The 57,671-nt window shown below is 46.4% G+C and carries 53 protein-coding genes (2 of these 53 only partly in view); 46 read left to right on the top strand and 7 right to left on the bottom strand.

Going from position 1 to position 57,671, the window contains the following annotated elements; translation table 11 throughout:
- The 30 genes from V5G21_RS20675 to V5G21_RS20530 all read left to right on the top strand — a co-directional run.
- Positions 1–172: the 3' end of a polysaccharide deacetylase family protein gene (locus tag V5G21_RS20675; protein ID WP_011247064.1), read on the top strand. Its footprint begins 830 nt before the window's first position; the window shows 172 of its 1,002 coding nt (coding positions 831–1,002); its start codon lies off the left edge, out of view; the stop codon is at positions 170–172.
- Positions 165–1,409, top strand: a complete 1,245-nt coding sequence (locus V5G21_RS20670) for a M16 family metallopeptidase (RefSeq protein WP_011247063.1) — start codon at positions 165–167, stop codon at positions 1,407–1,409. Before V5G21_RS20675 ends, V5G21_RS20670 begins: the two co-directional genes overlap by 8 nt.
- Positions 1,410–1,456: 47 nt before the next feature.
- Positions 1,457–1,687 (top strand): YlmC/YmxH family sporulation protein, encoded by a 231-nt coding sequence (locus tag V5G21_RS20665; RefSeq protein ID WP_011247062.1) that lies wholly within the window; start codon positions 1,457–1,459, stop codon positions 1,685–1,687.
- Between the two features lie 170 nt (positions 1,688–1,857).
- The gene (dpaA, locus tag V5G21_RS20660; RefSeq protein ID WP_035201428.1) at positions 1,858–2,742 is read left to right on the top strand and encodes a dipicolinic acid synthetase subunit A; all 885 of its coding nucleotides are present in this window, start codon (positions 1,858–1,860) and stop codon (positions 2,740–2,742) included.
- Between the two features lie 16 nt (positions 2,743–2,758).
- On the top strand, positions 2,759–3,340 hold the full coding sequence (gene dpaB, locus V5G21_RS20655; RefSeq protein WP_035201425.1) for a dipicolinate synthase subunit B: 582 nt from the start codon (positions 2,759–2,761) through the stop codon (positions 3,338–3,340).
- A gap of 92 nt (positions 3,341–3,432) precedes the next feature.
- Positions 3,433–4,485, top strand: a complete 1,053-nt coding sequence (gene asd, locus V5G21_RS20650) for an aspartate-semialdehyde dehydrogenase (protein ID WP_053856833.1) — start codon at positions 3,433–3,435, stop codon at positions 4,483–4,485.
- An 11-nt stretch (positions 4,486–4,496) separates the two neighbouring features.
- Positions 4,497–5,714 carry an aspartate kinase gene (gene dapG, locus V5G21_RS20645; protein WP_095254797.1) on the top strand — a complete coding sequence of 406 codons (1,218 nt, stop codon included), beginning with the start codon at positions 4,497–4,499 and terminating at the stop codon, positions 5,712–5,714.
- A 25-nt stretch (positions 5,715–5,739) separates the two neighbouring features.
- Positions 5,740–6,630: a 4-hydroxy-tetrahydrodipicolinate synthase gene (gene dapA / locus V5G21_RS20640; protein ID WP_011247057.1), complete on the top strand. Its 891-nt coding sequence runs from the start codon at positions 5,740–5,742 to the stop codon at positions 6,628–6,630.
- Between the two features lie 530 nt (positions 6,631–7,160).
- Complete coding sequence (locus V5G21_RS20635; protein WP_063608343.1) at positions 7,161–8,828, top strand: ribonuclease J; 1,668 nt, start codon at positions 7,161–7,163, stop codon at positions 8,826–8,828.
- A 157-nt stretch (positions 8,829–8,985) separates the two neighbouring features.
- Complete coding sequence (locus tag V5G21_RS20630; RefSeq protein WP_011247055.1) at positions 8,986–9,717, top strand: ClpP family protease; 732 nt, start codon at positions 8,986–8,988, stop codon at positions 9,715–9,717.
- Positions 9,714–9,935 (top strand): YlzJ-like family protein, encoded by a 222-nt coding sequence (locus V5G21_RS20625; RefSeq protein WP_011247054.1) that lies wholly within the window; start codon positions 9,714–9,716, stop codon positions 9,933–9,935. Before V5G21_RS20630 ends, V5G21_RS20625 begins: the two co-directional genes overlap by 4 nt.
- A gap of 134 nt (positions 9,936–10,069) precedes the next feature.
- Positions 10,070–12,412 carry an FtsK/SpoIIIE family DNA translocase gene (locus V5G21_RS20620; protein WP_095254796.1) on the top strand — a complete coding sequence of 781 codons (2,343 nt, stop codon included), beginning with the start codon at positions 10,070–10,072 and terminating at the stop codon, positions 12,410–12,412.
- A 41-nt stretch (positions 12,413–12,453) separates the two neighbouring features.
- Positions 12,454–13,164 carry a GntR family transcriptional regulator gene (locus V5G21_RS20615; RefSeq protein ID WP_035201419.1) on the top strand — a complete coding sequence of 237 codons (711 nt, stop codon included), beginning with the start codon at positions 12,454–12,456 and terminating at the stop codon, positions 13,162–13,164.
- Between the two features lie 157 nt (positions 13,165–13,321).
- Positions 13,322–14,599, top strand: coding sequence for an EF-P 5-aminopentanol modification-associated protein YfmF (gene yfmF, locus V5G21_RS20610; protein WP_011247051.1), 1,278 nt, complete (start codon positions 13,322–13,324; stop codon positions 14,597–14,599).
- Positions 14,599–15,891: an EF-P 5-aminopentanol modification-associated protein YfmH gene (gene yfmH, locus V5G21_RS20605; protein WP_073304195.1), complete on the top strand. Its 1,293-nt coding sequence runs from the start codon at positions 14,599–14,601 to the stop codon at positions 15,889–15,891. Before yfmF ends, yfmH begins: the two co-directional genes overlap by 1 nt.
- Positions 15,888–16,601 carry an elongation factor P 5-aminopentanone reductase gene (gene ymfI / locus V5G21_RS20600; RefSeq protein WP_073304193.1) on the top strand — a complete coding sequence of 238 codons (714 nt, stop codon included), beginning with the start codon at positions 15,888–15,890 and terminating at the stop codon, positions 16,599–16,601. Before yfmH ends, ymfI begins: the two co-directional genes overlap by 4 nt.
- A gap of 72 nt (positions 16,602–16,673) precedes the next feature.
- Complete coding sequence (locus V5G21_RS20595) at positions 16,674–16,922, top strand: DUF3243 domain-containing protein (RefSeq protein ID WP_011247048.1); 249 nt, start codon at positions 16,674–16,676, stop codon at positions 16,920–16,922.
- Between the two features lie 194 nt (positions 16,923–17,116).
- On the top strand, positions 17,117–17,884 hold the full coding sequence (locus V5G21_RS20590) for a DUF3388 domain-containing protein (protein ID WP_011247047.1): 768 nt from the start codon (positions 17,117–17,119) through the stop codon (positions 17,882–17,884).
- Between the two features lie 21 nt (positions 17,885–17,905).
- The gene (locus V5G21_RS20585; protein WP_011247046.1) at positions 17,906–18,796 is read left to right on the top strand and encodes a helix-turn-helix domain-containing protein; all 891 of its coding nucleotides are present in this window, start codon (positions 17,906–17,908) and stop codon (positions 18,794–18,796) included.
- Positions 18,797–18,951: 155 nt separating this feature from the next.
- Positions 18,952–19,530, top strand: coding sequence for a CDP-diacylglycerol--glycerol-3-phosphate 3-phosphatidyltransferase (gene pgsA / locus V5G21_RS20580; RefSeq protein WP_011247045.1), 579 nt, complete (start codon positions 18,952–18,954; stop codon positions 19,528–19,530).
- Between the two features lie 28 nt (positions 19,531–19,558).
- The gene (locus tag V5G21_RS20575) at positions 19,559–20,797 is read left to right on the top strand and encodes a competence/damage-inducible protein A (RefSeq protein WP_035201712.1); all 1,239 of its coding nucleotides are present in this window, start codon (positions 19,559–19,561) and stop codon (positions 20,795–20,797) included.
- Positions 20,794–22,407, top strand: a complete 1,614-nt coding sequence (locus V5G21_RS20570) for a DEAD/DEAH box helicase (protein WP_011247043.1) — start codon at positions 20,794–20,796, stop codon at positions 22,405–22,407. The genes V5G21_RS20575 and V5G21_RS20570 overlap by 4 nt, the downstream gene beginning before the upstream one ends.
- Before the next feature lie 230 nt (positions 22,408–22,637).
- Entirely contained in the window at positions 22,638–23,690 is a 1,053-nt protein-coding gene (recA, locus tag V5G21_RS20565) for a recombinase RecA (protein ID WP_011247042.1), read from the top strand.
- A gap of 191 nt (positions 23,691–23,881) precedes the next feature.
- A complete protein-coding gene (locus V5G21_RS20560) occupies positions 23,882–24,874 on the top strand; it encodes a metallophosphoesterase family protein (RefSeq protein ID WP_011247041.1) in 993 nt (330 codons plus the stop codon).
- The gene (locus V5G21_RS20555; protein ID WP_011247040.1) at positions 24,861–26,297 is read left to right on the top strand and encodes an AAA family ATPase; all 1,437 of its coding nucleotides are present in this window, start codon (positions 24,861–24,863) and stop codon (positions 26,295–26,297) included. Before V5G21_RS20560 ends, V5G21_RS20555 begins: the two co-directional genes overlap by 14 nt.
- Entirely contained in the window at positions 26,294–26,548 is a 255-nt protein-coding gene (locus V5G21_RS20550) for a hypothetical protein (RefSeq protein WP_011247039.1), read from the top strand. Before V5G21_RS20555 ends, V5G21_RS20550 begins: the two co-directional genes overlap by 4 nt.
- Positions 26,538–27,200 (top strand): ATPase, encoded by a 663-nt coding sequence (locus V5G21_RS20545; protein ID WP_035201414.1) that lies wholly within the window; start codon positions 26,538–26,540, stop codon positions 27,198–27,200. Before V5G21_RS20550 ends, V5G21_RS20545 begins: the two co-directional genes overlap by 11 nt.
- Before the next feature lie 139 nt (positions 27,201–27,339).
- Positions 27,340–28,917: a ribonuclease Y gene (gene rny / locus V5G21_RS20540; protein ID WP_095326155.1), complete on the top strand. Its 1,578-nt coding sequence runs from the start codon at positions 27,340–27,342 to the stop codon at positions 28,915–28,917.
- Positions 28,918–28,971: 54 nt separating this feature from the next.
- Entirely contained in the window at positions 28,972–29,769 is a 798-nt protein-coding gene (locus tag V5G21_RS20535; RefSeq protein ID WP_011247036.1) for a TIGR00282 family metallophosphoesterase, read from the top strand.
- 135 nt (positions 29,770–29,904) lie between these two features.
- Positions 29,905–30,168 (top strand): stage V sporulation protein S, encoded by a 264-nt coding sequence (locus V5G21_RS20530; protein ID WP_011247035.1) that lies wholly within the window; start codon positions 29,905–29,907, stop codon positions 30,166–30,168.
- A 45-nt stretch (positions 30,169–30,213) separates the two neighbouring features.
- Here the strand turns inward: V5G21_RS20530 and V5G21_RS20525 are convergent, their stop codons facing one another.
- Positions 30,214–31,020: a protein-glutamine gamma-glutamyltransferase gene (locus tag V5G21_RS20525; RefSeq protein ID WP_011247034.1), complete on the bottom strand. Its 807-nt coding sequence runs from the start codon at positions 31,018–31,020 to the stop codon at positions 30,214–30,216.
- Between the two features lie 198 nt (positions 31,021–31,218).
- On the opposite strand from V5G21_RS20525, the gene miaB reads away from it, so the two are divergent.
- From miaB to hfq, 8 genes are all read left to right on the top strand, one after another.
- Positions 31,219–32,781 carry a tRNA (N6-isopentenyl adenosine(37)-C2)-methylthiotransferase MiaB gene (gene miaB / locus V5G21_RS20520; RefSeq protein ID WP_095235965.1) on the top strand — a complete coding sequence of 521 codons (1,563 nt, stop codon included), beginning with the start codon at positions 31,219–31,221 and terminating at the stop codon, positions 32,779–32,781.
- Entirely contained in the window at positions 32,778–33,197 is a 420-nt protein-coding gene (locus tag V5G21_RS20515) for a RicAFT regulatory complex protein RicA family protein (RefSeq protein WP_095254790.1), read from the top strand. Before miaB ends, V5G21_RS20515 begins: the two co-directional genes overlap by 4 nt.
- A gap of 314 nt (positions 33,198–33,511) precedes the next feature.
- Positions 33,512–34,084: an outer spore coat protein CotE gene (locus V5G21_RS20510; RefSeq protein WP_011247031.1), complete on the top strand. Its 573-nt coding sequence runs from the start codon at positions 33,512–33,514 to the stop codon at positions 34,082–34,084.
- Positions 34,085–34,197: 113 nt separating this feature from the next.
- The gene (gene mutS / locus V5G21_RS20505; protein ID WP_338465049.1) at positions 34,198–36,813 is read left to right on the top strand and encodes a DNA mismatch repair protein MutS; all 2,616 of its coding nucleotides are present in this window, start codon (positions 34,198–34,200) and stop codon (positions 36,811–36,813) included.
- Between the two features lie 24 nt (positions 36,814–36,837).
- Positions 36,838–38,802 (top strand): DNA mismatch repair endonuclease MutL, encoded by a 1,965-nt coding sequence (gene mutL / locus V5G21_RS20500; protein ID WP_095235912.1) that lies wholly within the window; start codon positions 36,838–36,840, stop codon positions 38,800–38,802.
- A gap of 17 nt (positions 38,803–38,819) precedes the next feature.
- Complete coding sequence (locus V5G21_RS20495; protein WP_011247028.1) at positions 38,820–39,590, top strand: class I SAM-dependent methyltransferase; 771 nt, start codon at positions 38,820–38,822, stop codon at positions 39,588–39,590.
- Between the two features lie 29 nt (positions 39,591–39,619).
- Positions 39,620–40,552, top strand: coding sequence for a tRNA (adenosine(37)-N6)-dimethylallyltransferase MiaA (miaA, locus tag V5G21_RS20490; protein WP_011247027.1), 933 nt, complete (start codon positions 39,620–39,622; stop codon positions 40,550–40,552).
- Between the two features lie 44 nt (positions 40,553–40,596).
- A complete protein-coding gene (gene hfq, locus V5G21_RS20485) occupies positions 40,597–40,830 on the top strand; it encodes an RNA chaperone Hfq (RefSeq protein WP_011247026.1) in 234 nt (77 codons plus the stop codon).
- 111 nt (positions 40,831–40,941) lie between these two features.
- Here hfq and V5G21_RS20480 read toward each other — a convergent pair whose 3' ends face one another.
- Positions 40,942–41,949, bottom strand: coding sequence for a tyrosine-type recombinase/integrase (locus V5G21_RS20480; protein ID WP_011247025.1), 1,008 nt, complete (start codon positions 41,947–41,949; stop codon positions 40,942–40,944).
- 233 nt (positions 41,950–42,182) lie between these two features.
- On the opposite strand from V5G21_RS20480, the gene spoVK reads away from it, so the two are divergent.
- The 3 genes from spoVK (at position 42,183) to glnA (ending at position 46,114) form a co-directional block, all read left to right on the top strand.
- On the top strand, positions 42,183–43,124 hold the full coding sequence (gene spoVK / locus V5G21_RS20475; RefSeq protein WP_011247024.1) for a stage V sporulation protein K: 942 nt from the start codon (positions 42,183–42,185) through the stop codon (positions 43,122–43,124).
- Positions 43,125–43,224: 100 nt separating this feature from the next.
- Positions 43,225–44,532 carry an aminotransferase class I/II-fold pyridoxal phosphate-dependent enzyme gene (locus V5G21_RS20470; RefSeq protein ID WP_050749047.1) on the top strand — a complete coding sequence of 436 codons (1,308 nt, stop codon included), beginning with the start codon at positions 43,225–43,227 and terminating at the stop codon, positions 44,530–44,532.
- 232 nt (positions 44,533–44,764) lie between these two features.
- Positions 44,765–46,114, top strand: coding sequence for a type I glutamate--ammonia ligase (gene glnA, locus V5G21_RS20465; RefSeq protein WP_011247022.1), 1,350 nt, complete (start codon positions 44,765–44,767; stop codon positions 46,112–46,114).
- A gap of 114 nt (positions 46,115–46,228) precedes the next feature.
- Here glnA and V5G21_RS20460 read toward each other — a convergent pair whose 3' ends face one another.
- Together V5G21_RS20460 and V5G21_RS20455 are read right to left on the bottom strand one after the other, a co-directional pair.
- A complete protein-coding gene (locus V5G21_RS20460; RefSeq protein WP_011247021.1) occupies positions 46,229–46,648 on the bottom strand; it encodes a GNAT family N-acetyltransferase in 420 nt (139 codons plus the stop codon).
- A 448-nt stretch (positions 46,649–47,096) separates the two neighbouring features.
- Positions 47,097–47,228 (bottom strand): hypothetical protein, encoded by a 132-nt coding sequence (locus V5G21_RS20455; protein ID WP_257006820.1) that lies wholly within the window; start codon positions 47,226–47,228, stop codon positions 47,097–47,099.
- A 636-nt stretch (positions 47,229–47,864) separates the two neighbouring features.
- On the opposite strand from V5G21_RS20455, the gene V5G21_RS20450 reads away from it, so the two are divergent.
- Genes V5G21_RS20450 through V5G21_RS20430 form a run of 5 tightly spaced genes read left to right on the top strand, consistent with a single transcriptional unit; the run spans position 47,865 to position 55,012 of the window.
- Positions 47,865–49,178, top strand: coding sequence for an FAD-binding oxidoreductase (locus V5G21_RS20450; protein ID WP_244153280.1), 1,314 nt, complete (start codon positions 47,865–47,867; stop codon positions 49,176–49,178).
- A gap of 2 nt (positions 49,179–49,180) precedes the next feature.
- Positions 49,181–50,536, top strand: coding sequence for a (Fe-S)-binding protein (locus tag V5G21_RS20445; protein ID WP_041823851.1), 1,356 nt, complete (start codon positions 49,181–49,183; stop codon positions 50,534–50,536).
- Positions 50,537–50,560: 24 nt separating this feature from the next.
- Positions 50,561–52,024: an FAD-binding oxidoreductase gene (locus tag V5G21_RS20440; protein ID WP_011247018.1), complete on the top strand. Its 1,464-nt coding sequence runs from the start codon at positions 50,561–50,563 to the stop codon at positions 52,022–52,024.
- A gap of 16 nt (positions 52,025–52,040) precedes the next feature.
- The gene (locus V5G21_RS20435) at positions 52,041–54,224 is read left to right on the top strand and encodes a malate synthase G (protein WP_011247017.1); all 2,184 of its coding nucleotides are present in this window, start codon (positions 52,041–52,043) and stop codon (positions 54,222–54,224) included.
- 23 nt (positions 54,225–54,247) lie between these two features.
- Positions 54,248–55,012: a fumarylacetoacetate hydrolase family protein gene (locus V5G21_RS20430; protein WP_011247016.1), complete on the top strand. Its 765-nt coding sequence runs from the start codon at positions 54,248–54,250 to the stop codon at positions 55,010–55,012.
- A gap of 399 nt (positions 55,013–55,411) precedes the next feature.
- Here V5G21_RS20430 and V5G21_RS20425 read toward each other — a convergent pair whose 3' ends face one another.
- The 3 genes from V5G21_RS20425 to V5G21_RS20415 all read right to left on the bottom strand — a co-directional run.
- On the bottom strand, positions 55,412–56,158 hold the full coding sequence (locus V5G21_RS20425; RefSeq protein ID WP_011247015.1) for an IclR family transcriptional regulator: 747 nt from the start codon (positions 56,156–56,158) through the stop codon (positions 55,412–55,414).
- A 458-nt stretch (positions 56,159–56,616) separates the two neighbouring features.
- Positions 56,617–57,141 (bottom strand): hypothetical protein, encoded by a 525-nt coding sequence (locus V5G21_RS20420; RefSeq protein WP_095235905.1) that lies wholly within the window; start codon positions 57,139–57,141, stop codon positions 56,617–56,619.
- 146 nt (positions 57,142–57,287) lie between these two features.
- Positions 57,288–57,671 carry the 3' portion of a DUF4269 domain-containing protein gene (locus V5G21_RS20415; RefSeq protein WP_095254784.1) on the bottom strand. The gene runs 150 nt beyond the window's last position, so 384 of the gene's 534 nt are visible here — the last part of the coding sequence; the start codon falls outside the window, past its right edge — the gene reads right to left on this strand; the stop codon is at positions 57,288–57,290.

Below are 57,671 nucleotides of genomic sequence, written 5' to 3'. Positions count from 1 at the left end.
CTCGATGTTGTTGATGCATCCTACAGAGTCATCGTCAAAAGGACTTGAAGCGATTATACAAGGGATGCAAGAAAAACAGTTGCAGATCGGGACTGTTAGCGATTTAATGGATGAAACAAGAATTGCCGCAAAAATGACAGCTGAGAGCAATGGGGGTACAAAACGTGATTAAAAAAGAGACGCTGGACAACGGCGTGCGCATTATTGCGGAAGCCAACGAGGCCATTCGGTCTGTTGCGATTGGCATCTGGGTAAAAACAGGCTCCCGCAATGAATCAAATGAGGAAAATGGCATTTCCCATTTTATTGAACATATGTTGTTTAAAGGAACAAAAACGCGTTCAGCCAAACAAATCGCAGAAGCGTTTGACCGCATTGGCGGACAGGTCAATGCGTTTACGGCAAAAGAATACACATGCTACTATGCTAAAGTGCTAGATGAGCATGCTGCTTTGGCCCTTGATGTACTACAAGATATGTTTTTTGACTCTATTTTTGATAAAACAGAAATAGAGCGTGAGAAAAAAGTGGTGCTCGAAGAAATCAAAATGGTGGAGGACACGCCAGACGACCTCGTCCACGATTTGCTTAGTCAAGCTGTTTTTGGCCGTTCCTCGCTAGCGAACCCTATTCTTGGCACAGAAGACACGCTCCAAACATTTAGCCGTCAGCAAATCAGTGATTACATGAAGCGTTTCTACGCAGGTGAACGAGTAGTCGTGTCGGTTTGCGGCCATTTTGACGATGCGTTGCTTGAGCAAATCAGACAAACCTTTTCCCGTGTGAAACGAGCACCGGAACCGTTTGCTGTGCCAACAGCGACTTTCTCGCCGACAGTGAAATATCGCCAGAAAGATTCTGAGCAAGCACATCTATGTTTAGCCTACCCTGGCCTGGAAATTGGTTCAAACCGTTCATTTGGGCTGATTTTGCTAAACAATGCCCTTGGCGGCAGCATGTCGAGCCGTTTATTCCAAACGATTCGCGAAGAACAAGGCTTATGCTATTCTGTTTTCTCCTATCATTCTTCGTATGAACAAATTGGTACGCTTACCATTTATGCAGGTACGCAAATGGCACAGTTGCCAAAGTTAACGGAAGCTCTTGCAGAAGTAACGAAAGCGGTGCGTGCAGAAGGCCTTAGCAAAAAAGAGTTGGAAAATGGCAAAGAGCAGCTCAAAGGCAGCATTATGCTTGGGCTTGAAAGCACAAGCAGCCGCATGACACGAAATGGCAAAAATGAATTGCTTTTACAAGAACATAAAACATTAGACGAGTTGATCGCGGATATTAATGCTGTCAGTTTGGAGATGGTCAACGATCTAGCTAGCCAGCTCCTTCGGGATACGCCGGCTGTTTCACTTGTCGCCTCAAGCGAAACAATGCCGTCAACGATTTTCAGCAACTAGTCTACTTTCTTTCCGACGTACATACATTGGAATAAGAGGTGATGGGCTTGCGGCTAAGTGAAATTGCTAACAAAGAAATCATTGATTTTGAGAAAGGCGAACGTCTTGGTGTTTTGGGACAGACCGATGTGCTGTTTGACGAGCACACCGGGGAAATTCACGCCTTTGTTGTCCCGACGAGCCGCTGGTACCAATTAAACCGCAAAGACAAAGAAGTAACGGTTTATTGGCAGCAAATTAAAAAAATCGGCCAAGACATGATTATTATTGAAACATAAGGATGGTGGTTGCCTTTGGCGACCGCCTCAATAAGGCAGAGAGACGCTCGCATACGTCGTTGTTTGCCTACCGTTGAAAGCTTGCATTTGCAAGCTTTTTTTGTGTCTGCACCGATTGGTTCACTTAGTCATATGCTTTAAAAGAAGCAACGCATAAAAGGAGGATCAGCATGCTCACTGGAACCCATGTGGTCATGATTGGCGGCGATGCACGCCAGCTTGAGATCATTCGCAAATTATCGGCACTTGACGCAAAAATTTCCCTTGTTGGTTTTGAACAGTTAAATGATGGCTTCATTGGCGCAAGCAAGCAAGAGTTGCCTGATATCGAGTGGTCGACAGTGGATGCGATTTTGTTGCCGGTGGGCGGCATGTCCAATGATGGCCTCATTGCCAGCGTTTTCTCAAACCAGCAATTAAAGTTGAAAGCCGCTTACTTAAATGAAACGCCCGACCATTGCACGATTTATACAGGCATTTCAACAGACCGATTAGAAAAATTGGCTGCAAAAGCAAAGTGTAAAATTGTCCTATTAATGGATCGCGATGATGTGGCGATTTACAACTCGATTCCGACAGCTGAAGGCGCAGTCATGCTGGCGATCCAGCATACAGACCATACGATCCACCATGCGAAAGTGGCGGTGCTCGGCCTTGGCCGCATCGGCATGACCATTGCCCGCACATTCCATGCCCTTGGTGCGAGCGTTTTTGTCGGTGCAAAGGAAACGGCATTGCTCGCCCGTGCCTTCGAACTCGGAGTCGAGCCATTTCCCCTTACTGCACTAAAAGAAACGTTAAAAAACATCGATCTCGTTATCAATACCATTCCAGCTAAAATTGTCACATCTGACGTCCTCGCCGAATTACCACAACATGCTTTTGTCCTTGACTTGGCCTCAAAACCTGGTGGCGTCGATTTTGCGTACGCCAAAAAAAGAGGCTTGAAAGCCATGCTCGTTCCTGGTCTTCCAGGCATGGTCGCCCCGAAAACAGCAGGCAAGATTTTAGCAAATGTTTTAAGTGATTTGCTTCATGAACAAACACAATCATAACGAAGGAGCGTGCGCGATGCTTAAAGGCAAACATATAGGGTTTGGCCTGACTGGCTCACATTGCACATTTGACGCTGTTTATCCGCAAATCGAGAATTTGGTTGAGCTCGGCGCGAAAGTCACCCCTTTTTTAACCTATACAGTAGAGACGACAGACACCAAGTTCGGCGACAGTGGGGATTGGATGAAACGGCTGCAAACGATCACTTCTGAGCCATTTGTCAATTCGATGGTCAAAGCAGAGCCCTTTGGGCCGAAAACCCCTCTCGATTTAATGATTATTGCCCCGATGACAGGAAATTCGATTTCTAAATTTGCGAATGCGATGACAGATAACCCTGTACTTATGGGGGCTAAAGCGACATTGCGTAACGGCAAGCCTGTCTTGCTTGGAATTTCTACCAACGATGGCCTTGGATTGAACGGCGTTAACATTATGCGCTTAATGGCAACAAAAAATATTTACTTTATTCCATATGGCCAAGATGACCATGTGAAAAAGCCGAATTCCCTTGTAGCCCATATGGATCAACTCATTCCAGCAGCTGAAGCAGCCATGCACGGCAACCAACTTCAGCCTGTTCTTGTACAAAAATAGGCTTTGGACAGTTGCGTATCGTCGGGAAATCCCGTAAAGTTTAGTAGAGGATAAGAGATAGATAGCTGAACTTTGAGGGAGGATACGAAACCATGAACGAACAACAACATTTTGACGTCGCTGTCGTCGGGGCAACCGGCGCAGTCGGCCAGCAAATGCTGAAAACATTAGAACAACGTGATTTTCCAATTAAGAGCCTAAAGCTCCTTTCATCGAAACGTTCGGCTGGAAAACAAATAACGTTTAAAGGCCAATCTTATACAGTCGAAGAGGCGACGCCTGAGTCGTTTCAAGGTGTACAATTAGCCCTTTTCTCGGCAGGCGGTTCAGTTTCGAAAGCGCTTGTCCCTGAAGCGATTAAGCGCGGAGCTGTTTGCGTCGACAACACGAGTGCATTTCGGATGGATACTGACGTGCCCCTTGTCGTGCCTGAAGTCAATGAAAGCGATTTGCGCAATCACCAAGGTGTGATTGCCAATCCAAATTGTTCCACGATCCAAATGGTAGTCGCGTTGGAGCCGATCCGCAAAAAGCTTGGATTAAAGAAAGTGATCGTGTCCACATACCAAGCCGTTTCAGGGGCAGGGCTTGAAGCAGTCGAGGAAATGGAAAAGCAAACACGGGCTATTTTGGACGGGAAAGAAGCAACAGCAGAAGTGCTGCCGGTCGCGAAAGAGAAGCGCCATTACCAAATTGCCTTTAACGCGATTCCGCAAATTGACGTGTTCCAAGACAATGGCTATACGTTCGAGGAAATGAAAATGATCAATGAAACGAAGAAGATCATGCACATGCCTGAACTTGAAGTGGCTGCTACATGCGTGCGTTTGCCGATTGAAACGGGCCACTCAGAATCGATCTACTTCGAAACGGAGCAGTCTGGAGCAAGCGTAAAAGAAATCCAAGCTTTGCTAAGCGAAGCGCCAGGCATTACACTCCAAGACAACCCAGCAGAACAGCTTTACCCCCTCGTCACAAATGCGGTTGGCAAAAACGACGTATTTGTCGGCAGAGTGCGCCGCGACTTAGATCGTGACAATGGCTACCATGCTTGGGTTGTGTCTGACAATCTTTTAAAAGGGGCAGCTTGGAATTCTGTGCAAATCGCCGAAAGCCTCATCAAGCTGAACCTATTGAACAAGTGAGTGAATCAAACATGAAAATCATTATCCAGAAATTTGGCGGTACATCTGTAAAAACGGACGAATCGAGGCTGCAAGCAGTACGCCATGTTCAAAAAGCAGTCAATGATGGCTACAAAGTTGTCGTTGTTGTCTCAGCGATGGGCAGAAAAGGCGATCCTTATGCAACCGATACGCTGCTTAGCCTCGTTAGCAAATCCCGCATCACGAAGCGGGAACAAGACCTACTCGTTTCTTGTGGCGAGACGATTTCAGCGGTTGTGTTTTCAGACCTCCTCAATGCACATGGTGTCCAAGCGACAGCCATGAACGGGGCAAAAGCAGGATTCCGTACAAACGAGGAGTTCGGCAATGCGAAAATTAAAGAAATGAAATGCGAGCATTTGCTTAAAAAGCTAGAGACAGAAGATGTCGTCGTTGTTGCCGGTTTTCAAGGACAGTCGAAAAGCGGCGATGTCACGACGCTCGGCCGCGGTGCGAGCGATACATCGGCAACAGCTCTGGGAGCAGCTCTTCACGCAGAGTGGGTTGACATTTTTACCGATGTAGAAGGTGTTATGACGGCTGATCCTCGAATTGTCAGCGATGCGAGAGCATTGGAAGCCATGTCTTACAATGAAATTTGCAACATGGCGTACCAAGGCGCAAAAGTCATCCACCCTCGTGCGGTGGAAATTGCCATGCAAGCGAAAATTCCGATCCGGATTCGCTCCACTTACTCAGACAACGAAGGGACGCTCGTTACTGCCCTTGGCGCTTCCCATTCAATGGATGTCAACGAACGGATGATTACAGGGATTGCCCATGTGGCAAATGTGACGCAAATCAAAGTTGCTGCAAAAGAAGGCCAGCTTGACTTACAGGAAAATGTGTTTAAGTCGATGGCCCAAGCTAAGATTAGCGTAGACTTTATTAACATTAGCCCAAGTGGGGTGACCTATACTGTCAGTGATGAGGCGGCAGATAAAGCAAAACAAGTGCTTGAGCATCTTGGATACACGCCCGAGCTTCGGCGCGGGTGCGCGAAAGTGTCCGCTGTGGGAGCAGGAATGAGCGGTGTACCTGGCGTTGCTGCGAAAATTGTCAGCGCCTTAAGTGGCGAGAATGTACAAATTTTGCAATCGGCAGATTCCCATACAACGATTTGGGTGTTGGTCAAAAATGAAGATATGGAAAAGGCAGTGAATGCTCTGCACAAAATGTTTCAGCTCAGTGAAGCGACAACTGTGTAATTTCCCATAAACGGAGGGGGCGCATGTGAAACCAACAGGAAAATACGGCCCAGTGTGGACAGCTATGGTAACGCCGTTTCAATCAACGGGTGCAATTGATTATCAGCAGACAGAACAGCTTATCGAGCATTTGATTGAAAACGGAACCGATGTTCTCATTGTAGCCGGGACAACCGGAGAATCACCGCTGCTGTCCAAGGAAGAAAAATTAGAGCTGTTTGCTTTTTGTGTCAAACAGGCCAACGGGCGCGCAGCCGTCGTGGCTGGCACAGGTTCCAATGATACGCATGCTTCGGTTGAGCTAACAAAGGCGGCGGAAAAGACAGGCGTCGACGGTGTTATGCTTGTCACCCCGTATTACAATAAACCGTCGCAACAAGGGCTTTTTTGCCATTTTAGTGAAATTGCCAACGAGACAAACTTGCCAGTCATGCTGTACAACGTTCCAGGCAGGACGGGAGTCAACCTCGAGGCGGAAACAACGATTGCCCTCGCGAATGTCAACAATATCGTAGCGATTAAAGAAGCAAGTGGCAATTTAGAACAAATTGCGGCCATCATCGAGCATACGCCAGCCTCATTTGCTGTTTACAGTGGTGACGACAGCATGACACTCCCAATTTTAGCGATTGGCGGTGATGGGATCGTTTCTGTTGCCTCCCATCTGATTGGCAAGGAAATGCAAGCGATGATTGGTGCGTTTCAGGCAGGGGAAAATGGGAAAGCGGCAATGATGCACCGTAAGCTGTTGCCTGTCATGCAAGCTCTTTTCCTAGCTCCAAATCCAGCGTGTGTAAAGTATGCGCTTAACAAAAACGGCATTGACGTTGGCGAAGTAAAACCCCCTCTTGCCCCTGTGAACGATCAGGAAAAAGCGGTGGTTGACCAGGCGCTGGCGACAATCCAATCGCGATAAACGTCATTTGAACGCGATGACGCTTGATGCCGAGATGCGACCAAATGAAGGTGAAAATGGAGCGACTGTTCCTAAACATATAAGGTGAACAACGAAGAAAGCAAGCGTTTGTTAATCGTCTAAGCCCCTGTTGCAGCTGGCTGCAACAGGGGCTTTTAGCTGTGTGCGAACGTCGTCAATGAAATCCCCCTTGTTTTTATCTTGAAAATTAAGGTATACTAAGTTCCAAGTGATGCGTTCGGGTAAAGGTGGTCATGGAAGCCGCCATTGTTAAAAGAAAATCGGCATTGGAACGGAACGAAATCGGAAAATGATAGCTCGGTTCTCTAAATGTTCAATCAGTTAATGTGTGTTTCCAAGAAGCGCCACGGTCGCTTTAAACAGGGAATGATTGAATGTTTGAAACCGCGTGTTGTTTGTCGTGCGAGATTGGCGTCCATGAAGCCTGAAGTACGCACTAAACGGAATTTGAAACGATTACAAGAACAACCAGTTAAGTATGACTAGCGTTGTAACTAGGAGGAAAATCATTGTCTAAGCAAGAAACAGAAAAAGTGCGTGTGTTTGCCCTCGGCGGAGTCGGCGAAATCGGCAAAAATATGTACGGCATTGAAGTAGATGAGGATATCATTGTCATTGACGCGGGTTTAATGTTCCCTGATGACGATATGCTTGGAGTCGACATCGTTATTCCAGATGTGTCTTATTTAGTGGAAAACGAAGAACGTGTACGGGGAATTATTTTGACACATGGACACGAAGACCATATAGGCGGGTTGTCGTATGTGCTGAAGAAAATCAACGTGCCTGTGTATGCCACAAAGCTAACGTTAGGGCTCGTTGAAGAGAAATTGAAAGAAGCAGGCATTCATAGGCACGCAGAACTGCGCTTAATCGATTCCAACTCGCGCATTAAGTTAGGAAATACACCAGTATCTTTCTTTCGTGTTAGCCATAGCATTCCAGATTGTGTTGGTGTCTGCGTGGAAACGGCCCAAGGCGCCATTGTCCATACAGGTGATTTTAAGTTTGACCAAACACCGGTCGATGGAAAACATGCTGATATCGGAAAAATGGCAGCAATTGGCCAAAAAGGTGTGCTCTGCCTTATGTCTGATTCTACGAATGCAGAGCGGCCAGGGACAACAAAATCGGAAGCAGAGGCCGGCAAAGGCATAAAAGACGTGTTCGCTCGTACAAAAGGACGCCTTATTGTCACCTCGTTTGCTTCAAACGTCCATCGAATCCAGCAAGTGATCCAAGCGGCTTCCGCTACCAATCGAAAGCTTGCAGTTGTTGGCAAAAGCATGGTGCGCGTTATTTCCATCGCTGGAAAGCTTGGCTACTTGAAAATACCGAAAGATTTATTAATTGATATGGATGAAGTGAACAAGCATAAACCAGAAAAAGTGGCGATTTTGACAACAGGAAGCCAAGGGGAGCCGATGTCAGCGTTAACGCGGATGGCAAAAGGAGCACATCGCCATATTACGATTACGCCAAATGACACAGTGATTATCGCTGCTACAGCGATTCCTGGAAATGAGACAAGCGTATCCGCCGTCATCGACCAGCTTTACCGGATTGGGGCTGAGGTGATTTATGGCAGCCAGGCTGTCCATGCCTCTGGCCATGGTTCACAAGAAGAGCTAAAGTTGATGCTGAATTTGATGCGTCCAAAGTTTTTCTTGCCGATACACGGGGAAATCCGCATGCAGCATGCTCACCAGCAATTGGCTTTGCAAGTTGGCATAAAAAAAGAACGGATTTATATAGTCGAAAAAGGGGAAGTCATAGAATTCACAAAACAACAAGCACGGCGCGGGCCAAAAGTGCCATCAGGCCATGTGCTAATTGACGGACTTGGTGTCGGCGATGTCGGCAACATTGTCTTGCGCGATCGCCGCTTGCTTTCTAAAGATGGCATTCTAGTCGTGGTTGTCACATTGAACAAAAAGACAAACACAATTGTATCTGGACCGAATATTATTTCCCGCGGATTCGTCTATGTCCGTGAATCAGAAGAGCTTCTCGAAAAATCAAATGAGCTTGTGACCTCCATTTTGCAAAAATGCGTGACAGAAAATGTTAATGAATGGTCAAGCTTAAAAAGCAACATTCGTGAAGGCTTAAGCCGCTACTTATTTGAAAAAACAAAAAGGCGGCCAATGATCTTGCCGATCATTATGGAAGTGTAGCCGTAAGTTTGTTGAAAAAAGCGTTTAACTGCATGAACATGCTAAAAGCCTGAGTCCCTTCCTTGAATGGGGCTCAGGCTTTCTTATAGGGGCAACACATAATAATGAATGCTTCGCCCCATACTACGTTTATGTAAAGAGAAGGGGTGTGGACTAGATGGAAAATGAAGAGCAACCTGCTCCAGAAGAGCCGAAAGAGAAACAAGAAGAGAAAAGCACGCTTGTTGAAAAAATCCAGCAGCTCGGGCAATCGAATGTGCCGGATATGGGCGCTTCCAACATCCATTGCATGACGGTCGTTGGCCAAATTGAAGGGCATATGCAACTGCCCCCGCAAAACAAAACGACAAAATATGAGCATATGATTCCACAGTTAGTGGCCGTCGAACAAAATCCGAAAATTGAAGGATTGTTAATTATCTTAAACACAGTAGGCGGCGATGTCGAAGCAGGGTTGGCCCTTTCGGAAATGATCGCTTCGATCTCAAAACCCACCGTTACACTTGTGCTTGGCGGTGGGCATTCCATTGGCGTGCCGATTGCTACAGCGGCAAGCTATTCGTTTATTGCTGAAACAGCGACGATGACGATCCACCCTGTCCGTCTGACTGGCCTCGTTATTGGCGTACCGCAAACATTTGAGTATTTGGATAAAATGCAAGACCGCGTCATTCGCTTTGTCACCTCCCATTCGCAAATATCGGAAGAAAAATTTAAAGAATTAATGTTTTCGAAGGGCAATCTCACCCGGGACATTGGCACGAATGTCATTGGTACAGATGCGGTTGAATATGGACTTATTAATGAAGTGGGCGGCATCGGCCAAGCGATTAGAAAGCTGAATGAAATGATTGAGGAGCAGAAAGCAGACGGGGAGGTTATCCAATGATTTTGTACACGACGACTCCTTATGAACTTCTTTTTCCTGAAGAAGATACGGTTTACCAAAGTCAACAAGTGATTGACTGTGACGCAGGCCAGCTTGTCGTTGAGCGAATTGACGATGGCAGCTTTCGAGTTATCCGTCTCCTTTCGAGTGATCCAAATGCCTTTTTAAAGCCTGAATACGCTCCAGGCTCATTGCTTTCAGCGAGATGGGTTCCATAAAAAAACCGTTAAAAACGGAATCGCTGTAGTGGTGGGCGCCGAAAACATGGTATGATATAATAACAACAGTCGATTTTAAGCAGCCTCGCGTTTTAGGCTGCTTGTTCGAGTATGATTTTCTAGAGGGTGACTCCATGGCAAAACGCAAGAAACGAAAAAAAAACCAGTGGAAGTCCCAGTTGACTTTTGAACTTGTAGGATTAGGCCTACTTGTAGTGGCTCTTGTAACGCTGGCCCGATTAGGGAGCGTAGGGGAAGCATTTGTCCGTTTATTTCGTTTCTTCTTAGGAGAATGGTTTGTCGTTTTGGCGCTCGGTTTTTTTGTAAGCGCATTGTACATCATGATTAAACGGAAAAAACCGGCCTTGTGGGGAAGGCGTTTAGCTGGACTGTACACAATCGTGATTTCGATGGCGATTTTGGCTCACATCAGCTTATTCCGTGAACTTCAGCTAACTGGCAATGTTAACAATGAATCAGTTTTGCGGGGGACATGGAACCTTTATTGGGAAGAAATGACGTCTGGCCAGTCTGTCGATCTTGGCGGCGGTATGCTTGGGGCAGTTGGCTATGCAGTAAGCCACTTTTTGTTTGCCAACGCAGGTACATATTTGTTCTGTTTTATCCTCATTATGATTGGTGCCATTTTAATTTCCGGTCGTTCCTTTGGAGAAATGGTCGGAAAAGCGTACCGGCGCACGTATTTGTTTGTGACTGATTTTGTGAAAGCGGCATGGCAAGACTTTGCTTCTTGGCGGAAACAGGCAAAAGTGAAAATGAATGAAGAACGCCAACAAAAGAAAGTGCGCCAGAAGAAAAAACAGCAAGTAAACGAGGAAGTAGAAGAACAGGAGCTTGAACCATGGGATAAACAGACTGAGCCAGAAATCGTCGATTTTACGCAAAATGCACAGGCAAAGCCTGAAGAACAAACGGTCCATCCTGTTAAGCAAGGAAAAAAAGAAGGCGCTGTTGAAGTGGCGGAGGCTGGCGGAACAGAGGAGGATGGAGCCCTGGTGCAGGCTGACTTGGTGCAGATGGAACAAGCGAATGAATCCTATACATTGCCAAGTCTTGATTTGTTGCTGACTCCTGATAAGCCAGAACAAAAGCAGGAAAAGCAACAGTTGACATCCAATGCCCGCAAATTGGAAAAAACACTTGCCAGCTTCGGAGTCAACGTTCGTGTGTCCAAAGTTCATTTAGGTCCAGCCGTCACAAAGTATGAAGTCAATCCGAGCATTGGCGTAAAAGTAAGCAAAATCGTCAACTTGGCAGATGACCTTGCTCTGGCGCTTGCTGCAAAAGACATTCGCATTGAAGCACCAATCCCGGGCAAATCAGCGGTTGGCATTGAAGTGCCCAATCAGGAAATTGCGATTGTTTCTTTAAAGGAAGTGCTTGAAGGAGCTGCGTCACGACAACATGAAGTGCTTTCTGTTGGACTTGGCCGCGACATTTCAGGGGAACCTGTGCTGGCGCCGCTAAATAAAATGCCCCATTTGCTTGTGGCAGGGGCGACAGGCAGCGGCAAAAGTGTGTGCATCAACGGCATTATTACAAGTATTTTAATGAAAGCCAAACCCCATGAAGTAAAGCTGATGATGATTGATCCCAAAATGGTTGAGCTAAACGTGTACAACGGCATTCCTCATTTGTTGACACCTGTAGTTACAGAACCGAAAAAAGCGTCTCAAGCACTAAAAAAAGTGGTCGCTGAAATGGAACGACGCTATGACTTGTTTTCCCATACTGGCACACGCAATATCGAAGGCTATAATGACTATATTCGCCGCCACAATGAAACAGAAGAAGGCAAGCAGCCATTGTTGCCCTATATTGTCGTCATTGTGGACGAGCTCGCCGACTTAATGATGGTGGCGTCTGGCGATGTCGAAGATTCAATCGCTCGTCTTGCGCAAATGGCGCGAGCAGCAGGCATTCATATGATTATTGCTACGCAGCGGCCGTCTGTAGACGTGATTACTGGCGTCATTAAGGCCAACATCCCGTCACGGATTGCTTTCGGCGTTTCGTCGCAAACCGATTCGCGGACGATTTTGGATTCTGGTGGGGCTGAAAAGCTACTAGGCCGAGGGGATATGCTCTATTTGCCAATGGGCGCAACCAAGCCAACGCGTATACAAGGGGCATTTTTATCGGATCAAGAAGTTGAAAAAGTTGTTGAATATGTCATTTCCCAGCAAAAAGCCCAATATGTAGAAGAAATGACGCCTTCGGTTGATCAGGCAACAAACAGCGAGCCTGAAGATGAATTATACAACGACGCCGTTGACTTAGTCGTGGAAGTCGGTACTGCATCCGTGTCGATGATCCAGCGCCGCTTTCGCGTCGGCTATACACGGGCAGCCCGCATTATTGATGAAATGGAAGCAAGAGGCGTTGTCGGCCCATATGAGGGCAGTAAGCCTAGGGAAGTATTGATCAGCCGTAATGATGAAGAGGCAACTTCATAAATTAGAAAGAAAGGGTTGCGATAGAGAGGATGGAATCGGTGATGAAGGCGGATCATCGGCCGCTTTATATACAAGTGATCGATCAGTTAAAGGAAGAAATCAGCCACTACAGTGAGGGGAGTAAGCTCCCATCTGAATATGAGCTTGCCAAGCATTTAGGTGTAAGCAAAGAAACATTGCGGGAAGCGTTGCGCCTGCTAGAAGAAGACGGACTCGTTGTAAGGCGCTACGGCGTAGGCACATTTGTGCCTTCAAAGCCGCTGTTCTCAGCGGGAATCGAAGAGCTGCAAAGTGTAACCAACATGATTGCGTCTGCAAATATGACGCCAGGCACGATTTATTTGTCGTCAACGATTGAAGTTTCGGCAGAGGAAGACAGAGCGCGTTTTAATCGATCGGAATCGTTTGAAATGCTGCAACTTGAGCGTGTACGGACAGCAGACGGTATGCCTGTCGTTTACTGCCTTGACCAGCTTCCGGCAGATTTAGTCGGCAACCGCTCTATTCATGAAATGAAGTCGATCTTTCAGTTTTTAGAAGAGGCAGGCCGACCAATTGCTTATGCGCTTGCCTCGATTGAGCCGATCGGCTACCATGAGCATGTAACGGAAGTGCTGGAGTGCACTCCTGAAACGGCGCTTCTTCTTTTAAGACAAACCCATTATGATCATCATGATCAAGCGGTGCTCCACTCTGTCAATTATTTTCGGTCTGACAAATTTAAGTTTAATGTTGTAAGAAAAAGCAAATAAGCAAAAAAACCGCCACCTTCGGCGGTTTTTAGACGTTGCGGATGATTTGCCGCCTTTGTTGGCACACTAAAAGGGCCGCTGTTGCATCGTCTGCCTTGCTCGCAGCATGCGAGAAGGAGAGGAACGACAAATTTAAGTTTGTAAAGGAAGTGGGCAAATGGTTGATTTACAAGTACGCTCGTCGCAGCAAGCAGGAATGAATATCCATTATTGGAAAACGGACAAATTTAAAACCGTTACATTTTTATTAATGGCGAAAGCGCCATTGAATGATCGTACATTAACAGCAAGAGCACTCATCCCTTCTATTTTGCAAAGTGGCACCAAAAACTATAGCAATCGCAAACAGCTTAGGCGCAAACTTGATGATATGTATGGAGCGATTTTAACGGGCGACGTTCAAAAAAAAGGCGAGCAGCATGTACTAAGCTTTCGCATGGAAATAGCCAGTGAGCGGTTTTTGACAGGCCAACAACCATTATTAAAAGAAGCGCTGTCCCTTTTTAAAGAAGTTGTTTTTGAGCCGAGACTGGAAGGCGGGTCTTTCGCGAAAGCGATTGTTGAGCAAGAAAAACGGGCCTTGTCCCAGCGGATCGCCGCGATTTATGATGACAAAATGCGTTATGCCAACGTGCGGATCACAGAGGAAATGTTCAAAGGCGAAGCGTTTGCCCTTCCAGCTTATGGACGCGTTAGCGACCTTGATACACTCGATGAACAGGCGATTTACCAAGCGTATGAACGCATGGTCACCGAAGATCGTTTTGACCTGTATATCATTGGCGCCTATGATGAAAACGAGCTGACTGGCTATATCGAGGAGCTATTCACATATAAGCGCCATCCAAAAGCGGAAGGACAAGCAGCAGCCAAGAGCCCGGTTCAGATAACCGAAAACCTCGTGACTGAAAAGCAAAAAGTCAAACAAGGCAAATTGCATATTGGCTTTCGTACACATACAACGTTTGGCGATGAAGATTATGAGGCGATGCAAGTCGCCAATGGCATCTTTGGCGGATTCCCGTCCTCGAAGTTGTTTCGAAATGTCCGCGAAAAAGAGAGTCTTGCTTATTATGCCGCATCTCGTCTTGAAAGTCATAAAGGCGTGCTAATGGTAATGGCCGGGATTGAATTTAATAAATTTGAACGTGCGGTTGCTATTATTAAAGAACAAGCAGAGGCCATGAAAGCAGGAGAATTTGACGAGGAAACGATTGAACAGACAAAAGCGATGCTCATCAATCAAATGCTAGAAGCGATTGATACTCCAAGGGGATTTGTCGAATTGTCTTACCATGAAATGGTAGCAGGGACGACTTATCCAATTGGCGAACGGATTGAAGCGTTAAAGAAAGTCACGAAAATGGATATTGTCAATGCAGCGAAAAAATGGGAATTGGATACGATTTACTTTTTGAAAGGGGAGAGTGAGTAATGAAGCCGCTTGAATTTAAACAATTAGAAGAGACGCTTTATTATGAGCAACTTGATAATGGGCTTGATGTTTACATTCTTCCAAAAACAGGGTTCCATAAAACGTTTGCCACTTTTACAACCAAATACGGTTCGATTGATAATCATTTTGTTCCTCTTGGACAGACAGAGCCAGTAAAAGTCCCAGACGGCATTGCCCATTTTCTAGAGCACAAAATGTTTGAAAGCGAAGAAGGCGATGTTTTTCATACATTTGGCAAACAAGGGGCACAAGCGAACGCTTTTACAAGCTTTACCCGTACCGCTTATTTATTTTCAAGCACATCCAACGTCAACCAAAATGTTGAAACGCTGCTTGACTTTGTTCAGCACCCTTATTTTACCGATGAAACAGTGGAAAAAGAAAAAGGCATTATAGGGCAAGAAATTACGATGTATGATGATGACCCTGATTGGCGCGCTTACTTTGGGACAATTGAAAATATGTATTCAACCCATCCGGTCAAAATTGACATCGCTGGGACGATCCCGTCGATTAGCAAAATCACGAAAGAGGACTTATACACTTGCTATGAGACGTTCTACCACCCTAGCAACATGTTGCTGTTCATTGTCGGCTCGGTGGACGTAAATGAAATGATGGAGCTCGTCCGGGCGAACCAAAGCAAAAAGGAATTTGCTGAACCAAAACCGATTGAGCGCCATGTGAAGCCTGAAGGGACGCCGGTTGACAGAACCGAACATGTTGTCGCTATGCCCGTTCATACGCCGAAGGTATTTGTTGGCTTTAAAGAGTCAAACCCAACGCGCCAAGGGAAAGAACTGCTAAAATACGAACTGTCGTTAAATGTTTTGCTCGATCTTATGTTCGGCCCAAGTTCCGAGGCATACGAGGCTATGTATGAGGCCGGGACCATCAATGAGACGTTTGCATTTGACTATACTGCAGAATATGGGTTCGGTTTTTCAATTATCGGCGGAGACAGTACAAAGCCAGAGGAGCTAAAAGAGAAAGTTATCGAGACCATTGCGGCATTCAAGCAGCGTCCACTAGCGAAAGAAGAAGCGGATCGGGCCATTAAGAAAAAAATTGGCGCTTTTCTTCGTTCTTTGAACTCACCTGAAAACATTGCCAATGAATTTACACGCTATGCGTTTAATGGCATGAATTTATTTGATGTCGTGCCGATGCTTGAATCGTTAGAAGCATCAGATTTGGAAACAGTGCTCCATCACCATTTTAAAAGCGAGTACCGGACGGTAGCGACAGTCAAAGACAAAGACATGTCATGAAGCGCATTTTAATAACAGGGGCAACTGGAGGAATCGGGCAAGCAACGGCAGCAATCCTTGCACAAGAGGCGTCTGAGCTTTATATCCACTACTCGGAAAACATCGAGGCAGCCAACGCTCTAGCGGCAGCCGTTCCTTGTCCTTGTGTTGCCATTAAAGCCGATTTGTCTAGCGCAGAGGGCGCCGTCGCACTTGCAAAGCAACTACCTGCCGCGCCTGATGTGTTTGTCGATTGTGCTGGCAGCGCTGCATCTGCGCTCTTGCAAGACGTGGATGACGATCTCCTTGAAGCACAAATGCATGTGCACTTGCTTAGCCCGATCAAACTAGTACGATCTTTTTTGCCGGAAATGCTTAGAAAACGCGATGGCGTGATTGTGCTCACATCCTCCATTTGGGGGCTCACAGGAGCAAGCATGGAAAGCATCTATGCGGCAGCAAAGAGCGGTTTAAATGGGTTTGTTAAAAGCATGGCAAAAGAAACGGCCATGAGCGGCATACGCATTAATGCCGTTGCTCCGGGAGCGATCGATACAAACATGCTTAGAGGCTACAACGAGGCAGACCTTCGTCTGCTTGCTGAAGACATTCCGTACGGCAGGCTTGGGACAGCCGATGAAGTGGCAGAGGCGATTGCCTTTTTGGCCAGCGATAAGGCGTCGTACATACATGGTCAAATTCTTTCTGTCAATGGCGGTTGGTACTGTTAAGTCAGCGCATAAAGGCAAGTGAAACCGGCATACTAAGTGTGAATCTTTTTAAATTCTAAAGGAGGGATTCACATGTCAGTACTTGACAACTGGGAACAATGGAAAGATTTTTTAGGAGGGCGTCTTGACCAAGCAAAAAAAGAGGGCATGAATGAACATGTCGTCAGTGACCTTGCTTACCAAGTTGGCGAATATTTGGCAGGGCAAGTTGAGCCGAAAAATGAACAAGAGCGTGTTCTTTCAGACCTTTGGAAAGTCGCAGATGAGAAAGAACAGCATGCTATCGCTAATATGATGGTAAAATTGGTAGACCAACAGTAAGGCGCCCCTGCCTGTTCGCAATTTGTGAACAGGCAGTTTTTTTTACTAAAAACGGCGGTTTGTTTGGCGATTTGCGGAAATTTGCAATTTTACATAGGAAAATACTTTCCTTTTAGTAGTGTATCCTATATCATAGACCCAAGAAGAATAGCTGATTTTGTCCATTTTTCACACTCAAGAAAGGAAGTGCCGCGGTGAAAGAATGGTATTTTGAGTACCAGCTCCATGAAAACCGCCCGGGGATTCTCGGGGATATTTCTTCTCTTCTTGGCATGCTGTCCATTAATATTGTCACAATTAACGGCATTGACGACACGAGAAGAGGTATGCTTTTGCGCACTTCTGACGATGACAGCGTAAAAAGGTTTAAAGCCATCTTACATACAATTGGCAACGTAACCGTTACAAAATTCCGCGAGCCCCGGGTTAGAGACCGATTGGCGATTCGCCATGGTCGCTATATCGAGCGAAATGCCACGGAGAAAAAAACATTTAAGTTTATTCGTAGAGAGCTAGGGCTATTAGTTGATTTTATGGCTGAATTAATGAAAAAAGAAGGCCATTATTTAATCGGCATTCGCGGCATGCCGAGAGTCGGCAAAACCGAATCGGTAGTAGCAGCAAGCGTCTGTGCGAACAAGCGCTGGAGCTTTATCTCTTCGACGCTTCTTAGGCAGACTGTACGGAGCCAGTTGGCTGAAGATGAAATGGATGGGGACAACATTTTTATTATTGACGGCATTGTGTCAACGATGAGGGCCACTGAAAAACACCGCATGCTTGTTGACGACATCATGCGGCTCCCAGCAGTAAAAGTGGTTGAACACCCTGACATTTTTATCCGTGAGTCAGAGTACGAGCTTGAAGACTTTGACTGCATTATTGAATTGCGCAATGACGATAGTGAGCAAATTACGTATGACGTCGTCGAGCCAGGCTTTTCTTCATTTGACATAAGCTAAAGTTTGTAGGTAGGTGTGACCATGTCAGAACTAGGGAACTACTTAAAAGAGACGCGTGAGGAAAAACAGATCACGCTTGATGATCTGCAGCGTACGACCAAAATTCAAAAACGGTATTTGGCAGCGATCGAAGAAGGTAATTTTGATACGCTCCCGGGCATTTTTTATGCGCGGGCATTTGTCAAGACGTATGCGGAAGCGATTGGCCTTGATGCTGATGAAGTGCTGGAAACGTATAAAAACGAACTGCCCAATCCGCAAACGGAAGCAGTCGATTTGCCTTCACGCTCTGAACGGGTAAAAACAAGCGCGCGTACAGCGCCTTCAAGGCCAGGAAAAGGGCGTGGAAAATCGCTCGCTTCCATTTTAGTGCCAATCTTGCTCATTGCTGCTGTCGTGCTTGTCGTCGTTCTTATTTGGAATATTAGCGGCCGTGATAGCGGCGGCGAAGTTCAGAATGAGCAAGAAGCCGGCCAAACAGATACGTATGATCCGCCCGAGAATGCTGGCGATGAAGAAGGCGAAGGAGCAGCTGACGAAGACGAAGCAGCTGACGAGGAAAGCGGATCAGAAGACGAGCAAACGGACAAAGAGCCTCAACTTTCATTGGAAGAGACATCCGGCAACGTCTCCACTTATATCCTTACAAACGTGGAGGCAATCGAAACGTTGAAAATTGAAATGGGAGAAGGCTCTTATGTGCAAGTCCGTGACCGCGATGGACAGGCAATGGATGAAAACGGCGGAGACTACAAAGATGATTTTGAGCCAGACGTGAGCGGTCTTGACGCCCTTGAGCTTAATATTGGCAACGGTTATGGGGTTGAAAGGGTGGAAGTAAACGGCCTTGAAGTCGAACTCCTGGAAACCGATCACCAATATGTGACCATTACCGTTGAAGAACAAGAATAACGAATCGTTCCCGGCTTAGTACCGGGGACTTTTTCGTTGTTGTTGTTTTTGATTAAGCGCTGTTTTTTTCAGTACGGTGCCAACTATGGTACAATAAAAAAGTGAGTCCAGACTGGTTTCATGCAAACTGGCAAAAAGGAAGGGACGGGAAGCTTTTGAATTTAGCAAATAAAATCACCGTAGCGCGGATTTGTTTAATCCCGGCATTTATGCTGTTTTTGCTTGTCGATTGGCCGCTTGGCGAAACGGAGTGGTTTCAACAGCCAATTACATACAGCATGCTTGTGGCCACAGCGATTTTTGTCGTTGCCTCTGCCACAGATTGGCTCGACGGCTACTATGCACGGAAGCTTGATCTTGTCACTAGCTTCGGCAAATTTCTCGATCCTTTGGCCGATAAGCTCCTTGTGACTGCTGCCTTAATTGGGTTAGTGGAAGCACAGCTCGTGCCAGCTTGGATTGCCATTGTCATTATTAGTCGTGAGTTTGCGGTAACGGGTATTCGCTTAGTTGCTGCGGCAGAAGGCGATGTTATAGCGGCGAGCAAACTGGGCAAATGGAAAACGCTCACCCAGATTATCGCTATTATTGCTAGTCTTTTACATAATATCCCTTTTTCAGCTCTTTCATTTCCATTTGCTTCCATAATGCTATGGATCGCGGCTCTGTTAACGATCTGGTCTGGAATCGAATATTTTGTGAAAAACAAACACGTCATTCTAAAATCGATGTAAGGGAGAGGATGGATTGAATGCAGAAATAATGGCCGTTGGCTCAGAGCTGCTTCTTGGCCAGATCGCCAATACAAATGGCCAGTTCATCTCTAAACAGCTAGCAAGCATTGGTGTCGACGTGTACCGGCACACAGTTGTGGGAGATAACGAGGACAGGCTAAAAATAGCACTTCAAGAAGCATATGAGCGTGCCGATCTCGTCATTTTAACGGGCGGACTTGGCCCGACAAAAGATGATTTGACGAAAGAAACGGTCGCGGCGTTTTGTGGAAAAAGGCTTGTGTACGATGAAAACGCGCTTCATGAAATTGAAGATTATTTTAAACGCCATAACCGCGTCATGACGCCTAACAATAAAAAGCAAGCCTATGTGATTGAAGGCTGCACCGTGCTTGCAAACCGTCATGGCATGGCCCCGGGAATGCTATGCGAGCTGGAAGACGGGAAAAAATTGGCGCTTTTGCCTGGGCCACCAAGTGAAATGAAGCCAATGTTCGTCAACGAGCTTTTGCCTAAACTGTTAGGTGCCACTGAACAGACAGAAATCACTTCCCGTGTGCTTCATTTTTTTGGAATTGGGGAATCACAATTAGAAACAGACCTTTTGGACTTGATTGCGACGCAAACGAACCCGACAATCGCTCCATTGGCTGGTGATGGGGAAGTGAAACTGCGCTTGACTGTCAAGCATGCTGATAAAAATGAAGCTGCCCGTTTGCTTGATGAAACGGAAACATTGATTCGGAAACGGGTCGGTTCATATTTATATGGCTATAACGAAACGACACTGGTCAAGGAAACGTTTTTGCGTTTGCAGGCGAGCGGTCTGACAATTGCCAGCGCTGAAAGCTTGACTGCCGGGCTTTTCTCAAGCGAATTGGCTGCGTTCGCTGGCGCATCCCACGTGCTAAAAGGGAGCGTGACTGCCTACTCCAATGAACTGAAGCAGCAATTGCTTCAAGTTTCAAGCGCCACCCTTGCTAGCGATGGCGCCATTAGCGAAGCATGTGCATTGGAAATGGCACGTGGCGTCAAAACACTTTACGGTTCTGATATTGCCATCTCTTTTACAGGAGTGGCTGGCCCTGGGGTGCAAGAAGGCCACGAAGCGGGCACCGTTTTTCTGGCGCTTCTTTTGCCAGGAGGGAAAGAGCGCGTATACACGCTATCTTTATCCGGGGGACGCAATGCCGTACGAATGCGAGCGGTGAAATTTGGCTATTTTTATTTACTGGAAGAATTGAAAAGGAGCAATGGTAGTAAATGACCTATTTTACAGACTTTGATATTTCGGACCAAGTGAAACAAGCAATCCAGGATATGGGGTTTGAAGAACCATCCCCTATCCAAGAAAAAGCGATTCCTGCCATTTTGACAGGCGGCGATGTAATTGGCCAAGCGCAAACAGGGACTGGAAAAACAGCTGCTTTTGGGATACCGGTTGTCGATAAAGTGACTGAAGAGCGTTACATTCAAGCGTTAATTTTGACGCCAACAAGGGAACTGGCCATTCAAGTTTCTGGAGAACTGCAAAAGCTATCGGCTCATAAACGGATTCGGACGTTGCCGATTTACGGCGGGCAATCGATCGGCCACCAAATCAAAGCGTTGCGCCAAGGAGTGCAAGTAGTGATTGGTACCCCAGGGCGGATGCTTGACCATTTGCGCCGTGGAACGCTCAAACTTAATTCGGTCCATACCGTTGTCCTTGACGAAGCCGACGAAATGCTCGATATGGGCTTTGTCGATGACATCGAAGCGATTTTAAAGGAAGTCAATCAAGTGCGACAAACGTTGTTGTTTTCTGCTACAATGCCGCCTGCGATCCGCAAGCTGTCACGAAAATACATGAACGATCCGAAAACAGTGACGATTAATAAGGGCGAAGTGACGGCGCCTTCGATCAACCAAGTTTATTATAAAGTATTGGAGCGGAATAAAATTGACTCCCTTTGCCGCATCATTGATAGCGATGACGTGGAGCTCGGCATTTTGTTTTGCCGCACGAAAAAAGGTGTCGCTGAACTGACAGAAGCACTTCAAGCTCGGGGCTATCTCGTTGATGGTCTCCATGGAGACTTGACACAATCTCAGCGTGATGTTGTCATGAAAAAATTCCGCGACTCATCGATCGAGTTCCTCATTGCTACAGACGTAGCTGCTCGGGGCATCGATGTGGAAAATGTCACCCATGTCATCAACTACGATATTCCACAAGACCCTGAAAGCTATGTGCACCGGATTGGCCGTACAGGGCGAGCGGGCCGGACAGGCGCAGCGATTACGTTGGTTACGCCTCGGGAAATGAAGCATCTCCGCTCTATTGAAAAAGAAATCAAGATGCACATTCCGTCAGCGAGTGTACCGACGATTGAAGAAGTAGTTGAAAAACAGCAAAGTTCTTGGAAAAACTTAATTCAGGATACAATTGAGCAAGGCGGCAAAGAAATGGAGTTGTTCTTGCCCCTTGTCGATGAAATTCTTGCTGAGCAAGACCCTAAACAAGTGGTCGCGGCGCTATTGAAATTAAAGTTTTCTACAGAGACGGCAACCGAAGATGCTGGCTACAGCTTTGGGGACACAGGCGGTGCTAAAGGAATGGTCCGCTTCTTCATCAATGTTGGACGAAATGTCAATTTGACGCCGAAAATTTTAGGCGAAGAAATCGGCCGCCTTGTCGGCATTCCCGTCAAATCGATTGGCCGCATCGACATCTTTGAAAACTTCTCCTTTGTCGACGTACCAGAAGAGGCGGCGCCATTTGTGTATGAAGGCTTGCGCTATTCCCGTATTAATGGAGCACGCGTCAACCTTGAACCTGCTAAGCCTCGCCCGAAACGGGAGCGGCGCACGCCAGCAGGGTCGCGTCGTTCATAGACCTTTAGCCAAAGCGTGCTGCTTTGTCCACCACACGTAGTATTTACAGTCGGAAAGACCGGGTTCCGCCCGGTCTTTCCTATTTGTCGTAAAAAAAGACGAATAAATGTTCGTAAAAACTATTGGCAAACGAAGCAAAACACGTTATGATAGACTCATGCGAAGACTTACAACATTGTCCCTTACATGGATAACGATAGAAATGAGCGAATTGACAAGGAGAGATGAAAATGAGTGATAGAAAACAAGCGCTTGACATGGCTTTACGCCATATTGAAAAACAATTTGGCAAAGGCTCTATTATGAAGCTAGGTGAACAGGCTGAACAGCGCGTATCGACGGTATCAAGCGGCACCCTCGCCCTTGATATTGCTTTGGGCGTAGGTGGCTATCCAAAAGGAAGAGTCATTGAAGTATATGGACCAGAATCTTCCGGTAAAACAACCGTTGCTCTCCATGCAATTGCTGAAGTGCAGCGCAATGGTGGCCAAGCCGCTTTTATTGATGCTGAGCATGCCCTGGATCCTGTCTATGCGAGCAAACTAGGCGTTAATATCGATGAACTCTTGCTGTCCCAACCTGATACAGGCGAACAGGCACTTGAAATTGCGGAAGCACTTGTGCGCAGCGGTGCCCTTGATATCATTGTCATTGATAGTGTAGCTGCGCTTGTACCAAAAGCGGAAATTGAAGGGGAAATGGGCGACTCGCATGTCGGCTTGCAAGCACGTTTAATGTCACAAGCGCTACGGAAATTATCCGGAGCGATCAATAAGTCGAAAACGATTGCGATCTTCATCAACCAAATCCGTGAAAAAGTCGGCGTTATGTTCGGCAATCCAGAAACGACGCCAGGGGGACGCGCCCTTAAATTTTACTCGTCCGTCCGCTTGGAAGTGCGCCGTGCCGAGGCGTTAAAGCAAGGGAATGAGATTGTCGGCAACCGAACCAAAATCAAAGTCGTCAAAAACAAAGTCGCTCCGCCTTTCCGTTTAGCGGAAGTCGACATTATGTACGGAGAAGGTATTTCCAGGGAAGGTTCGATGCTTGACATTGCCTCGGAACTCGACATTGTCGAAAAAAGCGGTGCTTGGTATTCTTACAAAGGCGACCGCCTCGGGCAAGGCCGCGAGAATTCAAAACAATTTTTGAAAGAAAACCCGGAAATTACAGCCGAAATTGAGCGTTTGATTCGTGACCACCACGGGCTCGACGGGGAAGCGAAGCTGGAAGAGGCAGCTGAAGAACAAGCTTTTGAAGATGTGCCTTTAGATTTAAAATAAAGAGAACAACATTGAGGCTCCCGAACAGAGTCCGCTGATAGACGCCCATACAAGAGGAGGAAAGATCTGGCCTGTGCCATGTTCTTTCCTCTGTATTTGAAAAACACGGGATTTCAGCGGCTGCAACCGTTGAGGGGGCTTTTTTTATAGAAAAAAGAAGTTTCACTTGCAAAAGGAGCCGACGGGATAAAATGGTCACGTTTTTATATTTTACCGATACCCATATCCGGGGGACAGCGCCTAAAAACCGTTTAGATGCGTTTCCAGAAACAATGAAACAAAAGCTCACAGAAATAATGGCTATCGCCAACCGTGAACAAGTAGATGTGCTCCTCCACGGGGGTGATGTTTTTGACAGGCCTGACTTATCGCCAAGCACAGTTGGCCAATTCGCACAAATTTTCCGGGAAGCGCCGGCGCCCATATACACGATTGCCGGGAATCATGATACATTTGGTCATAACCCGGAGACAGTGTCACGGACGATGCTTGGTCTCCTTGATGCGTTTGGCATTATGAAGCTCGTCCATCCTGGCAAGCCGATTTTGATTGAAAAAGCTGGCGTCCGCGTGCAAGTGTCCGGCCAGCCATACCATTATGAACTCGACCAGCGTGACCCTAAGCTAGACTACTACCCAATTAATGAAACAGAAGCAGATACGATGATCCACCTCGTCCATAGCATGCTCGTCGAAAAAGCACTGCCTGAGGGCATTCCTCATACGCTAATTGACCACATTTGGGGGACGAGCGCCGACGTTATTTTGACAGGACATTACCATACTGGTTTTGGCATTAAGGAACAAAATGGCAAATTTATTTGCAATCCAGGGGCAATAGCGAGGATTAATAACCATTGGACAGAAGTAGAACGGCTGCCTAAAGTCATTATTGGTACTGTGACAAAAGAAGGCATAACGCTACGGGAAGAGACGCTGACTGTCGCCCAAAAAGGGAGCGACGTGTTGGACAGGGCTTATGTGGAAAAAGCAAGCCACCAGGAAGAAAAACTCCACGCCTTTGTCCAGCAAGTGAGAGAGCAGGCCGATTTCCAAACGCTGCAAATGAGTGAAATCATTCGCGAGCTCGCCTCTATGCAAGGTGTCGAAGACAAAGTAAAACAGGAAGCGCTAAGGCGGATGACGATCGTGGAAGAACGCTGGGAGCGTGATGAAACTGAATAATATTGTAAGTGTCAGGCTTGAAAATTTCCAATCCCATTTAGATAGCACGCTGCAATTTGACAAAGGCTTAAATGTGATCGTTGGGCAATCTGACAGCGGCAAGACCGCGATCTTGCGGGCAGTTCGTTGGGCATTGTTTAACCAGCCAAGGGGGACCGATTTTATCCGTGTCGGTGCCGATTTTGTCCGTGTGACCATCACAATGGACTCAGGGCGTCTTATCATACGCGAGCGGACAAGCTCAAAAAATCGCTACATCTTAAAAGAGCCAGGAGGAGAAGACTTGGTGCTTGAAGGGTTTGGCAGCCAAGTGCCAGAAGAGGTGCTCCAAGCCCATGGCATGAGGCCGTTCCGGATTGATGGCGATAATGAGTGGCATTTGCAAATTGCCCAGCAGTTAGACGGGCCCTTTTTGTTGGAAGCCCCAGGATCGCTGCGCGCGAAAACAATTGGCCGCATGAGCGGTGCCCACTATTTAGACATGGCGATCCGCGATGCCTCTAAAGATGTGTACGGACTCAGCCAACGAATTAAACAGAAACAAGCAGAAGTGGAGGAAGCCAAAACGGCGCTCGCCCCATTTGATGGGCTTGAGGCGGCGAAGACGAAACTGGACAAAGGCTTTGAAAAATTGCGGCTAGCCAAGGCTGCCCAAGATAGACTGGCGAAGCTAAAGCAATGGCATGCCCGTTACATAGAGCTGACAAGAGCAAAAGCAGAAGCCGACAAACAAAAAGACAGTGTAGCCCAGCTTGCTGATTGGGAAATCCGTTATGAACGGTTGTGTGCGCTAGCCGTTACAAACAAGCGTCTGAGCCAGTTGGCGGAACAATGGGCACGGCTCGAAAAAGACAGCAGCACCTGCTCTTTATGGCTTTCAAAAACAGCGCAAGTAGACAGTGCTTATAGCCTTCACCAGGAGATACGAAACGAGGCAACTCGATATGTGCGTCTGACCACTCTTAAGCGGCAAACCCAAGCAATAAAGGACAATGAGCAAACATTGACAAAGGCAATGGCGCAAACAGCTTTTGTGCAAAGCCTAGACAGGAAGCAACTTGTACGAATGGAAGAGGAGAAAGCCAAAAAAGATCGGCTCGAAAAACTCGCCCGCCAGTGGCAGCAAACGCAGCACGAATATACATCAGTCAAGGCTACCAGTGCAGAATTGAAAGGGACAGACCAAGCAGCCCGGCAGTTAAACGAGGCGATTGAAACGACGAAGCTTTTAATGAAGTTAAAGGATTATAAAAGGCAATTAGCAGAAGTGACAAAACGTGCTGCTGACGGACAAGCATTTGTGAAAGAAAAGCTAGCTGAAGAAAAGCAGTTGAGCGATCGTTATACGGAAACACTAAAAGCGCTTGGCATCTGCCCGACGTGTGGGCAAGCGATTAATCATGGAGGGGAGCATCACGGATGAATAGTGTAGAACAAGACTTGGAAAAAATGAAACAAGCAATTGAAAAGGCGAAAGACGTCCGTTACCGGGCTGAAGCAAAGCTTGAAGAGTTAGAGAATCAAAAGCAACGGCTGTTAGTTGAATTAGAGGAACTTGGCGTGAAACCAGAGGAGCTCGAACAAGAGATTCAACGTTTAGAAGATAGCATCGCACGTTCCATGGATGAAGCATGGTCCCTTATTCCGAAGGAGCTTGTTAGCCGTGAGCAGTGAACGGGAGCTGGAGCAGTTAGAAAATGCTTTCCAACAAGCGAGAGACCAATGGATGCGCCTTGATGAAAAGAAGCGGATGTTGCAAGAGCGACTTGAAGCGGCTGAAGCGGAACTTGTGCATATGGAAGACACGGTCGATACGTACGAAAAGGCGCGCGTTCTTTTGCAACAATCTGCAGAATATGCCAGGGAGCAGGCTAAGCAACAAATGGAGACGCTAGTGACAAATGCGCTCCAGTACGTATTTGGGCCGCTTGTCTCATTTGAAATCGAATTAGAAGAGCACGGCAACCGTGCAGTTGCGGACATGTACGTCATTTCTGATTACGAAGGCATTCGTGTGAAGACGAAGCCCCAAGACGCTAGAGGCGGCGGCGTTGTTGACATTGTGACGTTGGCGCTCCGCGTTGCTTTGATGGAAACGACACAGCCGCGCCAGGCAGGTCCGCTGTTGCTTGATGAGCCGGGCAAACATGTTTCAGGTGAGTATACGCATTACTTATACGAATTTTTAAAATCGCTGGCAACGATGTTTGGCCGGCAAATCATTATGATCACCCATAACCACCACTTAGCCGAATCAGGCGACAAAGCTTTTTCAGTGTCCATTCGCGATGGACTTAGCCAAATAGAAGACATTTCCAAACCTTGACATCGCCTGCGACTGAGCGTAGAATAAGAAATGATACAGTGTGTAAAAAAGGCTGTATTTTATGTAAGTTTGACCTGTAATTTAGCAAACGTGAATGCACCGTTAAAACCAACAATTGGATAGCAAGGGAGGTGAAACGATGCCAAGTTATACGTTGAGTCTCTTGGTTCTCTGCCTCATTGTACTTGCTTTCTCTGTAGTTTTTGCAGTTGTTGGATATCTTGTTCGAAAATCAGTCGCTGAAGCGAAAATATCAAGTGCGGAACACGCAGCAAAGCAAATGATTGATGACGCCAAGCGCGAAGCAGAAACGAATAAAAAAGAAGCGATTTTGGAAGTGAAAGACGAAGTCCATAAGCTTCGTAGTGAAGCCGAGCGTGAGGTTCGTGAGCGAAGAAATGAGATTCAGAAACAAGAGCATCGTTTGGTCCAAAAAGAAGAGATTCTCGACCGCAAAAGCGAAACTCTCGATAAAAAAGAAGAATCGTTAGAAAAACGGGAGGAATCTCTCGCCAAAAAACAACGACAAGTTGAAGAGATGGAAAGTAAAATGAGCCAGTTGCTTGTTGAGCAGAAACAGGAACTGGAACGAGTATCTGGATTGTCACGGGAAGAAGCCCGAATGATCATCCGACAAGAGGTTGAACAAGAAATTGCCCATGAAACAGCTCTTTTGATTAAAGAAAAGACAGCAGAGGCAAAAGAAACGGCAGATAAACGCTCGAAAGAAATTTTGTCTCTTGCCATTCAGCGTTGCTCCGCTGATCACGTGGCCGAGACGACGGTCTCTGTTGTCAATTTGCCTAATGATGAAATGAAAGGGCGCATTATCGGCCGTGAAGGGCGGAATATTCGCGCGTTAGAAACGTTGACGGGGATCGATTTAATTATTGACGATACGCCGGAAGCGGTCATTTTATCAGGGTTTGATCCTATTCGTCGCGAGATTGCCCGTTCTGCTCTGGAGAAACTTGTCCAAGACGGACGAATTCATCCCGCTCGGATTGAAGAAATGGTCGATAAATCGCGGCGCGAGGTCGATGAAACGATTCGCGAGTACGGCGAGCAGACGACATTTGAAGTCGGCGTGCACGGCCTCCACCCTGATCTCATCAAGATTTTGGGCAGGCTGCGCTTCCGTACAAGCTATGGCCAAAATGTCTTAAAGCATTCGATGGAAGTAGCCCACCTAGCAGGAATTATGGCAGCAGAGCTTGGTGAAGACGTGAAGCTAGCAAAACGAGCAGGCCTTTTGCACGATATCGGCAAGGCAATTGACCATGAAGTGGAAGGCAGCCACGTTGAAATTGGCGTCGAGCTTGCGACAAAATATAAGGAACATCCTGTTGTCATTAATGCAATTGCTTCGCATCATGGCGACACCGAATCCACGTCGATTATTTCGACGCTTGTCGCTGCTGCGGATGCATTATCAGCCGCTCGTCCCGGCGCAAGACGGGAAACACTTGAAACGTATATACGCCGCCTTGAAAAGCTCGAAGAAATTTCCGAGTCGTTTGATGGTGTTGAAAAAACATTTGCCATTCAAGCTGGGCGTGAAGTGCGGATCATGGTTCGGCCAGATGTCGTCGACGATGCTTTGGCCCATAAACTAGCGCGTGACATTACGAAAAAAATTGAGCAAGAGCTTGATTACCCAGGTCATATTCGAGTGACTGTCATTCGCGAAACACGTGCTGTGGAATACGCAAAATAAAGTGGCGAAAGCCACTTTATTTTTTTGAAATTTGTTTGGAAAAGAGGGATTCCCTTGAGGATTTTATTTATTGGCGACGTTGTGGGCTCTCCTGGCCGCGACATGGTAGAAACCCATTTGAAACGCTTGAAACAGCATTACAAGCCGACTGTCACGGTCATAAATGGCGAAAATGCGGCACATGGTAAAGGGATTACAGAAAAAATATATAAAGGCTTTCTTGATTTAGGCGCGCAAATGGTGACACTCGGTAACCATGCTTGGGATAAACGGGAAATTTTTGATTTCATTGAAGACGCGAAATGGCTTGTACGGCCAGCGAACTTGCCGCCGACCACGCCTGGTGTCGGCTTCCGGGTGATGAAAGTCAACCAATTGAATGTCGCCGTCATCAATTTGCTAGGACGGACGTTCATGAATCCCGCTGATTGCCCTTTCCGTACAGTCGATCGGATTTTAGAGGATATTGGCGCCGGAGCAGATTGCATATTTGTCGATTTTCATGCAGAAACGACAAGCGAAAAGCAAGCGATGGGCTGGCATTTAGATGGGCGCGTCAGTGCAGTGATCGGTACACATACACATGTGCAAACAGCAGATGAACGGATATTGCCAAAAGGGACCGCCTATTTGTCTGATGTTGGCATGACGGGCCCTTTAGACGGCATTCTTGGCATGGAAAAAGAAGCCGTGCTGTACCGGTTCCTGACGAATTTGCCTGCGCGTTTTGAAGTGGCTGAAGGGCGCAAACAATTAAACGGTGTTGTGATTGATATTGATGGCCGCACTGGAAAAGCAGAGAAAATTGAGCGCCTTTCCTTTTCCGATGAACGTCCGTTTATGGAAATATAGACAAATTTGTGTTTACGAGGCATATCCCTCCTATTTCTTTAATAGACATGTGATAAGGCGTTGGCCTGTTAATTGACAACTTGAGGAGACAACGATCGAACCAGCCCGCTTTATTTTATTTGAGGAGGGGTAGAAATGGAAGTCTTAAAGGTTTCAGCAAAATCTACACCAAATTCTGTTGCAGGCGCGCTCGCCGGTGTCATCCGGGAACGGGGAGCGGCAGAAATACAGGCGATTGGCGCAGGAGCATTAAACCAGTCCATCAAAGCGATTGCGATTGCCAGAGGTTTCGTTGCTCCCAGTGGAATCGACTTGGTCTGCATTCCCGCGTTTACAGACATCCATATTGACGGAGAAGAGCGAACGGCCATTAAGCTGATCATAGAACCTCGTAGCTAAAACAGGCTGCTGCATGAATACACGTGCAGCAGCCTGTTTTGCTTTTTAGTAAAAGTGGATACGCTCACCCATTTCCACGACGATTGCATCCAAAAGCCCAGTACGTGGCGTGTAGCCAGTAGCGGAGAATGTACGCACCAATTTAAAGTTAAGACGTGTTACTTGGTCGAGCAAGTAAGCGGACGTTTGCGAGCCTGGGATGCGTTGCTCATTTAAAATACGGATGATTTCGGCGCTCGGTTGAATCCCAATCCCATGGCCAAAGTACAAGTCACGATCAAGCTTAATCGCGTTTTCGCCGCGCCAGACGGAATTGTACGGGGCAAAATCGGGATTGTTAAAGTAAACACAGTCGCCAATACAATAATCGGTTCCTTTTCTTGTCACTAGCTGCAAGTCTTCGTCGTGTTCCCATGAATACAAATACAGCCCTTGGAACAACCGGTCAAACGAAGGACGGTCAATCGAATCGAGCACTGCCTTATAAAAAAGAATGATAATGGCAGTGGCGCATTCAAATCCGTAGGCTCTGCCATTTAAAAAGATATCGTTGATCGCATCAGACGGCCTCACAGAAGGTTTTAACTGGAAGGCGCCATTAGGCATACGCTGCCAAAAGCGGGGATTGCAATAGGACTGTTGAAAGGACTCGAATGAGGCGCCACTATGAAACATGGCGATTGATGCTTCGACTGTATGTAAGCGCAAAGCAACCTCAAAGCTGAGTTCATCAACGGATTGGTAGCGGTAAGTGGCGTTGCTTTCAAGCAAACTTGTTAGAATGGCGCGTTCCGCTTGGGATAGACCGTGGCTCGGTATTGTCTGCAACGGCTTTCCTGCAATTTCAATCATTGGACCAGCTCCCTTTATACGATTATTAAAACCTATGCGGCAAAAGGGACGTACAGCCCTCCTTTTTATAGCTAGGGCTAGCGTTAACATTGCTTTCAAATAAGATTGCCGCGAATCGGCTCTGTTCCATTGTTTTCTAAGGATGAGACACGTATAATATGGGAGGAACGTTTTGTTTGCATGGAAGGGGATTTTACAATGAGTGATCAAAACAAGACGAAAGATTACAGCAAGTATTTTGATTTTAGCGATGCACGCGTTGTTTCTGAAGACGACGAGAAAAAAATCATTAAAATAAAAGGCCGGGAAATTACCATATACGATCAGCCGAATTATCGGGCAGGGCGAAAGAGAAAACGCGAAGACGTGCAAGTGCTTCGTCCCGAAAATTTGATCCCCGAAGAGGTTGCCAACCTTGGCGCAGGGAAGAAATTTTTAATTCGAACATACGGCTGCCAAATGAATGTCCACGATTCTGAAAACATGTCAGGTCTTTTGCTCGGAATGGGTTTTGAGGAAACAACCGAAACAGAAGAGGCTGATATCATTCTATTAAACACATGCGCGATCCGTGAAAACGCGGAAAATAAAGTGTTTGGCGAAATCGGCAACTTGAAGCCGCTTAAATTGGAAAAGCCTGAACTGATTATTGGCGTATGCGGTTGTATGTCACAAGAAGAATCAGTAGTCGGCAAAATTATGGAAAAGCACCAGCATATTGATTTGATTTTCGGGACACACAACATCCATCGGTTGCCTCATTTATTACGGGATGCGATTTTCGGAAAAGAAATGGTCATCGAAGTGTGGTCCAAAGAAGGCGATATCGTTGAAAACATGCCACGCTCTCGCAAAAATAAAACACAAGCATGGGTAAACATTATGTATGGCTGTGATAAGTTTTGCACATACTGCATTGTCCCATATACGCGAGGCAAAGAGCGTAGTCGCTTGCCTGAAGACATTATAGCCGAAGTGCGTGATTTGGCGCGCCAAGGTTACAAAGAAATTACGTTGCTCGGCCAAAATGTGAACGCCTATGGCAAAGATTTGCCTGGCTCTTATCGACTTGGCGACTTGATGAACGAAATCCATAAAATTGATATTCCGCGCGTCCGGTTTACGACAAGCCACCCTCGTGATTTTGACGACCATTTAATTGAAGTGCTTGCCCAAGGCGGAAACCTTGTTGAACATATCCATTTACCAGTTCAGCACGGAAACTCTGATATTCTTAAACTGATGGGCCGCAAATATACGCGTGAGCAATACATTACGCTGGCAAATAAGATCAAACAAGCGATTCCGAATGCTTCCTTTACAACCGATTTAATTGTCGGCTTCCCGAATGAGACGGAAGAACAATTTCAGGACATGCTTTCTCTCGTGGAAGAAATCCAATTTGATGCAGCGTACACGTATATTTATTCGCCACGTGAAGGCACACCGGCAGCTCGAATGGAAGACAACGTCCCGATGTCTGTGAAAAAAGAGCGCTTGGCCCGCTTAAATGCCCTTGTTAACGACATTTCGAACAAGCGCAACTTGGATTATCAGGACAAAATTGTTGAAGTGCTCGTAGAAGGAGAAAGCAAGAAAAATGCAGATGTTCTTGCGGGACGCACTCGGACAAACCGGCTTGTTAATTTTGTCGGACCGAAATCAGCAATTGGCGAAATTGTCTATGTGAAAATAACAGAAGCGAAAACATGGTCATTAGATGGAGAAATCGTTTCGGCGCCTGAGGTGAAAGCACAATGACAAAGTTGTATACAAGACAGGAAATCAAAGACAAAGCAAAAGAACTGGCAAATATGCTCGCACGGACAGAGGAAGTTGATTTTTTCAAGCGCGCAGAAAAGAAAATCAATGAACATCTTCGCGTCCAGGAAATGATTGCCGACATTAAACGCTACCAAAAAGAAGCCGTTAATTTGAAGCATTACGGGAAGACGGAAGCGTTAAAAGAAGTGGAAGCGAAAATTGATAAATTGCATGATCAAATTGATGAGATTCCTCTCGTGCAAGAATTTAAACGGAGTCAAGTTGAAGTCAACGAATTGTTGCAATTAATCACGAACACCGTGTCTAAAACAGTTACAGATGAAATTATCCGTTCCATGGATGGCGATGTCATGCGAGGAACGACGACGAAAAACCCCTTTCATCACTGTTAACACGCTTGTTGTATTGCACTCAGACTGATCAAAAACGCTTGGAGTGCAGCCAAGTGAAGGTGCGAATAGAATGGGGTTCATAAGGATATGAGTGAGGCAAACGACGACATATGCGAGCGTTTGTCTATAGTCTGAACACGGCAGCAATGCCGTGTTTTTGTTTTATAGGTCTAAACAGGGTCAGTGATTCATAGCTTGGTATAGAGACGTCTAGGCGTAGGGGCGTTGCACAACACGATGAGCGGATGTGGGCAATGTGAAAAACAAGGCGAATGTCTCTTGCAATAGGCAAAATGAAAAATGGGAGGTACACGATGGCTGACTCAAAAAATGAAACGAGTTATCGCGAGATTATTACGAAAGCTGTCTGCGGCAAAGGGCGCAAATTTTCAGAAGCGACACATCATATCCGTCCACCAGAGCCACCGTCAAGCATACTCGGCTGCTGGATTATTAACCATACGTACAGTGCGAAAAAGCGTGGCGATACAGTCGAAGTTAATGGCAGCTATGACATTAATGTATGGTTTTCGTATACCAATAACACGAAAACGGACGTTGCAACACAAACGGTTTCTTATACCGACCTCGTGCCTTTAACAATGAAAGATGACAATGTGATTTCCGAAGAATTGGAAGTGTATGCGAAGTCTGTGCAACAGCCGAATACGCTGGAAGCAGTCATTTCTGAGGACGGCCGCAGCGTCGATGTCCAAGTCGAACGGGAATTTATTGTTGAATGCATTGGTGAAACGAAAGTGGCAGTAGCGGTCAATCCACAAGGGCTTATTGAAGAATACCCGATTGACTCACTTACTGGCGAAATCCGCGACGAAGAGTTTGAGCAAATTGATCCAAACTTTTTACAAGAAGAAATCGACCGATAGGAAAAGCCGGCTCGCTTTTTGGAGAGCCGGTTTTTTTCCGTTAAATTCAAGGAAATCAACTGTCTTCCTATGGTATAATAGCGATTAGATTTTCAACATATCGGAGGCAATTTATGGCACAAATGCATACCCCCATGATGAAACAGTACTTGCAAATTAAAGCAAAGTACCAGGACGCCTTTTTATTTTTCCGGTTAGGCGACTTTTATGAAATGTTCAATGAAGATGCCATTAAAGCTGCCCAAGAATTAGAAATTACGTTAACGGGCCGCGGCCAAGGCGAAGACCGAATTCCAATGTGCGGGGTTCCGTACCACTCGGCTGATTCGTATATAGCCCGCCTAATTGATAAAGGGTATAAAATTGCTATTTGTGAGCAAGTGGAAGACCCAAAAACAGCAAAAGGCGTTGTGAAGCGTGAAGTAACAAAAGTATTGACACCAGGTACGCTAATGAATAGCAAGTTGTTAGCAGAAAAAGAAAACAACTATTTGCTTGCCTTTGCCAGCGAAGGGGAGGACGGGTGGGGCATTGCCCGTTGCGACCTTTCTACAGGCGAAAGCGATGTAACATTGATCAGAGGAGGGAGCGCAGAGCTTCTCCAAGAAATTGCAGCAAGTGGCGTTAAAGAAGCGATTGCACCGGCAGGGCTCGAAGAAGAACTGAAAGCGAAGCTTGGCGAACAGCAAGGTTTTGTTGTGTCCTATGAGGAACAAGAGGACGTGCCTAAAGAATATGAACGGCTTATCAACCATATTCAACAGCCGTTGCTGAAACGAGCTTACGGACGCATGCTCCATTATTTACTAGCGACACAGAAGCAAAGCTTGCGCCATTTGCAACAAGTTGTTTTCCATCCGGCTGATTCCTACTTAAAAATGGATGTCCACGCAAAACGGAATTTGGAATTAGTGCAAACGTTGCGTGATAAAAAGAAAAGTGGCTCCCTCCTTGCTGTGATTGACCAAACAGTAACAGCAATGGGCGGGAGGCTATTACGCCAATGGATTGAACGGCCTTTAGTGGACAGGAAAGCGATTGCTGGCAGACAGGCAGTGGTAGAAGCGTTTCTGGAACATTTTTTTGAACGGGAGCAATTGCGCGATTGTCTCCGCCAGGTTTACGACATTGAGCGGTTAGCAGCCCGTATTGCTTACGGCAGCGTCAATGCACGGGAGCTTGTGCAATTAAAGCGCTCGCTGCAAAACATTCCGGAGATCGAGGCAACGCTGGAACAAGTCGGCCTTGGCGGACGTTGGTTAAATCAGTCTGAGCAGTTTGCTGATTTGGTGTCCTTGATGGAGCAAAGCCTTGTCGATGATCCGCCGCTCTCGTTAACGGAGGGTGGCCTTATTGTAGATGGTTATAACGAAGAACTGGATGCTTACCGGGATGCGAGCCGCAATGGCAAACAGTGGATTGCTGAACTTGAGCAGTCTGAACGCGAGGCAACAGGCATACGCTCCTTAAAAGTAGGCTACAACCGTGTATTTGGTTACTACATTGAGGTAACAAGGGCTAATGCTCATTTGCTGCCAGACGGCCGCTACGAACGCAAACAGACGCTTACCAATGCTGAACGTTACATAACGCCAGAACTAAAGGAAAAAGAAGCGCTCATATTGGAAGCCGATGAAAAGCTCGCTGATCTTGAATACCGTTTATTTGCTGACATCCGTAAACAAGTGGAAGCCTATGTCGCCAGCTTGCAAAAGCTTGCCGCCGACATTAGCGAAATGGATGTGCTCGCTGGTTTTGCCTCTGTTGCCGAACAAAACGGCTATACGAAGCCAACCATCACTGAAAGCCGCGATGTCGCCATCAAAGGCGGGCGCCATCCTGTCGTGGAAACGGTCATTAAACGAGGCAGTTATGTAGAAAATGACATTGATTTAACCGGCGACAGGGATATGCTGTTAATTACGGGGCCGAATATGGGCGGGAAAAGCACCTATATGCGCCAGCTTGCTTTAACTGTCGTCATGGCGCAAATCGGTAGCTATGTCCCTGCTGCGGAAGCAACGCTGCCTTTGTTCGACCAAATTTTCACCCGCATTGGTGCCGCTGACGACCTTGCAAGTGGCCAGAGCACATTTATGGTCGAAATGTTAGAGACAAAAGACGCGCTTGTGAAAGCAACACCACACAGCCTCATTTTGCTTGATGAAATTGGCCGTGGTACGTCGACGTATGACGGGATGGCGCTCGCACAGGCGATCATTGAATACATTTATGAAACCATTGGCGCTAAAACCCTTTTTTCGACCCATTACCATGAATTAACGCGGTTGGCCGATTCCCTGCATACGTTGCGCAATGTCCATGTATCGGCAGTAGAGGAAAATGGGACAGTCGTGTTTCTTCATCAAGTGATTGAAGGCGCTGCAGACCGCAGCTACGGCGTTTATGTCGCAGAACTGGCCGGTTTGCCAAAGCAGGTGACAACGAGGGCAGAGGCGCTTTTGACTGAGTTGGAGCATCTTCCACAAAGGCCGACAAGTGCTTCAGTAGAGCAACCAATCGATAGTGCAAAAACGGAAACAGCAGCAACGGCCGAAGAACCGCAGCAACTCTCGCTCTTTCCGACTGATGAAGAAACAAAGCCAAAGCAGCCAACAAAAAAAGAGCGTTCGGTACTGGCGAAAATGGCTGAAGTCGATGTGTTGCACTTGACACCGTTACAAGCACTTGAAAAAATCAATGAGTGGCAAAAGCAGCTAAACAAGTAATAAACGAAAAAAGGGGTGGAGACGATGGCCGTTATTCAACAGCTTGACGATGCGCTTTCTAATAAAATTGCTGCTGGCGAAGTCGTTGAACGTCCTGCTTCTATCGTCAAAGAACTTGTTGAAAATGCGATTGATGCAAACAGCAGCCAGATTCTAGTTGAAATTGAAGAAGGCGGCCTTTCGTCGATTCGCATTGTTGACAATGGGACAGGCATTGAGCCGAATGAATTAGAGTTGGCTTTTTCTCGTCACGCGACCTCTAAAATCAAAACGGACCGCGATTTGTTTACGATTCGCACGCTCGGTTTTCGCGGCGAAGCGCTGCCAAGCATCGCCTCTGTCTCCCGTGTAAACATGCAAACGAGCACAGGAAGTGCAGGCATGCAAGTCGAGCTTGAGGGGGGGAAGATCGTCCATAAGCAGCCCTCTGAAGCACGCAAAGGCACAACCATTGTCGTCACTGATTTGTTTTACAATACGCCTGCACGCCTAAAATATTTAAAAACGGTTTTAACAGAGGCGGGGCATGTGAGCGAAGTCATGAACCGCATGGCGTTAGCATACCCGCACATTCGTTTTCATTATGTTAGCGATGGCAAAACCGTGCTGAAAACAGCAGGGAACGGCGACTTGCGCCAAGTCATTGCCCAAGTGTATGGCCGCAAAACAGCAGAAAAAATGGTCCCCATTACGGGTTCATCGTTGGATTATGAGCTAAGCGGCTATATCGCTAAGCCTGAGTTGACACGAGCAAACAGGCAGTATATGTCGATTTTCATAAATGGGCGCTACATCCGCAACTTTAAGTTGGCAAAAGCGATCCAACAAGGCTTTCACACAAAACTGCCGATTGGCCGCTTTCCGATTGCTGTTCTCAAGTTGGAAATGGATCCGACGCTAATTGATGTCAATGTCCATCCGGCTAAGCTGGAAGTACGCTTAAGCAAGGAAGAAGCACTTAGCGAAATGATTGCCGAAAGCATTAAAAAGGCGTTAAGTGAAGAAACGCTCATACCTGAGCCGAAAAAAGAAAACACAGCTAAAACAAAAAGCGAACAGCTCTCTTTCTCCTTAGCGTACGAGTTGCAACCAGAAAAGGAGCATGTGCGCGAGACGATGCAACAGCCGCGCCAGCTAGCTGCCGACGACCAAGTTGATCGCAAAAAGGAAAGCACAAGCATAGGCAACAGTTGGTCGCCATCACATCAGCAAGAGGAGGAAGTCGAACAAGGAAGAGGCAGCAATGCCAGTATACCTCCTCGAAATGAACGGGTGGAAACCAACACAGAAGAAAAATATGAGCAGGCGGATAGAAGAACAGACGAGTCCCTTCCAATGGAAATGGAAGAGGAGGCGGCTGTAGTCGAGCCACAACTGCCTTTAGGCAACGATGCAGAGGCAAAGGGAGCGATGCCGCCTTTGTATCCAGTCGGCCAGATGCATGGAACGTACATTGTTGCCCAAAACGAACAAGGCATGTACTTAATTGACCAACATGCGGCACAAGAACGGATTAAATATGAGCATTTCCACCAAAAATTAGCTGAACCATTAGGACAGACACAAGAGTTGCTTGTGCCCATTACACTTGAGCTGACAACGAGGGAAACACTTGTTGTCACTGAATCGAAAGAAAAACTTGAAGCCGTCGGCGTATTTTTAGAAGAATTTGGGAAAAATACATTTGTTGTTCGTTCCCATCCGACTTGGTTTCCTCAAGGCGATGAAGAATCGACGATACGAGAAATGGTTGAGCAGCTTTTGGACAATAAGCGGATTAGCATTGGCGAATTACGCGAAGAAGCAGCGATTATGATGAGCTGCAAAGCGGCGATTAAAGCCAATCGCCATTTGCGCACGGATGAAATGTTTCAACTTCTGGAAACGCTGCGCCGTTGTCAAGAGCCGTATACATGTCCTCATGGCCGCCCGGTTGTGATCCACTTTTCAACGTATGAACTGGAGAAAATGTTTAAGCGCGTCATGTAGAGGAGAGACAAAAAAACGTGATCGTTACGACCGCAAGAAAACAGGCCAATGCCTTAAAAGAAAAAGCAGCTTTGTGTGCTGCTAAACTTGGTGCTCGTTTTGTCGAGCGTCAGGACCGGTCTCTTGAAGCACTCTTTGCCGCTTACGGCGAAGATGTATGCATTGTTGGAAAAGAACGGCAAACGCTTTACAAATATAAGGAGGCAGTCCCGTTTTTTTATCACCCAAATGCGTCGTTTATCCGTTACAAACAGTGGCAGAAAACAGGAACGGATCCTTTTATCGACGCTGCCGGCTTGAGCACGGGCGATGAAGTCCTTGATGCTACACTTGGCATGGGCGCAGATGCGGTAATGGCTGCTATTGCTGTCGGCAGAACAGGAACAGTAACGGGACTTGAAGCGAGCCAGCCAATTGCCCATATTGTGGCAACCGGCTTAAAAGAGTGGCAGGAAGGGGACGAAACGTTCTTGCAGGCATTACGGCGAGTAAACGTTGTGAACACAGGCAGCGCTGCCTATTTCCAGCATATGAAAGACAAATCCGTTGATGTTGTTTATTTTGACCCGATGTTTGAGACGAAAGTCGCTTCACCTGGACTCGAAGGGCTGAGACATTTTGCCTGTTCGGAGATGTTGACGAAATCTGTTCTCGACGACGCTAAACGGGTTGCAAGGCGTGCTGTCGTGTTAAAGGGCCACTGGCAAAGCGAGCAATTTGCCCGATTTGGTTTTACCGTCAACAGAAGGCAACATGCTACTTTCCAATACGGCGTCATGGAAGTCTAGCATGGATTTGGATGGAAAGGAGGATGCCTATGACGCAAGAACCGCTCATCGCGATTGTCGGCCCAACGGCCGTAGGAAAAACGGCCCTTGGCATTGAACTTGCGAAAACGTTTGGTGCTGAAATTATAAGCGGGGATTCAATGCAAGTGTACCGGACAATGGATATTGGCACGGCAAAAGCGACAGTCGAAGAAATGGCTGGCATTCCCCACCATTTAATTGACATCCTTGAGCCAGGAGACACATGGACGGTTTCCATGTTTCAGGAAAAAGCACTTTTGGCGATTGCTTCGATTCGCAGCCGTGGCAAATGGCCGCTATTAGTCGGTGGCACAGGTCTTTATGTCCAAGCGCTTACCCATGAATTGTCTTTTGGCGATGCGCCATCGGATTCCTCATTCAGGGAAGAAATGGAATTGTATGCCAGTCGTTTCGGCAACGCTGCACTCCACGGAAAGCTAGCAAAAGCAGACCCAAACGCAGCAGAAGCGATCCACGCCAATAATGTTCGCCGTGTTATTCGTGCTTTAGAGGTGATCCATCTTACGGGAAAACCATTTTCCGAACAAGAGAACGGCCTTGCGCGGCCTCGTTTTGACAATGTTCTCATTGGCTTAGAAATGGAAAGACAGGCGTTGTATGAGCGGATCAACCGCCGCGTTGATGCGATGATGGAGGCGGGCTTGTTGGAAGAAGTTCACCGCCTTTATCAACGGGGAATCCAAGGCCAGGCCATTCAGGCGATTGGCTACAAGGAACTATATGCTTATTTTGATGGGAAATGCACCTATGACGAAGCAATTGAAGCTCTGAAAACCAATTCACGCCGCTATGCGAAAAGGCAGCTGACTTGGTTTAAAAACCGGAGCGACGCTGTCTGGTTTCATTTGGAGGAGCCAGAGGCCAAGGCAAAAATTTTTGATTATGTCCACGCATTTTTAGCAGGAAAAGGGTTTGCTTAAGGCGAATCAGTAAAGGAACGATGTAGAGAGAGGAGTCAGCCAACATGAAAGCAACAGTAAATATCCAAGATCAGTTTTTAAACCAATTGCGCAAAGAATCCATTCCGGTAACGGTTTTTTTATTAAATGGATTTCAATTGCGTGGGCAAGTAAAGGGATTTGATAACTTTACAGTCATTGTCGAAACAGAAGGCCGCCAACAGCTTGTTTACAAGCACGCCATTTCCACATTTGCCCCGCAAAAAAATGTTCAATTGAAAAACGAAGCGGAAGTATAACCGCTTTTTGCATAGCAACCATAAAAACGGTTCTTTCCAAGGACGGGATGAAAACAACGATTTTCATCCCGTTTTTTAGTTGTCTAAAATGCTCTTTATAAAGCCAGCTTGCTATGAACTACTTAGATGGGAGTCTGCCTCAGTTTCTGCAGCTGTCGGAAGAAGCTCTTGTCTTCTAGCAACGTTCATTTTTTCGACCGTTAAAGCATAGCGCCGCAAGGAAAGCATGCTTTTTAGCCCTGCTTTTTGCTGAATCGTTGTCCACTGTTCCCCTGCGAGCATTAACTTGAGCAAAAAGGAATGACGAAAATGCTGAGCGGAGATGCCTTTGCGCAAGCCAGCCCGCGCCACTTCTGTGCGGATCATTTTCTGCAAGGCAATTTCCGTCAACGCTTTAGGCGCGTCGTTTTCATAGGACCAATGGTATGTGCGCCTTGTAAAATCAAAAGCGACAAACAATGGGTCATCCGTGTGTAAACGTGGCCGTACCGGTTCAGGGATAAGCGTCCAATAAGCATGCAACTGCTTGGCGTATTTGGGGCAAAGTACAAGCTGACGGTCGTGGCCGCTGTCTCTGCGAATGAGCAACGTCCCTTTTACAAAATTGACATCATTCATTTGCAGGTCACAAAGTTCTTGCAATGTGAGGCCATAATGGGCAAGAAGCAAAAACATCGCAAAGTTTCGTTTTGTCAGTTGCGGCCTTGCAAGCAGCTGATTGTCCGTCAACCCTTCTTCTGATTGACTTGAACGCAAGATCGCAGCGATCTCCTTCGCATTGACCCATTCGTGAGGTTGAAGCGGCTCAGCCTCTAAAGGCGGTGGGTCATAGGTGAGGAGTGGATGACTCGCCAGCTGTTTTTCTGCCATTAAAAAGGCGGTGAATTGCCTGAGTACGGAAGCGACGCGGCGGATGGTTCGTGTTTGATAGGAACGACTCTCTATCAATTCATAAAAGTAACGCTCTGCATCCGTTTGCTCCATAGAATGGAAGTCTTTATCGTCGAGCCACTTGAAAAAGTCAAGCAAATCATAGCGGTAACGCCTAACGGTTGACGGCCGCCGTCCCTTGTCAGCAAGAGCATATGTGAAGCGCTCTACCCATTGAAACCCATCCATACAAAGCCCCCCCTTTCAAGAAAATTGTACCAAATCCCTCCAGCTCCGTCACGAACAGATAATAAGTCATTTGCTTTGCAAAGCGAAGTACTTGCTCGAACAATTGCTCCATATAGTAAAAGGGGAACGTCTTTTCAGTGGATGGGCATTTGTCACGTTTTTTATCCTTTTTGCGTATAGTAGCAACAAAGCAAGAGCCGCCTGAGGCAGGCTGCTGAAGGGGGGAAGATGCGGTGAGCAATCCGCTTGAAACGAAAAACAGTGCTAGAATCAATGTGGTATTAAATAAAGTTCCTGTAAAACGAGCGAGCACAGACTGGTTTGTTTCTCCAGAAGAAAAAGAAAAGCATGAAGTGCTGACGAAGTTTGAACAGAAGCTGTCAGCTTATATCGGCTTGGATGAGATTAAAGCGTTAATCCAAGAGCTCTATGCATGGATTTATGTGAATGAACGCCGCAAAGAGCGCGGGCTTAAAGCGACAAAGCAAGTGCTTCACATGATTTTTAAAGGCAATCCTGGGACAGGGAAAACGACAGTTGCTCGCATCGTTGCTTCTTTTTTACACGAAATGAATGTGCTCTCAAAGGGCCACTTACTGGAAATGGAACGTGCTGATTTAGTTGGCGAATACATTGGCCATACGGCGCAAAAGACGCGGGAAGTGCTGAAGCAGGCAAGCGGGGGCGTGCTCTTTATTGATGAAGCTTATTCGTTGTCACGAGGTGGGGAAAAAGACTTCGGCAAGGAAGCAATTGATACGTTGGTAAAAGGAATGGAAAATAATTCCAATGACTTTGTGCTTATCATTGCCGGCTATTCAAAAGAAATGGATTATTTTCTATCATTAAACCCTGGCTTGCCTTCAAGGTTTCCGATTTCAATTACGTTTCCTAATTATAACGTTGACGAGTTGATGGAAATGTTAATCGGAATGGCAAAAGAACGAGATTACATGCTGTCGGAAGAGGCTTTGCAAGAATGCCGCGAACATATTCGCAAAGTTGCGTCTGAACAGGAAAGGACATTTAGCAATGGGCGCTACATCCGCAATATGGTCGAAGAGGCAATCCGCCAGCAAGCGGTACGGATTTTAAAACAAAACGATTATAGGAAAACAGCGATGGAGCTGCTGAAAAAAGAAGATTTCCAGTTTAAACATAAACGCTTTATGTAACACTACCCGTGCGTCTATTTTGCGGTGCTTCGTTTTCCGTTTCCTTTCTAGCTTATCACGTGGTAAGCTAGAAAGGAGACAGCAGAGTAGGAGAGAACAAATCGTGACAGAGTTTTTATTCAACGAAGAAATACAAGAAAAAATCACCCGAGCTGAAAAACGGATTGCGGCTCATCATCAAGAAATTGATCGGGTTGCTTTAATCAACCAAAAACGGGTAATGGATAGTTTTGCGCGCCATCAAGTTGCTGATTTTCACTTCAGCCCTTCCACCGGTTACGGTTACGATGATGTGGGCAGAGACACGCTAGAAGCCATTTATGCTGATGTCTTCGGGGGAGAAGCGGCTCTTGTCAGGCACCAAATCGTCTCAGGCACCCATGCAATTGCGATTGCTCTATTTGGCTTGTTGCGTCCAGGCGATGAACTGCTTTATATATCGGGGAAACCTTATGACACACTGGAAGAAATCGTCGGCATTCGCGGCCATGGCTCTGGCTCCCTTCGTGATTACGGCATTTCTTACAACATGGTGCCACTAAGAGAAGGGCGCATGGACAAGCAGGCGATCAAAGAGGCGATCTCTGAAAAAACAAAAGTAATTGGCATTCAACGGTCTAAAGGGTACGGCGATCGACCTTCGTTCCATATCGATGAACTTGCTGATGTGATCGCATTTGTCAAATCGATTAAACAAGAAGTGCTCGTATTTGTCGATAATTGCTATGGTGAGTTTGTGGAAACAAAAGAACCGTGCCACGTTGGTGCTGACATCATTGCCGGTTCGCTCATCAAGAATCCAGGTGGCGGGCTGGCAAAAACAGGTGGCTACTTGGTTGGTCAAACTCAAGCAATTGAGCTCGCTTCCTATCGCTTGGCGGCACCAGGGATAGGGGCGGAAGGGGGAGCGACGTTAGGGACACTTTTAGACATGTACCAAGGCTTTTTCCTTGCTCCCCATGTTGTCGCCCAAAGTGTAAAAGGCGCTGTTTTCACAGCTGCTTTGCTGGAAGAACTCGGTTTAGAAACGAGACCTAGCTCCCAAGAACGGCGCACTGATTTAATTCAAGCCGTCCATTTCAAAACGGGCGAACAAATGGTGGCATTTTGCCAAGCGATCCAACAAGCATCGCCAGTCAACGCTCATGTAAAGCCACAACCAAGCTATATGCCAGGCTACGCCGATGACGTCATTATGGCGGCTGGCACGTTTGTCCAAGGTGCAAGCATTGAGCTATCGGCCGATGGCCCACTGCGCCCCCCGTATGCCGCCTACATCCAAGGTGGGCTCACGTATGAACATGTGAAGCTGGCGGTCAGTGCTGCTTGTGAAAAAACGTTTATGACTGAAAAAGATCGGGAAAAAGACGAACAGAGCCCATCAGGTAATAAAGAGAGCAAATTCTGATGTAACTTCGCAAAATCGGGTAAAGGCGCCAGGCAATGCTTGACTTCAAAATAAGCCTTTAGTACGATACTAAAAAAGATAGACGCGAAAGAGGCAAGGAAACAACGAAGCAGACTCGCAATGGGCCTTACGTTGTTTGGCGAGCCTTTCACGAACGAGTGGATGAATGGCTTGGGAACAGGGGATATCCCCCTTTCTACATAGATGAAAAACGAGAGGAGAAAAACCACGCATGCCAAAGTTTACAAAAGAAGATATTGTCCGCCAAGCTCAAGATAACAATGTCCGCTTTATCCGCCTCCAGTTTACCGACCTGCTCGGAACGATCAAGAACGTTGAAATTCCAGTTGATCAGCTATCTAAAGCGCTTGACAACAAAATGATGTTTGATGGTTCATCAATTGAAGGGTTTGTCCGCATTGAAGAATCGGATATGTATTTGTACCCTGATTTAGATACATGGGTTGTTTTCCCATGGACGCCGGAAAAAGGGAAAGTCGCCCGTTTGATTTGCGACATTTACCAACCAGGAAAGCCAGGGGAGGAGCCAAAGCCGTTTGAAGGGGACCCACGGGGCATTTTAAAACGTGTCCTTAAGGAAGCACAGGAACTTGGCTTTACTGATTTCAACATTGGACCAGAGCCAGAGTTTTTCCTCTTTAAAAATGACGAGAAAGGCGAGCCGACACTTGAACTAAACGACCGCGGCGGCTATTTTGACTTAGCGCCGACAGACCTAGGTGAAAACTGTCGCCGCGATATCGTGCTGGAGTTGGAAGATATGGGCTTCGAAATTGAGGCATCCCACCACGAAGTCGCCCCTGGCCAACACGAAATCGATTTTAAATATGCGGACGCTGTCTCTACATGCGACAACATCCAAACGTTTAAGCTCGTTGTCAAAACCATTGCCCGTAAGCACGGTTTGCATGCGACATTCATGCCAAAGCCGCTGTTTGGCGTTAACGGGTCAGGCATGCATTTGAACATGTCGCTATTTACTCAAGAGGGCAACGCTTTTTACGACAAAAACACAGAAAGCCAGCTTAGCAAAACAGCGATGCAATTTTTAGGCGGCATCCTTAAGCATGCAGAAGGCTTTACTGCGATTACCAATCCAATTGTCAATTCTTATAAACGGTTGGTGCCAGGCTACGAAGCGCCCGTGTACATCGCGTGGTCGATGCGGAACCGCTCGCCTCTTGTCCGCATTCCATCGTCACGAGGGGTATCAACGCGGATTGAAGTAAGAAGCCCGGACCCATCGGCGAACCCATATTTAGCGATGGCAGTAATGCTCGCTTCAGGCCTTGACGGCATTAAAAAGAAAATCAACCCGCCTGAAGCAACGGACCGCAACATTTATATCATGAGCAAAGAAGAACGCCTGGATGAAGGCATCAAAGATTTGCCATCAACATTAAAAGAAGCGATTGACAGCCTCCTAAAAGATGAAGTGCTCGTCAAAGCACTCGGCGAACACGCGCTAGAACATTTTGTAGAAGCGAAAGAAATTGAATGGGATATGTTCCGCACGCAAGTCCACCCGTGGGAGCGGGAACAGTTCATGCAGAATTATTAAGGAGAGGAACCCTTGACACATCTTGTGTTGAGGGTTTTTTGTTTTGGGGACAAAATACACTTTGAGGTCTAGTTTTGAGTGCGTGTCCCCATTTAAAATATTATGAAATAAGTCTTAAGAATATTCCATTACCCAGTATCTACTTTCTAATTCACCTTCCTCAATGATTTTCTTCCAACCGTTATTCTCGTAAAAATTTAAGGCTTTATGATTTTTAGATACGCATTTTAACCTTAATGGCTTATCCATCTTTTTAATCGATGCGTTCATCAAGTGACCGCCTACTCCTTTACCGAAAGCAGCAGGGTGAACGAAAAGGTTGTGTATAAAATTATGAGATAAGTCTAATGATGCAAAACCAAGGATGCGATGTTGGTCCTCTGCTATGATGATGTGCTCCCCCACAGTGTCCTTATCAAAATCTTCTAAACTCATTTTATCTATATCGGCCCAATAAAAACTTTCACGTCGGGATTCCAAGTATATTTTTCTTAAAGTTGGAAAATCTAATTTATTTGCTGTTCGGATAATCAACTAATCACTTCCTTTGTGTTGAATAAGAGGCTACTGTATATGCTCAAAACCAGGATTGACCTTAATAGATATTGCAGAGGTGGGACATTTATATAGAGAGATCTACTCGCAGTATTATCTACTGAAGTATAACATATAATCTTTCCTATTTAATCTTTCAATATGTTGAGTGAAATCACTTGACTGTTCTCATATTGGGATTTAATCGAGAAGGGGCTTCGTTGGTAAAGGGTGAATTGACCCCAGGTAGAACCGTCCGCTGCATTCTATGGGAATATGCGTTCTTATCAACCGTAAAAAATGTAGCAGTAAGCCGTCTTCTCTTGCAGAAAACACGATAACGATTGGTTTGTCTCTATCGTCTTACTGGCGAACTTAATCGGCTTTTGCTTAATGATAGTGATTGAAAAAGGAGCCTAAAATAAGGCCCCTAAGAAATATGTGTGCCTTACCAAGGTAGCATACAGCCTGGATTGTGTGGAGGACATGTTGGTGGAGTAGTGTTGCTTGAAGCCGGTGCAGATAAAGAGAAACTTAAAAGTAATGCCAGTACACTTAAAGAAGCGATTCGTTTTTTCATCGATATTACCTCCTTTCCTTTTATTATGTCATATATTAGCATGAAAAGGATTTAAATGGAAGTGGTGAACTGAAGGCAATGTGCAGAAGTGTGCCATCATTTCTAGTTTTACTATTGATGGTAAAAACGCTGCTTGCAGTTTACAAAATCATAGATCAATCTTTCTCTAAATTGAGAGGAAAAAAGCTCACTCTCAGGCTATTAATAATTAGATAAGAACGAACATTTTACACTAATGGAATTCGCATATAACTTCACAATCTTGAGGCTGTTCTTGCGTATATAGATAAGATGCATGCAGGTCTACAACGGATATTCATTTGACAATTGACAGAAACAGCAGTCTATGTAATAGTATAAAGAAAGTTCGAATTGTTGAATCGTGTTCAATATAACGAACAATGAGGTTGGCAATCAGTAAAGTCCATCTTCATAAAATTGTCATTTGTTAAGTGAAAAATCATAACGACAACCACTCCAATGAGCGATCGATCGATGTTTCAATGAAACGTTCTTCCCTCTGCATGGAACAAGATGATCGAGGGAGGCTACTAAATGTCATTTAGCCGCGTTTTAAGAGAATGAGTAGCTGAGGAGTATACCTCAATTTGAGTTCATTAGGGAGGTGTTGCAGTAGTGTTGTCTGATTTGAAATCTGCTTTTCCTGAGCTAGCGATGGAACCAGGCTCTCCTGACAGTTGGTTAGGCAATGGTGGACATGTCCATGTATATCCAACATCAGAAAAGGAAGTTGTAGGCTTGCTCAAGTTTGCCTACGATCATGGCAAGTCAGTGTCCGTGCAAGGCAACGGATCGAAGCGAGGGTTCGGCGGCCTGAAGGAATCGTATGATGTGCTCTTGTCTTTGTCAAAATATACTGGTGTCATAGAGCACTCCCCAGGAGATATGGTCGTCACTGTAAAAGCGGGCACAGCTTTTCATGAACTTCAGGCCTATTTAGCAAAGCATCAGCAGCAAGTATCGCTTGATCCGGCGATGCCGCACTTATCTACGGTCGGTGGTGTAATCGCTTCCAACGACAGCGGGCCAAAACGCATGGGCTACGGTTCTGCAAGAGATATCGTGCTCGGGTTAAAAGTGGTTTATCCTGATGGAACCGTTATCCGTACTGGCGGGAAAGTCGTCAAAAATGTTGCCGGCTATGATATGAATAAGCTATTTATTGGGTCAATGGGCACAATTGGGGTGATTACGGAAATTACGTTAAAGCTGATGCCTTTGCCTAAATGTGAGAGCCTAGTTTTCATTCCATTTCAGGACAATCGGTTGGATGAGCTGCGCTCTTTTGTAGTCACGCAGTTTGATTCTACACTGGAGCCTACAGCTTTCGAATTCATTAGCCCTTCGTTAGCGGAGCAGCTAACTGGGCGCAAACAATGGGCGTTAGCAATCGGTTTGGAGGATGTAGAAAGCTCTGTCATCTACCAGGAGAATATCGTGAAACAGGCAGTACCTAAGGAAGCAGCAGACGTTCATATTTTTCGCTCTGAAGAGGCTAGAGCGTTTTGGAACGGGCTAATGAACATAAGCCCTAACGGAATGGGGGAGCCGTCTGAGCAAGCAGCAATCAAAGTTGGATTAAAAATCGGCGTGAAGAACATCGACGTGCTTCAAATGCTCGCCGAATGCGTAGCGTTACAGCAACGTCACAACCTCGTTGTTTATGGGCACGGCGGTTTTGGCCATGGCCTATGTCACGTCGTCTTACAAGGTACTAGCGAAGACGTGGAGGCTGCCATTCAAGCATTACGTGGTACTGCAAAGAAGCTTAATGGCTATGTGATTGTCAAGCATATTCCGTTTTTTCTGCGGCAAAGCATCAATGTGTGGGGAGACAAACCAGATTACTTTTTCCTATTCGAGGGCATCAAAGCCAGTATCGATCCTAGACGCGTGCTAAATGAGACAAGGTTTATTGGGGGGATATAATTATGAGTTTGAAAGAAAGTGAGTTGAACGTCGATCCGCCTTGTTCTCCTACCAGCAAGAGCAATTATTTATGGAACGATGCGCCAGATGAGAATAAATGGGCTGATTGCGTACACTGCGGGATGTGTCTAGAATCATGCCCTACCTATGAGATAACAGGTCAAGAACAACACTCGCCGCGCGGGCGTGTCCATCTAATCAAGTCCGTAGCCGAAGGCAAGCTTGAAGTGAATGAACCGTTTATCGATCCGGTCTACCAATGTTTAGATTGCCGGGCATGCACGACTGCTTGTCCAGCTGATGTGGATGTAGGCGGCTTGATTGAAGAAGCAAGAGGACAAATTCGCCAAGCGATGCCGTTAACAGGTATTAAGGGGCTAGTGAGCAAATTTTTCTTGGAAGGGTTGTTTCCTCATCCGAAGCGGATGCAATCTTTAGGCGGGTTGTTAAAAATATATCAGAAAAGTGGCGTGCAGAAGCTTGTTCGCACGACAAGATTGATTCGCATTATGCCAAAGCACCTTGTTGAATTGGAAGCGATTATGCCCGGCATGGGTGTTCCTGTCCGTAAGAAATACAAAAATGAAAACATCATTCTGGCTAAGGGCGAAGAAACACATACCGTCGCCTTCTTAACTGGCTGTATCATGGACGTCATGTTCAGTGATATTAACGAGTCTACGATTCAAGTACTGACGCGGAACGGAAATAATGTCACCATTCCGAAGCAGCAAACATGCTGCGGCGCCTTGCATGTGCATGCAGGCGATCGGGAGACTGGCAGAAGATTAGCCAAGCAAAACATCGAAGCGTTTGAAAACGCACAGACAGTCATCGTCAATGCTGCTGGCTGCGGCTGCATGCTGAAGGATTACCCAGAATTGTTCCGCGACGACCCCAAGTGGCACGAAAAAGCTAAAGCATTCTCTGCAAAAGTACAAGACATAACAAAGTATCTTTACGACACAGGCTATGAAAAGCCGAAGTCAGAAATGAAAATACGCTTGACTTACCATGATGCTTGCCACTTGGCGCATGGCCAAGGAATCCGGCAAGAGCCGCGCGAACTATTGCATGCTATTCCAGGGGTCGAGATCGTTCATATGCCAAACGCTGATCGTTGCTGTGGCAGCGCCGGAATCTACAACATTACCAATCCTGAGATGGCTGGCGCTGTTTTGGAAAGTAAAATGGAGAATGTGCCGGAAGACGTGGAGATGATCTCAATGGGCAACCCAGGTTGTATGCTGCAAATGGCAGTTGGCGTACAAAAGTATGGGCGAAGGCAAAAGATTGTGCATACGGTGCAGTTGTTGAATTGGGCGTACAAGCGAGACGATGAACAGTTGAATGAATAAAATCCCATTCAGGAGGTGAAGGCTGTGGCCCGTAAGATCAAAACAAACGATCCCGATATTCTCAATCTTGCGAAGCTTGTAGACGGCCCGAAGTCAATCCTTTATTTAAAGGAAGACTTGATCGCTTATGATTGTGATGGCTTTACAATTCATAAGCATTTGCCCAAGGCAGTCGTCTTCCCGAAAAATACCGAAGAGGTCGCAAAGATCGTCAACTATTGTGCATCACACGATCTCCCTTTCCTTGCCAGAGGTGCTGGCACTGGTCTCAGCGGCGGCGCGATCCCGATCAATGGGGAAGTCATTATTAGCATGGTTCGTATGAAGCGTTTAATCAGCGTGGATTTGGAAAATCGTCGTGCTGTTGTCGAGCCGGGCTATGTCAACTTGAAATTGACGAACATGATTGCTGATAAAGGCTATTACTATGCGCCCGATCCCTCTAGTCAGTCCTGTTGTACGATCGGCGGCAATGTAGCCGAGAACGCTGGCGGCGCCCATTGTCTGAAGTATGGCGTCACCACTAACCATATTCTCGGGCTTGAGGTTGTTCTTCCTAATGGCGACATAATCGATATCAACTGTGAAGGTATAGCAGACGTGCCCGGGTATGACTTGCTCGGCTTATTAACAGGCTCTGAAGGAACATTAGGAATCGTCACCAAAATCACGGTTCGTATTTTGAAAAATCCTGAAGCCAAGCAGACTGTACTTGCTTACTTCGACGAAGTGTCAGACGGCAGCTATGCCGTATCAGATATTGTATCGGCCGGAATTGTCCCCGCTGCGCTTGAAATGATGGATAAGACCGCAATTGAAGGGGTAGAAGCTGCTGCGTTTCCGGTTGGCCATCCCCGAGACATTGCTGCCCTTCTACTTATTGAAGTGGATGGCATTTCGGCAGGGATCGATGAACAAATTAATCAGATTCTCGACATTTGCAAGCGGCGACATGTCCGCGAGGTGAAAGTTGCCGAAAATGAGCAAGAACGGGCAAGATGGTGGGCGAATCGCAAGACTGGTTTCGGAGCGATGGGAGCCATTTCAGCGGATTATTTAGTTCAGGACGGTGTGATTCCGCGGAGCAAGTTACCTGAGGTTTTGGAGCGAATCAATCAAATTAGCGAGCAATTCGGACTTCGGATCGCCAACATTTTCCACGCTGGGGACGGCAATCTTCATCCCCTTGTGCTGTTTGATGCCAGAATTCCAGGCGAGACAGAAAAAGCGTTGGAAGCCGGCAGCGCTTGCTTGAAAGCTTGTGCCGATGTCGGAGGATCGATTACTGGGGAGCATGGCGTAGGAATCGAAAAAATGGAAGAAATGCGCTTTGTTTTCAACGAGGAGGAATTGGCTGCCCAGACACGAATCCGTGAAGTGTTCAACCCTGATAATCTGCTAAATGGCGGGAAGTTGTTCCCGAGCCCAGGGCGTTGTGTAGAGGTCAAAAAAAATATGAAGGAAGTTGCTTCGGCGAAGCAAGCCTAATAAAGGAGATGTTCGAATGACAAATTACGTAAAAGCTGGAGATTTGCAGGTTGCACAGGAACTTTATGAATTTATCAATACAAAGGTGATTCCAGACAGCGGCGTGACGAAGAACGATTTCTGGTCTGGCTTTGCCAATCTCGTCAAAGACCTTGTTCCGATTAACAAAGCTTTATTGGCGAAGCGCGACCGTATTCAAGACCAGATACATGCCTGGCATAGAGCGAATCAATCGTATCGCTTTCAAGATTACAAAGCATTTTTGGAAGAGATTGGCTACTTGGAGCCTATGGTGGATGATTTTCAAATCACAACTGAAGACGTCGATGACGAGATTGCCCTCCAAGCTGGACCGCAGCTTGTCGTTCCTGTAAACAACGCACGCTTTGCCATTAATGCGGCGAATGCCCGCTGGGGGAGTCTATATGATGCTTTGTATGGAACCGATGCGATTAGCGAAGAAGCTGGTGCCGATAAAGGAAATGCGTACAACCCAGCTAGAGGAGCAAAAGTCATTGCATATGCAAAGCAATTTCTAGACGATACTATTCCTTTAAAGCAAGGTTCCCATAAGGATGTCGTACACTATAGCATCGATGACGGTGCTTTAGCGGCAAAGCGAAAAGACGGAACAACAACAGGGTTGAAGGACGGTACACAGTTTACCGGGTATCAAGGCGAGACGGCAGCACCATCCGCTCTGTTGTTCGTACACCATGGCCTTCATTTAGAGATTCAGATTGATGCTACACATCCTATTGGGCAAACCGACCCAGCAAATGTAAAAGATATTGTGCTAGAATCGGCCATTACGACAATTATGGATTGCGAGGACTCGGTGACGGCAGTTGATGCCGAAGACAAGGTGCTTGTATATGCCAATTGGCTAGGCTTAATGAAAGGCGACTTAACGTCAACTTTCGTTAAAGGGGACCGGACGATCAAGCGAACATTGAATTCTGACCGAGCGTATATTTCCCCAGACGGCAGCTCCCTCACTTTATCAGGTCGTTCGTTACTGTTCGTCCGCAATGTCGGCCACTTGATGACCACGAATGCCGTCCTTGATAAAGACGGCCAAGAGGTGCCAGAAGGTTTCCTAGATTGTCTCGTTACGAGTTTAATCGGCAAGCACTCCCTATTGGGCAATGGAGCTTATCGAAACTCACAAAAGGGATCGATTTATATTGTGAAACCAAAAATGCACGGTTCAGAAGAAGTCGCATTAGCCAATGAACTGTTTAACCGTGTTGAAGATATCATTGGACTTACCCGCCATACCATTAAGATCGGTGTAATGGATGAAGAACGCCGCACGTCACTTAACTTAAAAAATTGCATCCATGCGGTAAAGGAACGAGTGGTCTTCATCAATACAGGCTTCCTTGACCGTACTGGCGACGAAATTCACACCTCTATGGAAGCTGGCCCAATGATTCGCAAGCAAGAGATGAAATCCTCCGCTTGGCTCAATGGCTACGAGCAAGCAAATGTAGCGGTTGGCCTCGCTGCCGGATTGAAGGGCAAAGCGCAAATTGGCAAGGGGATGTGGGCCATGCCTGATCAAATGGCAGATATGCTCAAACAAAAAGGTGCTCAGCTGCAGGCTGGTGGCAACACAGCCTGGGTGCCTTCACCTACCGCAGCGGTTTTACACGCCATCCATTATCACCAAATCAATGTGAACGCGGTTCAGCAGGAGATTGCATCTGAGCAAAGCGACTATCGAGATGAAATGTTGCAGATTCCAGTCGCTGAAGCGCCGAATTGGAGTCCACAAGAAATTCAGGAAGAGCTCGATAATAATGCGCAAGGCATTCTTGGATACGTCGTCCGTTGGGTAGAAATGGGGATCGGCTGCTCGAAGGTGCCTGATATCAACAACGTTGCGCTAATGGAGGACCGTGCGACACTGCGCATCTCTAGTCAGCATATGATGAATTGGCTTCATCACGGAATCTGCACGAAGGAGCAAGTGCTTGAAACGTTGAAACGCATGGCCAAAGTGGTGGATCAGCAAAACACAGGCGACCCCGAATACGTTCCTATGGCGCTTGATTATGAAAACTCTGTTGCTTTCCAAGCAGCATGCGACTTGGTGTTCGAAGGCTACCATCAACCAAGCGGTTATACAGAACCGATTCTTCATCGGCGCCGGAAAGAAGCGAAAGCGAAAGCCAGTGTAATGACGAGAAAATAAGCGATTCAAGAGGAGTTACGGTGATGAAATTTGTCCGATTTACTGTAAATGCAAAGACAAGCCAAGGCGTTCTTGAACACGAAACAATTAAAGCCATTCAAGGCGATTTGTTCGCTGAGTGGCGTTTTACAGGCGAAACGTATCCAGCACAAGATGTAAAATGGCTTGCTCCGCTTGTACCGAACCAAATAATTGGAATTGGTGCTAACTATGTCGCCAAAGTTGAAGAGCGGCCTGAGACGTTGCCCGATATTCCTGTATTTTTCTTTAAGCCAACTTCTTCTGTCGTTGGGCCTGATGATCCGATCGTGATCCCAGGCGCTAACGAACAGGTGAAGTTTGAATCTGAATTAGCCGTCATCATCGGGAAGGAAGCGAAAAATATCGACGAGTCCGACGTGTTGGACTACGTTTTTGGCTATACGATTGGCAATGACGTAACAGCACCGCAGTATTTTCACGAAGCTGGCCATTGGATGATCGGCAAATCATTCGATACATTTACACCATTGGGGCCGCTTATCGAAACGGAATTGAATCCCGATACCGTTCGAGTAGAAGCGCGCCTGAATGGGGAAGAGAAGCAAAACAGTGCTACGGAATTAATGATTGTGCCCGTTCGTGAAATGATTGCTTATTTGTCCCGCGTGATGACGTTGAAGCCTGGAGACGTCATTCTGACAGGCAGCCCACTAGGAGCAGAACTGGTTGGAGCAGGGAATGTGATAGAGTGTGAAATTCAAGGAATTGGAAAGTTAAAGAATAGATTCGTAGACCAGCTAATTTAAATACGCTGTCTATCACATGTGTGCTTTTTGGAAAAGACTTAAAATGAGACAAGGTAGGGGAGCTCTAAGTGGGAGTAATCGCAGGAGGACATGCTTGAAATTGAGAGGCGTCTTGGCGACAAACTGGATACCGCCGTGTTTCATCATGATTGCCTGACAGCTGCAGGTTGATGGATAAACCCATCAATACATGTAGGGTCTTGGTCATGTGTAGGCGCTGCTGGGATCGCTAACACCACATTGTTGCCCCGTTGATTTGAGCAGTTATTGAGGCCGATTTTTCGTTCGGAAAATCCCTTATGCAACAACTAGAAAACCATGTAGCCTTGCTCCGAAACTTGAACATGTCGGAACAAGGCTGTTTTTCATCTCTCAGGAGTGGAGGGGATGATGCGATGATTAAAGGTGAGAAAGGCGCTGGGCAAGTTGGACAATTTCTTCCAAGGCACGCTCTTTCTTCCCTTCCCAATGGTGAATCGGCATGGAACAACTGATCGCAGCGGCGATTTCTCCGTTTGCTTTACGAATCGGTGCGGCTGTACAGCAAAAGCCCATGACGCCTTCCTGAATATCCATTGCATATCCAGCTTTCCGTACATTCTTAAGCTCGTGGATCAAAGCTTCCCTGGAGCCGATCGTATGAACGGTAATTTTAGGAAGTGATTCTTCCGGATATAAGTTGCATATTTGTTGTTCATTCATGTCGGCCATCAAAGCTTTTCCTAGACCCGTTGCATGCGCAGGGAAGCGAACTCCTGGACCTGAAACCATCTGGACAGGACTGGGGGCTTCTACTTTAGCTAAATATTGGACGTCGCTGCCTTCAAGCACTGCTAGTTGGATCGATTCTTGAAGATTGCGCATCACTGGCTCGGCCAAGCGCCGAAAATCTTCACTCAGATCGAACTGCTGGAAAAAAGCGCTCCCAAAACGTCCTATAGCGCTCCCAATCGCATATGTTTCATTGCGATCACGGCTTACCCATTGCAAGCGCTCCATTGTTGCTAACAGCGAATGGAGCGTGCTTTTGCTAATCCCGATCATTTTCGACAAATCGGATAACTTCCATCTGTATGGTTCGTCTCTTAAAACCGTTAATACAGCGTTGGCTCGATCTAAGGCAGGCACATGATATTTTTGCTCCATCTATAAATTCACGCCCTAAAACAGTATATTGTTCGTTATTATGAACAGTTAAAATCGTACCATTTTCGATGATGGGCCGTCAAACGAATAGCAAGGCTTTATCATCAATCGCCGATCTTTGAAAGATGATTACTATAATGAACAAAAATAAGGGGAGGATGAGACATCGCTGGAATGTAGAGTTGTGTCATGATCGCACGGTCTACGTTAACGGTCAAACCATCGCCTCAACTCAGATCCCTTAGAATAATTGGCTTCCTGTTGGCTCCCCCCTTTGCTTAACAGAATGGGGGAGCATTTATTGTTTATAACAGATATAACTTATAGCGTTTCCGCCGCTTTTGCTACCTCGGTTTGTCAATTCGTTTCTATGAAACCATATGGAATCACTTAGTTTACATAATATTAATTACGTCAATTATAAAACCCATACGAATACGAAATTCAGCACACATTCATTAAAGAAACTCTTCCATGACGTCTTCGATGAATTCGGTCTCCTCCCGATAAATTTTTAGCATAAAATACATCAAACACGTTAAAGAAAAGAGCAGTGGATGGCGCGATGCTTCTGCGTCGATGAGAAGATCAGCCCCTAAAAACGATTTAGGTTTGATAAGGGCAACCTTTTTTCCGTCTACGCTCACTTCTATTTCTTGATCCCAATTTTCCTCTATCCGCCATATTTTTCCGTGAATGGTGCCACTGACACAAAAATACAGAACACTGTTAAGCTTGTTGTCTTTTAGCTGAAATTCTTCGCCGTTGAGTTGAAACCGGTAAGCTGCAAATAACAAACGGCCTTTTTTTATTCCTAGCGTCGCTCTTACGCCTTCTTGTTCAAAGACAAACGTAGTGCCTTTCTCATTGCCAGGAACAGTCGTTTTCTTTATTTCCCCTACTATACGGTCTTGTTCGTCTAGCACGGTGACGCTCTTTTTATCATGAAGGATAAGCACATCTTTTATTTTAAAGCTTAGCACGCTCGAACACTCTTTCTGTCTAGCTCTAGAAACGATCTTATAATCGAAATACGAGGACACGGAATAAAAGTTTCACATTCCGCTAGCTGACATGGGTGTGGTGAAAACGCCATTCCTGGCTTTTGAACATGTGGGGAAGACCGTTATTAGCAGCCAATTCCAAACGCCTTTTTTCCATATGCTAAAAGCCCTTCGTAAGGATCGCCGCTAATGCCAAGCAAAGAAGCAAACGCCGGCTCTGTTTTCACGCCTTGTTTTTTCATCTCTATCGCTTTTTCTTTCCATTCAGGATGGGCCATTAAAAGCATGTGTTCAATTTTCATATGCAAATAAGCATATTGACATTCCACACATTGCGGCTGGCCAAATAACTCGAACGCCTTTCCTTGATAGCGAAAGTTTGCCTTTACTGTCGGCACGCCGCGAATCGTTTTCCGTTTTAGCCGAAATTGGGGGAGTTCACCATACAGCGCCGTTACGGTTCGTTCAAATCGTTCAAATTGACGGACTTCACAAATTACGTCTAAGTC

Source organism: Shouchella rhizosphaerae (genome assembly GCF_036700015.1).
GTDB classification, from domain to species: Bacteria; Bacillota; Bacilli; order Bacillales; family Bacillaceae_D; genus Shouchella; species Shouchella rhizosphaerae.
This window is presented reverse-complemented; position numbering and strand designations above follow the sequence as displayed.

Bases quoted from the DNA above. Each gene is read 5' to 3' on its own strand.
- dpaA (WP_035201428.1), top strand. From the start codon at position 1,858: ATGCTCACTGGAACCCATGTGGTCATGATTGGCGGCGATGCACGCCAG.
- dpaB (WP_035201425.1), top strand. From the start codon at position 2,759: ATGCTTAAAGGCAAACATATAGGGTTTGGCCTGACTGGCTCACATTGC.
- asd (WP_053856833.1), top strand. From the start codon at position 3,433: ATGAACGAACAACAACATTTTGACGTCGCTGTCGTCGGGGCAACCGGC.
- dapG (WP_095254797.1), top strand. From the start codon at position 4,497: ATGAAAATCATTATCCAGAAATTTGGCGGTACATCTGTAAAAACGGAC.
- V5G21_RS20630 (WP_011247055.1), top strand. From the start codon at position 8,986: ATGGAAAATGAAGAGCAACCTGCTCCAGAAGAGCCGAAAGAGAAACAA.
- V5G21_RS20625 (WP_011247054.1), top strand. From the start codon at position 9,714: ATGATTTTGTACACGACGACTCCTTATGAACTTCTTTTTCCTGAAGAA.
- V5G21_RS20620 (WP_095254796.1), top strand. From the start codon at position 10,070: ATGGCAAAACGCAAGAAACGAAAAAAAAACCAGTGGAAGTCCCAGTTG.
- V5G21_RS20615 (WP_035201419.1), top strand. From the start codon at position 12,454: ATGAAGGCGGATCATCGGCCGCTTTATATACAAGTGATCGATCAGTTA.
- yfmF (WP_011247051.1), top strand. From the start codon at position 13,322: ATGGTTGATTTACAAGTACGCTCGTCGCAGCAAGCAGGAATGAATATC.
- yfmH (WP_073304195.1), top strand. From the start codon at position 14,599: ATGAAGCCGCTTGAATTTAAACAATTAGAAGAGACGCTTTATTATGAG.
- ymfI (WP_073304193.1), top strand. From the start codon at position 15,888: ATGAAGCGCATTTTAATAACAGGGGCAACTGGAGGAATCGGGCAAGCA.
- V5G21_RS20595 (WP_011247048.1), top strand. From the start codon at position 16,674: ATGTCAGTACTTGACAACTGGGAACAATGGAAAGATTTTTTAGGAGGG.
- V5G21_RS20585 (WP_011247046.1), top strand. From the start codon at position 17,906: ATGTCAGAACTAGGGAACTACTTAAAAGAGACGCGTGAGGAAAAACAG.
- V5G21_RS20575 (WP_035201712.1), top strand. From the start codon at position 19,559: ATGGCCGTTGGCTCAGAGCTGCTTCTTGGCCAGATCGCCAATACAAAT.
- V5G21_RS20570 (WP_011247043.1), top strand. From the start codon at position 20,794: ATGACCTATTTTACAGACTTTGATATTTCGGACCAAGTGAAACAAGCA.
- recA (WP_011247042.1), top strand. From the start codon at position 22,638: ATGAGTGATAGAAAACAAGCGCTTGACATGGCTTTACGCCATATTGAA.
- V5G21_RS20560 (WP_011247041.1), top strand. From the start codon at position 23,882: ATGGTCACGTTTTTATATTTTACCGATACCCATATCCGGGGGACAGCG.
- V5G21_RS20555 (WP_011247040.1), top strand. From the start codon at position 24,861: ATGAAACTGAATAATATTGTAAGTGTCAGGCTTGAAAATTTCCAATCC.
- V5G21_RS20550 (WP_011247039.1), top strand. From the start codon at position 26,294: ATGAATAGTGTAGAACAAGACTTGGAAAAAATGAAACAAGCAATTGAA.
- rny (WP_095326155.1), top strand. From the start codon at position 27,340: ATGCCAAGTTATACGTTGAGTCTCTTGGTTCTCTGCCTCATTGTACTT.
- V5G21_RS20530 (WP_011247035.1), top strand. From the start codon at position 29,905: ATGGAAGTCTTAAAGGTTTCAGCAAAATCTACACCAAATTCTGTTGCA.
- V5G21_RS20525 (WP_011247034.1), bottom strand. From the start codon at position 31,020: ATGATTGAAATTGCAGGAAAGCCGTTGCAGACAATACCGAGCCACGGT.
- miaB (WP_095235965.1), top strand. From the start codon at position 31,219: ATGAGTGATCAAAACAAGACGAAAGATTACAGCAAGTATTTTGATTTT.
- V5G21_RS20515 (WP_095254790.1), top strand. From the start codon at position 32,778: ATGACAAAGTTGTATACAAGACAGGAAATCAAAGACAAAGCAAAAGAA.
- V5G21_RS20510 (WP_011247031.1), top strand. From the start codon at position 33,512: ATGGCTGACTCAAAAAATGAAACGAGTTATCGCGAGATTATTACGAAA.
- mutS (WP_338465049.1), top strand. From the start codon at position 34,198: ATGGCACAAATGCATACCCCCATGATGAAACAGTACTTGCAAATTAAA.
- mutL (WP_095235912.1), top strand. From the start codon at position 36,838: ATGGCCGTTATTCAACAGCTTGACGATGCGCTTTCTAATAAAATTGCT.
- miaA (WP_011247027.1), top strand. From the start codon at position 39,620: ATGACGCAAGAACCGCTCATCGCGATTGTCGGCCCAACGGCCGTAGGA.
- hfq (WP_011247026.1), top strand. From the start codon at position 40,597: ATGAAAGCAACAGTAAATATCCAAGATCAGTTTTTAAACCAATTGCGC.
- V5G21_RS20480 (WP_011247025.1), bottom strand. From the start codon at position 41,949: ATGGATGGGTTTCAATGGGTAGAGCGCTTCACATATGCTCTTGCTGAC.
- glnA (WP_011247022.1), top strand. From the start codon at position 44,765: ATGCCAAAGTTTACAAAAGAAGATATTGTCCGCCAAGCTCAAGATAAC.
- V5G21_RS20455 (WP_257006820.1), bottom strand. From the start codon at position 47,228: ATGAAAAAACGAATCGCTTCTTTAAGTGTACTGGCATTACTTTTAAGT.
- V5G21_RS20445 (WP_041823851.1), top strand. From the start codon at position 49,181: ATGAGTTTGAAAGAAAGTGAGTTGAACGTCGATCCGCCTTGTTCTCCT.
- V5G21_RS20435 (WP_011247017.1), top strand. From the start codon at position 52,041: ATGACAAATTACGTAAAAGCTGGAGATTTGCAGGTTGCACAGGAACTT.
- V5G21_RS20430 (WP_011247016.1), top strand. From the start codon at position 54,248: ATGAAATTTGTCCGATTTACTGTAAATGCAAAGACAAGCCAAGGCGTT.
- V5G21_RS20425 (WP_011247015.1), bottom strand. From the start codon at position 56,158: ATGGAGCAAAAATATCATGTGCCTGCCTTAGATCGAGCCAACGCTGTA.